General features: G+C 41.8%; 54 protein-coding genes, 2 pseudogenes and 1 riboswitch. Of the genes and pseudogenes, 12 read left to right on the plus strand and 44 right to left on the minus strand.

Annotated features, from left to right (window positions below):
- Positions 1-218 precede the first annotated feature (218 nt).
- From B3473_RS04815 to B3473_RS04835, 5 genes and pseudogenes are all read right to left on the minus strand, one after another.
- The gene (locus B3473_RS04815) at positions 219-974 is read right to left on the minus strand and encodes an SDR family oxidoreductase (RefSeq protein WP_293677745.1); all 756 of its coding nucleotides are present in this window, start codon (positions 972-974) and stop codon (positions 219-221) included.
- Positions 975-1,036: 62 nt separating this feature from the next.
- Positions 1,037-2,032 (minus strand): phosphate acetyltransferase, encoded by a 996-nt coding sequence (gene pta, locus B3473_RS04820; RefSeq protein ID WP_154455449.1) that lies wholly within the window; start codon positions 2,030-2,032, stop codon positions 1,037-1,039.
- Positions 2,033-2,049: 17 nt separating this feature from the next.
- A complete protein-coding gene (locus B3473_RS04825; protein ID WP_293677747.1) occupies positions 2,050-2,937 on the minus strand; it encodes an RluA family pseudouridine synthase in 888 nt (295 codons plus the stop codon).
- Positions 2,934-3,779 (minus strand): NAD kinase, encoded by an 846-nt coding sequence (locus tag B3473_RS04830; protein WP_168260771.1) that lies wholly within the window; start codon positions 3,777-3,779, stop codon positions 2,934-2,936. Before B3473_RS04830 ends, B3473_RS04825 begins: the two co-directional genes overlap by 4 nt.
- Positions 3,754-4,418, minus strand: a pseudogene (locus tag B3473_RS04835) (GTP pyrophosphokinase). The gene B3473_RS04830 and the pseudogene B3473_RS04835 overlap by 26 nt, the downstream one beginning before the upstream one ends.
- Before the next feature lie 124 nt (positions 4,419-4,542).
- On the opposite strand from B3473_RS04835, the gene B3473_RS04840 reads away from it, so the two are divergent.
- The 5 genes from B3473_RS04840 (at position 4,543) to B3473_RS04860 (ending at position 8,403) form a co-directional block, all read left to right on the plus strand.
- On the plus strand, positions 4,543-5,106 hold the full coding sequence (locus B3473_RS04840; RefSeq protein WP_168260769.1) for a CYTH domain-containing protein: 564 nt from the start codon (positions 4,543-4,545) through the stop codon (positions 5,104-5,106).
- A 91-nt stretch (positions 5,107-5,197) separates the two neighbouring features.
- Positions 5,198-6,169 carry a ribose-phosphate diphosphokinase gene (locus B3473_RS04845; RefSeq protein WP_235280997.1) on the plus strand — a complete coding sequence of 324 codons (972 nt, stop codon included), beginning with the start codon at positions 5,198-5,200 and terminating at the stop codon, positions 6,167-6,169.
- 3 nt (positions 6,170-6,172) lie between these two features.
- Positions 6,173-7,288 (plus strand): cysteine desulfurase family protein, encoded by a 1,116-nt coding sequence (locus tag B3473_RS04850; protein WP_168260767.1) that lies wholly within the window; start codon positions 6,173-6,175, stop codon positions 7,286-7,288.
- Between the two features lies 1 nt (position 7,289).
- Positions 7,290-7,637 carry a DUF1831 domain-containing protein gene (locus tag B3473_RS04855; protein WP_154455442.1) on the plus strand — a complete coding sequence of 116 codons (348 nt, stop codon included), beginning with the start codon at positions 7,290-7,292 and terminating at the stop codon, positions 7,635-7,637.
- Between the two features lie 127 nt (positions 7,638-7,764).
- Positions 7,765-8,403, plus strand: a complete 639-nt coding sequence (locus tag B3473_RS04860) for a redox-sensing transcriptional repressor Rex (RefSeq protein WP_167829273.1) — start codon at positions 7,765-7,767, stop codon at positions 8,401-8,403.
- A gap of 48 nt (positions 8,404-8,451) precedes the next feature.
- Here B3473_RS04860 and radC read toward each other — a convergent pair.
- The 3 genes and pseudogenes from radC to B3473_RS04875 form a co-directional block, all read right to left on the minus strand.
- Positions 8,452-9,135, minus strand: a pseudogene (gene radC / locus B3473_RS04865) (RadC family protein).
- Positions 9,136-9,182: 47 nt separating this feature from the next.
- The gene (locus tag B3473_RS04870) at positions 9,183-10,025 is read right to left on the minus strand and encodes a glycosyltransferase family 8 protein (RefSeq protein ID WP_206148152.1); all 843 of its coding nucleotides are present in this window, start codon (positions 10,023-10,025) and stop codon (positions 9,183-9,185) included.
- A gap of 2 nt (positions 10,026-10,027) precedes the next feature.
- Positions 10,028-11,152, minus strand: coding sequence for an AI-2E family transporter (locus tag B3473_RS04875; RefSeq protein WP_293677755.1), 1,125 nt, complete (start codon positions 11,150-11,152; stop codon positions 10,028-10,030).
- Between the two features lie 615 nt (positions 11,153-11,767).
- On the opposite strand from B3473_RS04875, the gene B3473_RS04880 reads away from it, so the two are divergent.
- Both B3473_RS04880 and B3473_RS04885 read left to right on the plus strand, forming a co-directional pair.
- Entirely contained in the window at positions 11,768-13,099 is a 1,332-nt protein-coding gene (locus B3473_RS04880; RefSeq protein ID WP_154454746.1) for an alanine/glycine:cation symporter family protein, read from the plus strand.
- A gap of 45 nt (positions 13,100-13,144) precedes the next feature.
- The gene (locus tag B3473_RS04885; protein ID WP_154454745.1) at positions 13,145-14,338 is read left to right on the plus strand and encodes a cation diffusion facilitator family transporter; all 1,194 of its coding nucleotides are present in this window, start codon (positions 13,145-13,147) and stop codon (positions 14,336-14,338) included.
- A gap of 43 nt (positions 14,339-14,381) precedes the next feature.
- Here the strand turns inward: B3473_RS04885 and B3473_RS04890 are convergent, their stop codons facing one another.
- The 7 genes from B3473_RS04890 to pdxS all read right to left on the minus strand — a co-directional run bounded on the left by B3473_RS04890 (position 14,382) and on the right by pdxS (position 21,028).
- Entirely contained in the window at positions 14,382-14,840 is a 459-nt protein-coding gene (locus B3473_RS04890; RefSeq protein ID WP_269725436.1) for a methyltransferase family protein, read from the minus strand.
- 37 nt (positions 14,841-14,877) lie between these two features.
- Positions 14,878-15,720 carry an amino acid ABC transporter substrate-binding protein gene (locus tag B3473_RS04895; protein WP_154454743.1) on the minus strand — a complete coding sequence of 281 codons (843 nt, stop codon included), beginning with the start codon at positions 15,718-15,720 and terminating at the stop codon, positions 14,878-14,880.
- A 13-nt stretch (positions 15,721-15,733) separates the two neighbouring features.
- Positions 15,734-16,363 (minus strand): amino acid ABC transporter ATP-binding protein, encoded by a 630-nt coding sequence (locus B3473_RS04900; protein WP_154454742.1) that lies wholly within the window; start codon positions 16,361-16,363, stop codon positions 15,734-15,736.
- Positions 16,364-16,374: 11 nt separating this feature from the next.
- Entirely contained in the window at positions 16,375-17,016 is a 642-nt protein-coding gene (locus B3473_RS04905; RefSeq protein ID WP_154454741.1) for an amino acid ABC transporter permease, read from the minus strand.
- Between the two features lie 120 nt (positions 17,017-17,136).
- Positions 17,137-19,449 carry a DNA helicase PcrA gene (pcrA, locus tag B3473_RS04910; RefSeq protein WP_154454740.1) on the minus strand — a complete coding sequence of 771 codons (2,313 nt, stop codon included), beginning with the start codon at positions 19,447-19,449 and terminating at the stop codon, positions 17,137-17,139.
- A gap of 121 nt (positions 19,450-19,570) precedes the next feature.
- The gene (pdxT, locus tag B3473_RS04915) at positions 19,571-20,143 is read right to left on the minus strand and encodes a pyridoxal 5'-phosphate synthase glutaminase subunit PdxT (RefSeq protein ID WP_154454739.1); all 573 of its coding nucleotides are present in this window, start codon (positions 20,141-20,143) and stop codon (positions 19,571-19,573) included.
- Between the two features lie 9 nt (positions 20,144-20,152).
- A complete protein-coding gene (gene pdxS / locus B3473_RS04920; RefSeq protein ID WP_154454738.1) occupies positions 20,153-21,028 on the minus strand; it encodes a pyridoxal 5'-phosphate synthase lyase subunit PdxS in 876 nt (291 codons plus the stop codon).
- A 103-nt stretch (positions 21,029-21,131) separates the two neighbouring features.
- Between pdxS and B3473_RS04925 the strand changes: the two genes are divergently transcribed.
- From B3473_RS04925 to B3473_RS04935, 3 genes are all read left to right on the plus strand, one after another.
- Complete coding sequence (locus tag B3473_RS04925) at positions 21,132-21,890, plus strand: PLP-dependent aminotransferase family protein (RefSeq protein ID WP_264879343.1); 759 nt, start codon at positions 21,132-21,134, stop codon at positions 21,888-21,890.
- The gene (locus B3473_RS04930; protein WP_240892633.1) at positions 21,880-22,086 is read left to right on the plus strand and encodes a hypothetical protein; all 207 of its coding nucleotides are present in this window, start codon (positions 21,880-21,882) and stop codon (positions 22,084-22,086) included. Before B3473_RS04925 ends, B3473_RS04930 begins: the two co-directional genes overlap by 11 nt.
- Before the next feature lie 160 nt (positions 22,087-22,246).
- A riboswitch (glycine riboswitch) is annotated at positions 22,247-22,373 on the plus strand.
- A 129-nt stretch (positions 22,374-22,502) separates the two neighbouring features.
- A complete protein-coding gene (locus B3473_RS04935) occupies positions 22,503-23,888 on the plus strand; it encodes an alanine/glycine:cation symporter family protein (RefSeq protein WP_154454752.1) in 1,386 nt (461 codons plus the stop codon).
- Positions 23,889-23,919: 31 nt separating this feature from the next.
- Here B3473_RS04935 and B3473_RS04940 read toward each other — a convergent pair whose 3' ends face one another.
- The 6 genes from B3473_RS04940 to B3473_RS04965 all read right to left on the minus strand — a co-directional run bounded on the left by B3473_RS04940 (position 23,920) and on the right by B3473_RS04965 (position 30,481).
- Positions 23,920-24,876: an ABC transporter permease gene (locus B3473_RS04940; RefSeq protein ID WP_154454737.1), complete on the minus strand. Its 957-nt coding sequence runs from the start codon at positions 24,874-24,876 to the stop codon at positions 23,920-23,922.
- A gap of 1 nt (position 24,877) precedes the next feature.
- A complete protein-coding gene (locus B3473_RS04945) occupies positions 24,878-25,930 on the minus strand; it encodes an ABC transporter permease (RefSeq protein ID WP_154454736.1) in 1,053 nt (350 codons plus the stop codon).
- On the minus strand, positions 25,923-27,461 hold the full coding sequence (locus B3473_RS04950) for an ABC transporter ATP-binding protein (RefSeq protein WP_235280879.1): 1,539 nt from the start codon (positions 27,459-27,461) through the stop codon (positions 25,923-25,925). Before B3473_RS04950 ends, B3473_RS04945 begins: the two co-directional genes overlap by 8 nt.
- Positions 27,462-27,596: 135 nt before the next feature.
- Entirely contained in the window at positions 27,597-28,658 is a 1,062-nt protein-coding gene (locus tag B3473_RS04955) for a BMP family lipoprotein (RefSeq protein ID WP_154454734.1), read from the minus strand.
- A gap of 156 nt (positions 28,659-28,814) precedes the next feature.
- The gene (gene deoC, locus B3473_RS04960; protein ID WP_204984362.1) at positions 28,815-29,477 is read right to left on the minus strand and encodes a deoxyribose-phosphate aldolase; all 663 of its coding nucleotides are present in this window, start codon (positions 29,475-29,477) and stop codon (positions 28,815-28,817) included.
- A gap of 407 nt (positions 29,478-29,884) precedes the next feature.
- Entirely contained in the window at positions 29,885-30,481 is a 597-nt protein-coding gene (locus tag B3473_RS04965) for a class I SAM-dependent methyltransferase (protein ID WP_235281240.1), read from the minus strand.
- Positions 30,482-30,588: 107 nt separating this feature from the next.
- Between B3473_RS04965 and coaA the strand changes: the two genes are divergently transcribed.
- On the plus strand, positions 30,589-31,509 hold the full coding sequence (gene coaA, locus B3473_RS04970) for a type I pantothenate kinase (RefSeq protein WP_154454732.1): 921 nt from the start codon (positions 30,589-30,591) through the stop codon (positions 31,507-31,509).
- Between the two features lie 53 nt (positions 31,510-31,562).
- A complete protein-coding gene (gene rpsT, locus B3473_RS04975; protein WP_154454731.1) occupies positions 31,563-31,814 on the plus strand; it encodes a 30S ribosomal protein S20 in 252 nt (83 codons plus the stop codon).
- 82 nt (positions 31,815-31,896) lie between these two features.
- Here rpsT and B3473_RS04980 read toward each other — a convergent pair whose 3' ends face one another.
- The 23 genes from B3473_RS04980 to B3473_RS05090 form a co-directional block, all read right to left on the minus strand.
- The gene (locus tag B3473_RS04980; protein WP_293677769.1) at positions 31,897-33,240 is read right to left on the minus strand and encodes a sensor histidine kinase; all 1,344 of its coding nucleotides are present in this window, start codon (positions 33,238-33,240) and stop codon (positions 31,897-31,899) included.
- Positions 33,230-33,904: a response regulator transcription factor gene (locus B3473_RS04985; protein WP_154454729.1), complete on the minus strand. Its 675-nt coding sequence runs from the start codon at positions 33,902-33,904 to the stop codon at positions 33,230-33,232. The genes B3473_RS04980 and B3473_RS04985 overlap by 11 nt, the downstream gene beginning before the upstream one ends.
- A 159-nt stretch (positions 33,905-34,063) precedes the next feature.
- Complete coding sequence (locus B3473_RS04990) at positions 34,064-36,604, minus strand: M1 family metallopeptidase (protein WP_154454728.1); 2,541 nt, start codon at positions 36,602-36,604, stop codon at positions 34,064-34,066.
- Between the two features lie 164 nt (positions 36,605-36,768).
- Positions 36,769-37,422: a phosphate signaling complex protein PhoU gene (phoU, locus tag B3473_RS04995; protein ID WP_154454727.1), complete on the minus strand. Its 654-nt coding sequence runs from the start codon at positions 37,420-37,422 to the stop codon at positions 36,769-36,771.
- 34 nt (positions 37,423-37,456) lie between these two features.
- Positions 37,457-38,215 carry a phosphate ABC transporter ATP-binding protein PstB gene (pstB, locus tag B3473_RS05000; RefSeq protein ID WP_154454726.1) on the minus strand — a complete coding sequence of 253 codons (759 nt, stop codon included), beginning with the start codon at positions 38,213-38,215 and terminating at the stop codon, positions 37,457-37,459.
- 11 nt (positions 38,216-38,226) lie between these two features.
- A complete protein-coding gene (gene pstB / locus B3473_RS05005) occupies positions 38,227-39,030 on the minus strand; it encodes a phosphate ABC transporter ATP-binding protein PstB (RefSeq protein ID WP_154454725.1) in 804 nt (267 codons plus the stop codon).
- 10 nt (positions 39,031-39,040) lie between these two features.
- Complete coding sequence (gene pstA, locus B3473_RS05010) at positions 39,041-39,928, minus strand: phosphate ABC transporter permease PstA (RefSeq protein ID WP_154454724.1); 888 nt, start codon at positions 39,926-39,928, stop codon at positions 39,041-39,043.
- Complete coding sequence (gene pstC, locus B3473_RS05015; protein ID WP_235300297.1) at positions 39,918-40,835, minus strand: phosphate ABC transporter permease subunit PstC; 918 nt, start codon at positions 40,833-40,835, stop codon at positions 39,918-39,920. Before pstC ends, pstA begins: the two co-directional genes overlap by 11 nt.
- Before the next feature lie 9 nt (positions 40,836-40,844).
- Positions 40,845-41,702 carry a phosphate ABC transporter substrate-binding protein PstS gene (locus B3473_RS05020; protein WP_373875625.1) on the minus strand — a complete coding sequence of 286 codons (858 nt, stop codon included), beginning with the start codon at positions 41,700-41,702 and terminating at the stop codon, positions 40,845-40,847.
- Between the two features lie 163 nt (positions 41,703-41,865).
- Entirely contained in the window at positions 41,866-43,176 is a 1,311-nt protein-coding gene (locus B3473_RS05025) for an RsmF rRNA methyltransferase first C-terminal domain-containing protein (protein ID WP_154454721.1), read from the minus strand.
- 114 nt (positions 43,177-43,290) lie between these two features.
- Positions 43,291-44,646, minus strand: a complete 1,356-nt coding sequence (gene gorA, locus B3473_RS05030; protein ID WP_154454720.1) for a glutathione-disulfide reductase — start codon at positions 44,644-44,646, stop codon at positions 43,291-43,293.
- A 12-nt stretch (positions 44,647-44,658) separates the two neighbouring features.
- A complete protein-coding gene (traF, locus tag B3473_RS05035; RefSeq protein WP_154454719.1) occupies positions 44,659-44,994 on the minus strand; it encodes a conjugal transfer protein TraF in 336 nt (111 codons plus the stop codon).
- 78 nt (positions 44,995-45,072) lie between these two features.
- Entirely contained in the window at positions 45,073-45,396 is a 324-nt protein-coding gene (locus B3473_RS05040; protein WP_154454718.1) for a putative quinol monooxygenase, read from the minus strand.
- A gap of 89 nt (positions 45,397-45,485) precedes the next feature.
- On the minus strand, positions 45,486-46,313 hold the full coding sequence (locus tag B3473_RS05045) for a ZIP family metal transporter (RefSeq protein WP_154454717.1): 828 nt from the start codon (positions 46,311-46,313) through the stop codon (positions 45,486-45,488).
- Positions 46,314-46,386: 73 nt separating this feature from the next.
- Positions 46,387-46,944 carry a DNA-3-methyladenine glycosylase I gene (locus B3473_RS05050; RefSeq protein ID WP_154454716.1) on the minus strand — a complete coding sequence of 186 codons (558 nt, stop codon included), beginning with the start codon at positions 46,942-46,944 and terminating at the stop codon, positions 46,387-46,389.
- 26 nt (positions 46,945-46,970) lie between these two features.
- A complete protein-coding gene (locus tag B3473_RS05055) occupies positions 46,971-47,732 on the minus strand; it encodes an inositol monophosphatase family protein (protein WP_154454715.1) in 762 nt (253 codons plus the stop codon).
- On the minus strand, positions 47,722-47,997 hold the full coding sequence (locus B3473_RS05060; RefSeq protein ID WP_154454714.1) for a UPF0223 family protein: 276 nt from the start codon (positions 47,995-47,997) through the stop codon (positions 47,722-47,724). Before B3473_RS05060 ends, B3473_RS05055 begins: the two co-directional genes overlap by 11 nt.
- Before the next feature lie 119 nt (positions 47,998-48,116).
- On the minus strand, positions 48,117-48,524 hold the full coding sequence (locus B3473_RS05065) for a Spx/MgsR family RNA polymerase-binding regulatory protein (protein ID WP_154454713.1): 408 nt from the start codon (positions 48,522-48,524) through the stop codon (positions 48,117-48,119).
- An 85-nt stretch (positions 48,525-48,609) separates the two neighbouring features.
- Positions 48,610-49,521, minus strand: coding sequence for a bifunctional riboflavin kinase/FAD synthetase (locus B3473_RS05070; RefSeq protein WP_154454712.1), 912 nt, complete (start codon positions 49,519-49,521; stop codon positions 48,610-48,612).
- Positions 49,522-49,532: 11 nt separating this feature from the next.
- The gene (truB, locus tag B3473_RS05075; RefSeq protein ID WP_168260737.1) at positions 49,533-50,414 is read right to left on the minus strand and encodes a tRNA pseudouridine(55) synthase TruB; all 882 of its coding nucleotides are present in this window, start codon (positions 50,412-50,414) and stop codon (positions 49,533-49,535) included.
- Positions 50,415-50,502: 88 nt separating this feature from the next.
- The gene (locus B3473_RS05080; protein WP_154454710.1) at positions 50,503-51,858 is read right to left on the minus strand and encodes a DUF438 domain-containing protein; all 1,356 of its coding nucleotides are present in this window, start codon (positions 51,856-51,858) and stop codon (positions 50,503-50,505) included.
- A complete protein-coding gene (locus tag B3473_RS05085) occupies positions 51,851-52,090 on the minus strand; it encodes a DUF1858 domain-containing protein (RefSeq protein ID WP_154454709.1) in 240 nt (79 codons plus the stop codon). Before B3473_RS05085 ends, B3473_RS05080 begins: the two co-directional genes overlap by 8 nt.
- 108 nt (positions 52,091-52,198) lie before the next feature.
- Positions 52,199-53,791 (minus strand): type I restriction-modification system subunit M, encoded by a 1,593-nt coding sequence (locus B3473_RS05090; protein WP_293677779.1) that lies wholly within the window; start codon positions 53,789-53,791, stop codon positions 52,199-52,201.
- Positions 53,792-53,798: the final 7 nt, after the last annotated feature.

Raw genomic sequence — 53,798 nt, forward strand, 5'->3', positions numbered from 1 at the left:
TGACCGTCACACTCCACGTAAGAACCGTTGCCACCAATCATGCCATCAAAATCAATCGCCCAAAGCTTATCAGGCATTCCTGCGCCCATGTTTTTCCCTCCTTTTACTGTCATTATAAGAGCTGGCTAAAGGAAAAGATAGTATGATGTTAGCGTTTTCTAATAGAATGGTATGAAAAAACACCTCCTTGACTAGCAAGAAAGGTGTTGCTACTTTGATTAGTCGCGATAAACGGGCTGCGCACCAAATGTCTGTGAAACAGGCATGATTTCGATGCGATTGATATTAACGTGCTCAGGCTGGCTGGCAATCCAAGATACCGTGTTAGCAATATCCTCAGGTTGAATAGCATGTGCTCCTTCGTAGAGTTTGGCAACTCGCTCATCATCTCCCTTAAAGCGCACATTTGAAAATTCTGTTCCTTCGCACAAGCCTGGTTCAATATTAGACACGCGGATTTTAGTACCTGCAAGGTCCGCTCGTAAATTGAGGGAGAATTGTTTAACAAAGGCTTTTGATGCCCCGTAAACATTTGCGCCTGGGTAAGGAACAGTTCCAGCGGTAGAACCAAGATTGATAATCAAACCAAAATTGCGTTTGACCATATCTGGCAGCACTTGTCGTGTGAGGTAAATCAAGCCTACAATATTGGTATTAATCATGGTCATCCAATCGGTAAAATCAGCCTCATAGGCCTTGTCCAAACCTAGCGCCAAACCAGCATTATTGACCAAAACATCGATAGCGCGCCATTGTTCAGGTAAGCTAGCCAATGCCGCATCAATAGCTTTTGGCTGAGCCACATCCATTTGGAGGGGATAGACCTTGTCTTGTCCCAACTCGGCTTGCAACTCTTGCAATTTATCAAAGCGACGGGCACAAGCAATCACTTGATAGCCGTCAGCAACTAATGTTTTGACAATGGCTATGCCAAATCCAGCAGAAGCCCCTGTTACTAAAACAATTTTTGACATGATTTCTCTTTTCTATTTGCTAAATGAGAAAGTCAGTTGGATTATCCAACTGAACTTTGTGTTTATTCGTCATCATCAATAGCTTGGGCAGCTGTGATAATGGCTAATTTGTAGATATCTTCGGCACTTGAGCCACGAGATAAATCGTTAACAGGTTGGTTAAGACCTTGGAGAATTGGCCCGATAGCCTCAAACATTCCCAAACGTTGGGCAATCTTGTAACCAATATTTCCTGATTGAAGGTCTGGGAAGATAAAGACATTTGCTTGTCCTGCAACGTCACTGCCTGGCGCTTTAAGAGCTGCAGTTCCAGGCACAAAAGCCGCGTCAAATTGTAATTCCCCGTCAATAGCAAGGTCAGGTCGTGCTTCCTTAGCCAATTGCAGAGCTTCTTGAACTTTTTCCACTTGGGGGGCTTTAGCGCTGCCCTTAGTTGAGAAGCTAAGCATAGCTACTTTAGGATCTAGGTTGAAAATTTTAGCGGTGTCTGCTGTGTTGACAGCAATCTCAGCGAGTTGTTGGGCATTTGGGTCTACATTGATGGCACAATCAGCAAACACCAAACGTTGTTCGGTTGTCTCACGGCTCATCAAAAATACTCCTGAAGTTCTTGATACGCCTGGTTTAGTTTTAATGATTTGAAGGGCTGGTCGAACCGTAGCTGCCGTTGAATGCATGGCACCTGATACCATCCCGTTAGCAAGCCCCATTTTAACTAACATAACCCCAAAATAATTGACATCGTGTAAGAGTTCATCAGCTTCTTCAGGTGTTACCTTGTCTTTGCGAATTTCTAGAAAAGCTGCTTTCATCTCATCAAAGCCATCGTATTCCTCTGGGTTAATGATAATGTAATTCAAATCAGCAAATCCAATCATGTCAAGTGTTTCACGAATGACCTGAGGTTCTCCTAGAATAATCGGTTCTATTAATCCCTCAAATTTCAAACGTGTTGCCGCACGCAAAACACGTTCGTCACTGCCTTCAGGAAAGACAATCTTGAGGTTTTTTCCAATGATTTTTCCGCGCAAACTGCCAAATAAAGAGCGAATTCCCATATAAACAACCTTCAATTCTAATTTTTTTGTAATTTAATGATAACGTTTTCAAAGTCTTTTGTCAAGGGGATTTTCTGGATAATCTCCTTATTGTCATAAGGATTTCTAAAACGCAAGTAATGGCAATGCAAAGCTTGACGTGTGATGCCTAACATCCGACCGCCATACATATCATCTCCCAGCAAAGGAAAGCCAATGTGCGCAAAATGCACGCGAATTTGATGGGTGCGTCCTGTGTGCAGCCGAATGTCCACCAAGGCCACATCACCAAAACGTTCGACCACTTGATAGCTGGTGTGAGCGTATTTGCCTGATGGGTGAACACGGCGCGTGATGATGCTGTCATCTGAGCGAGCAATTGGTGCAATAATCTCGCCGCTATCTTCCAATTCTCCCTTGCCAGAAACCAAAGCCAAATAACGCTTTTCAATAGACTTGCTTTGCAGCTGCCTATCTAGTCTGGCATGAGCGTAGCCGTGTTTGGCAAAAAGCATCAAACCACTCGTATCTTTATCCAAACGGGTCACAATATGAACCTGCTTATTAGAGTAATCATTTTCCATATAATAAGCCTTCACAAAATTAGCGATGGTGTTAGAGTGCAAAACACTTGGAATGCTAGCAAAGCCGCTCGGCTTATTGATGATTAGAAAATGCTCGTCCTCATAGACAATATCCAAAGGGTGTTTGACGGGAATGAGGGTTTCGTGCTCTTGCTCGTCAGGAATCTCAATCGTGACGACATCTCCTTTTTCTAAGAGGTAAATCGCATTTTGCTCAACGCCGTTAACCCAAATATTCCCCCCTTTAAATTTAACCTTGGCGAGTAACCCTTTTGAAACATCATGGCTTTTTAGAAATGTCTTGACCTTGGTTTGACGGTCGGCAACAAATTCAAATCTCACGAATCCAAATCTCCTATGAAAGCATCTGTGACACGTTCCCAAAAACTTGTATGCGATGGGGTTGCCACAAAGCTAATTTTTTTAGAATCAATCCGATATTCCACTTTAGATAAATTTTTATAATGCATGGTTTTATTGTCCACTGAAATGGTATAGATACCTTGGCGGGTCGGCTTGATTTCAATCTTATCTTTTTTAGGCACAACAATTGATGACCCTAAGGTGCGATAAACACGGTTATTTAAGCTTGAAATTTCAGCTAACTGCATGGCTTCAATGGTTGGGTACAAAAGAGCCCCACCTAATGATTTGTTGTAAGCCGTGCTTCCTGTCGGTGTTGATACAGACAAGCCATCACCACGGAAACGCTCCAAGATAACATCGCTAACCATGACATCTGCCACCATGGTTTTTTCAATCCGTTTGATTGACGATTCGTTCAAGGCTCTAAGGTTAATGACTTTGCCGTCATCAAGGGTAATTTTCACTTTCAAGATAGGGTAAGAAGCCTTGTCGCCCTTGTCTGAGCGCAAATTATCAACCAATTTGTCGATTTCAAAATCACGGTAATCGGTGTAAAAGCCCAAATGCCCCGTGTGAACCCCCACAAAACGGACGGTGTCTAGATTTCTTTCGTACATATGGAAGGCTGAAAGCAACATACCATCGCCACCAATTGAAATCACTACATCAGGGTCTTTTTTGGTTAAGTAAAAATCCTTGTCTTCTTTAAAAATCGCAAACAATTTTGAAGCTACTCGGCGACTTTGTTTTTTCCCATTTGAAACAATAGCCACACGCATAGCTTTTTTGTTTTTACCTGTAGTATTCGTCTGTGTCATCGCTATTCCCCACTCCATCATTTAATTTTCGACTCGCTGGATCAATAAAAGCTGTGCTTCTCTGATATCTTCCCTAATTTTCCGCATTTCCTCGTCCAATTCCAAAGCAATTTTTGCCGTGATTTCCAAACGTTTCTTGATTTCTTCTGGAAATTCCCCCTTGTACTTGTAGTTCAAGGAATGTTCAATCGTTGCCCAAAAATTCATGGCCAAAGTCCGAATTTGAATTTCGGCTAGGACTGTTTTTTGACCATCTATAGTATCAACAGGATACTCAATAATCACATGGTATGAACGGTAACCACTTGATTTCATATTGTTGATGTAGTCGCGTTCTTGGATAATGGTCATATCATGTCTGCTACGCAATAGCGTCAAGACTTCGTCCACGTCATCGACAAATTGAACCATAATACGCACCCCAGCAATATCTTGCAAATCTTGAGCGATATTTTCAAGCTTAATGCCTCGGAGTGCCATTTTTTCTTGAATACTCTCAACCGATTTCACACGTCCTGTGACAAACTCAATCGGAGAGTGTCTGTTTTGCTTTCGAAATTGCTTTCGAATCCCTCGCAGTTTGATTTTTAACTCTCCTACGGTTTGGATATACGGATCCAAAAACTTTTCCCAATCCAAAAATCATCATCCCCCTTTATCATGACAAGTCCATTCTTGTCAAATAAATAACTTTTTTATAGAATTAGTATAACATTCTAATTATATCATATTCACTATTTTTATCACAAAGGAAAACTGGCTTATGACACATCTTGAAATAGAATACAAAACCTTATTAAACAAGGATGATTTTAACCGTTTGAGCCCACAATTTGCACAAGTCGCTCCTGTTACTCAAACCAACTACTACTTTGATACAGCGGCATTTGATATGAAAGCCAATCGGATGTCCTTGCGCATTCGCACATTTGACGACCGCGCCGAACTCACTCTTAAAGTGCCCAAAAAAGTTGGCAATTTGGAACACAATCACGATTTGACTTTAGAAGAAGCAAAAAACATTATTCAAACCAATCATTTTCCAAAGATTGCATTTTTTGATCACATTCGAGAAAATGGAGTTGATCCAGCTGCATTGAAGTGTTTTGGGCATTTGACAACCACTCGCCGCGAAATGAAAACGTCTATCGGTTTAATGGCGCTAGATAGCAATCAATACGCTGGCAAACAAGATTATGAGTTGGAGTTAGAGGTGGAAGATGCTGATAAAGGTAAGGCCGATTTTGACCGTTTCCTAGCCCAAAACCACATTCATTTTAAATACGCTAAAAGCAAGGTGGCTCGTTTCAGTGCCACACTAAAATAATTTCAGCCCATTTTTCGTTATAAAATGCTGAATAATTCCATCTTTTTTGATAAAATAGAACTATTAATGTTTAAAGGAGTATATTTATATCATGGCAGAACTTTACGCCGACAAACAATTTAAGCTTTTTTCTCTTTCTTCTAATGTGGAAATTGCCAAAAAAATTGCGGATGCCGTTAAGGTGCCGCTAGGAAAAGTGTCAACACGCAAATTCTCAGACGGCGAAATCATGATTAACATCGAAGAAACTGTTCGTGGTGATGATATCTACATTATCCAATCAACGAGCTACCCAGTGAATGACAACCTTTGGGAGTTGCTCATCATGATTGATGCTTGTAAACGTGCCAGTGCCAACACCGTAAACGTGGTGATTCCTTACTTTGGTTACTCTCGTCAAGACCGCATTGCCGCATCACGTGAACCAATTACTGCTAAACTAGTGGCTAATATGCTTGTTAAAGCTGGTGTTGACCGTCTTCTTACACTAGACCTTCACGCTGTCCAAGTTCAAGGTTTCTTTGACGTTCCAGTAGATAACTTGTACACTGTACCTTTGTTTGCAGAATACTGCTACAACCTTGATTTAAAAGGGGAAGACGTTGTTGTTGTCAGTCCTAAAAACTCAGGAATCAAACGTGCTCGTAGCCTTGCCGAATACCTTGATTCACCTATCGCTATCATCGACTACGCTCAAGACGACTCACACCGCGAAGAAGGTTACATTATCGGTGAAGTTGCAAATAAAAAAGCCATCCTTATCGATGACATTTTAAATACAGGTCGTACGTTTGCTGAAGCAGCTAAAATCCTTGAACGCGAAGGTGCAACTGAGATTTATGTGGTAGCCAGTCACGGATTGTTTGCTGGCGGTGCCGCTGATACGCTAAATACTGCTCCTATCAAAGAAATTGTTGTAACCGATTCTGTTGACACTAAGGAACTTCTTCCTAAAAACTTGAAATACCTTTCTGCCAGTGAATTGATTGCGGATGCTATTATTCGTATCCACGAAAAAGCACCACTTAGCCCACTCTTTTCATACGACGCTAAAAAGGATTAAGATATGATTTATTTTGATAATGCTGCTACTACTCCACTAACTCCGTCTGTCATTGAGGCGATGAAGGATATCATGACTACCGATTTTGGTAACCCTTCTAGCATTCACAGGATTGGACGCCGTGCCAACTACCGCCTGCGTACTTATCGGCAAATGATTGCGTCTGCCCTCAAGACAACTCCACGCCGCATTATCTTCACCTCAGGAGCAACTGAAAGCAACAATACTGCTATTAAAGGCTATGCTTTGGCCAATCAAAATAAGGGAAAACACCTGATTACAACGGCTATCGAGCATCACTCTGTCTTACACACAATGACTTATTTGGAAGAAAGTTTTGGTTTTGAAGTAACTTATTTGCAACCTCAAAACGGGACGATTTCTGCCCAACAAGTGGCTGACGCTTTGCGTAATGATACCATTTTAGTTAGCACCATGTTGGCTAATAACGAAACAGGCGACCTCCTACCCGTCAAGGAAATCGGAGAACTCCTTGAATCGCATCAAGCTGTTTTTCACGTGGATGCTGTTCAGGCCGTGGGAAAACTGGACGTTTTTCCTGAGGAGTTAAAAGCCGACTTTTTGTCTGCTTCTGCCCATAAATTCCACGGTCCAAAGGGCGTTGGTATTTTATATTCGACGCCGCAACACTTTGATAACCTACTTCATGGTGGGGAGCAAGAAGAAAAACGCCGAGCAAGTACTGAAAACATGGTTGGTATTGCTGGGATGGCACAAGCCTTGGCCGATAGTGTGGCAAATAAAAAAGCCAATTATGACCACGTTCAAATCTTGCGTGATGCCTTTTTGGAGGCTATTTCTGGCTTGGACTATTACCTCAATGAAACAGCCAACACGATGCCTCATGTGCTTAATATCGGTTTTCCTCATCACAATAATGCCACATTATTAACCCAGTTAGATTTGGCTGGATTTGCCGTTTCAACAGGTTCTGCCTGCACGGCTGGTACGGTTGAGCCAAGTCATGTTTTAGCCAGTATGTATGGCCAAGACTCACTACGTTTAAACGAGTCTATTCGCATCAGTTTCTCTGAACTCAACACACTATCAGAAGTGCAAGAGTTCGCCCAAAAATTAGTAGAAATAATAGGAAAATAAGATGGCATTTGAAAAAACAATTACATTAACAGACTGCCTATATAGCTATACTCTTAGCGATGACGTTAAAAAATATACCCTTCGCGACACGACTTTTACTCAAAATCGTGTAGGACATTATGAATTGACACGTTTATTGGAAAAAGTCCCTAATTCTGGCGAAGGTTTTGCCCTAAAAATCACTATTAACAAAGAGCTAACAGGCTTTAAAATGAACATTACGGACAAATCTGGTCTACGCCTCGTCAACATTTTCAAATCAGAAGATAACACCATTTTACAAGAGAAATTTTACTTCTTGATGGATAGCCTTGTTGAACGTGATATTTTCACCAAAACATCCGTTTAATGATCATCAGCTTGATTTCTAGTTTTGCTTAGAAATCAGGCTTTTTTTATCGGAATTTATGAAATTTGTTTTTCTTTTCACAAGCTTTTTGTTACAATAGAAGTAACAAATATGAGGAGATGGTATTGTGACGACTGATAAATCTATTCCTAAAGCGACAGCTAAACGGCTATCCTTTTATTATCGTATTTTCAAGCGATTCAATACAGATAATATTGAAAAAGCGAGCTCAAAACAAATTGCAGATGCCATGGGAATTGATTCTGCAACAGTCCGTAGAGATTTTTCTTACTTTGGTGAGTTAGGTCGGCGTGGTTTTGGTTATGACGTCAAAAAATTGATGAATTTTTTTGCGGATATTTTAAACGACCACTCGACCACGGCAGTTCTATTGGTAGGCTGCGGTAATATTGGACGGGCTTTACTACACTATCGTTTCCACGATCGTAACAAAATGCAAATTGTGATGGCTTTTGATACCGATGACAATGAATTGGTTGGGCAAACAACGTCAGACGGCATTCCTATTTATGGTATTTCAACCCTAAAAGAACACGTCAAAGAATCTGGTATTGAAACGGCGATTTTGACCGTGCCAAGTACCAAGGCTCAAGAGGTGGCTGACTACCTCGTCAGTGCTGGTATTCGTGGTATCTTGAGCTTTTCACCTGTACACCTCAGTGTCCCTAAAGACACCATTGTACAATACGTTGATTTAACCAGTGAATTGCAAACGCTATTGTATTTCATGAATCAATCAAAATAATCAGTCTAAAAATACCCTAGAAACAGGATGTTCTAAGGTATTTTTTATTTAAACTAAAATATGCTCCTCTTCTCGAAAACTATAATAACGGTATTTGCCAACAATAATGTGGTCCAAGCAGCAAATGCCAATCATCTCACAAGCCGTTTTGATTTTTTCGGTAAATCGCACGTCGTTTTCACTTGGATGGGGTAGGCCAGACGGGTGATTATGTACGATAATCACAGATGTCGCCATGTTTTTACAAGCATAATAGAGAATTTCACGCGGTTCTGCTACTGACCGTCTAACCGTTCCAATGAAAATCGTGCGTTGCTCGATGATGTGATTTTGTGTGTCTAGGTAAATGGCAACAAGGTGCTCCTGCTTTTGTGCTCCCAATTCCAGCATCATTTTTTGCGCCAATTTTTCACTACTTAAAATGCGCTCGTTGTCTAGGCAAACGTCTTTGAAAATACGTTTGGATAATTCAATCATGGCCTTGATTTCAATGGATTTGACTACTCCTATGCCGTTAATTTGTTGCAATTCCTGCAAAGAAAGGTGTTCCAAATCAGACAGGCGATTGATTTGTTTTAATATTTGCTGCGAAAGGGCTGAAACAGGGAGTTGCTTGGTGCCCGTTCGCAATAAAATGGCCAATAATTATTGGTTGCTTAATTGTTCGGCTCCTAAATGTTGCGGTCTTTCTCGAGGCAACTGAGAAGCGGATGCGGCATCGATTCTATACATAAAAAAGTCCCTCCACTTAATTATTCGTAAGCGAAGGAACTTGTGTTTTAATCTTTGCTGTCTTTTAAACGCAAGGTACGGTGCCAATAATGTTTGTAAAGGGCACTATAACGACCTCTATAATCTTTTTTCCAAGGCTTGTCACGTCCACAAAAATGCAAGAAAACGGTATTTTCAATGACCCAGTTCAAGTTCCACTCACCTGAACTTCTGCCGTAATAAAGCACGTTGTAGCGTGCATCGTAATTGTAGATTTGGTCTGGAATGAGCACCGTGCGATGACCATATAAAGCATTTAGAATATCTTGGTCTGGCAAAAAGAGCAGGTGACTGTTTTTCTCAATGTAATCCAAAATGTCTTTTCGAAAAACCGATTGCCTAATGGCTTCCAAATTCATCAAAAGCACGCCAGAATTGAAGTAACTTTCGGCTTCAAAATTTCGCAAGCGTAGCTTATTGACCAAATTTGAAATATTACCGTCTGACATATGGCTGGCCGCTGCGTACAATTTATCCTCCAAATCCATCTCGTAGAGGGCAACCATGTCATTTAAACACAAAATGTCTGCGTCAACATATAAGATTTTATCCAAATCTTGTGGCAAGTATTCATGTGCCAATAAACGATAATAAATGGTTTCAGGATAACGATTTGTTGTCGGTGCATCTTCAAAGGATTTCTCGCCAATCACAACAGGGTGATAATCAAGACCTAGATTATGGCAAAATGTCTCAATCGCTTCGTTTTGTGCTAGCTCCGTTTTTTGCAGTACATAAACAGAAAATTGCTGATTGGAACTGTTTTGGTGAATGGAATACAAGGTCACCATAAATTGTTGCACATAGCCATCATCGATGGCAAAGAGTAAATTCATTTTTTTCATCGTCATAGTTATTCTAAGTTGTTTGACTGGGCTTGTTGACGTTTGGCAACGTTGTCTTTAATCATTTGATAAAGACTAGCAGCAATTGGCACAGCGACAATCATTCCCAAGACACCCCAAAGTGCGCCACCGATAGTGATGGCCATCAAGACCCACATACCAGGAAGTCCAATTGACCCTCCAACGACACGCGGATAAATCACATTTCCTTCGAATTGTTGCAAAATAACCAAGTAAATCAAGAAGAAGAAAGCTTGTGAAACGGAATGAGTGGCAATGAGGATAAAACCAATGGTTGCCCCAATGTAAGCCCCAACAATCGGAATCAATGAGAAGAAGGCAACAAGGATACCGATAGTTGCTGCGTATGGGAAATCAAGCAGGAACATTCCCAAAGTGGTCAACGTTCCTAAAATCACCGCTTCAATGGTTTGACCCACGAAGAAACCGTGAAAACGCAAGTGTAAAATACCAAAAACATAGCGAATACCGTCAGCGTATTTGCTGATATAAGTATCCATCAAAACATTAAATTGACGTCCCAATTCTTCTTTACTAGCCAAGATATAGATTGAAAAAACAAGGCTAACAAAAATGTTCAAGACTGTTGAAGCAATGGTACTAACAGATGTCAACACGCCTGTTAAAACAGACAAGACTTGATTTAGGAATTGGCGACTGTAATCTGAAAGGGTGGTGGTAATATCAGACAAACTGCCAAAATAATTCAAAGATTCTTTGATGACACGATTGTCACTGATTTCCTTGATAAAATGAGAAAATCCGCTGGTATCAATCCGCAAAAGCGAATTGATACTGACGATTAAGTCTGGCAAGACAATTGAAAATAACCAAAAAATCACAAAAATAAAAGTGAGATAGGCTAAAATCATCGTTATTGACCGCTTGATTTTTTGCAAGATAGGGTGTGTCAAAAAGCGGTCATAGAGGCTCTCGTAAGCACTCATGACAATATTGACAATATAAGCAATTCCCGCACCAATCATAAAGGGAATGCTGGCTTGATAAATAGTATCAACCAAAGCCGCTCCGCTATGCCAATAAGCCAGTATGGCGTAACAAATAATGAAAGCAAAGACAACATAATAGACTTGTTTTTTCTCGAATTTCATAATAACTCCTCGTTCAACGTTCCCATTATAACAAATTAATACCAAATGCGCCATTGTGCGTTTTATGGTATCTAGTTCCTCTTATGCACACAAAAAAACACCTAGAACATTCTAAATATTTTATCCTTTGTAAGTAAAACGTAACTTAGATTTGAGTTTTTCATAGAGCTCTACAACCTTTCGAGTCTAGTAATTCAAGGCCTAATGACTCTATAAAAAGTTATAACCTCTTCAGGCGAAGCTCCCATTATGTCCATTTGAATGTATCATCCTTAAGTGTATTATAACGTTTTTCATCAGATTTATAAAAAACTTTCTTCAAATGCCAATAAACTCGCTAAAAACATTTATATGTAGTCAGTTGGATATTTTTACAATTTTTAAAAAGTCGATAAAAGTTTGCTATGATAAAGCATACAGCTATTGAGAGAACTTGCTTTCTCTAACTGTGATTTGACAAAAGCTTGCAAGACCTGTACAATAGATGGGTTGAAATTATTCATTTTTCTGAAAATACCAACATTATTTCAATTGTTCCTGCCGTGTTTGGCTAGGCTTTTTCATAAGAAACGGTTGCAATAACACGGTCGGACTTGATATTTAGGAGTTTGATTTATGTACCATTTTCTATCTTCCTTAGATAGTTTTGTCTGGGGACCGCCTCTTCTTGTCTTTCTGGTTGGAACGGGATTTTACCTTTCTGTTCACCTAAGACTGCTGCAAGTTTTCCGGCTGCCCAAAGCAATCAAACTGATTTTTGCTTCGGATTCTGACGGTCAAGGGGATATCTCAAGCTTTGCGGCCTTGGCAACGGCACTGGCGGCGACTGTCGGAACAGGAAATGTGGTTGGCGTTGCAACTGCTATAAAACTTGGAGGACCTGGAGCCCTCTTTTGGATGTGGATGGCTGCCTTCTTTGGTATGGCAACCAAGTATGCTGAAGGGGTTTTGGCTATCAAATACCGTACCAAAGACGCTGATGGCTTTATCGCTGGAGGGCCTATGTACTACATCGTTAATGGGATGGGGCAACAGTGGAAACCTCTAGCTATCGCTTTTTCTATTTTTGGTGTCATGGTTGCTCTCTTTGGCTCAGGAACTTTCACTCAGGTGAACTCGATTACCGACTCTCTCAAAAATACCGTCGGCTGGTCGCCACAAGTGATTAGTATTATCTTGGCTATTTTGGTCAGCATCATTATTTTTGGGGGAATCAAATCCATCTCAAAAGTCGCTGAAAGTGTTGTGCCTTTTATGGCTATCATCTACATCATCGCTACTGTGACTATTTTGCTTTCTCATGCAGACAATATTTTGCCAAGTTTGGGACTGATTTTCCAATCTGCTTTCACTGGAAAGGCTGCAACGGGTGGTTTTGCAGGGGCAACAATGGTAACAACTATTCAAGCAGGGATAGCTCGAGGCATTTTCTCTAACGAATCTGGTTTGGGTTCTGCTCCGATTGCTGCGGCGGCTGCCAAGACCAATGAACCTGTTGAGCAAGGACTTGTGTCTATGACAGGAACTTTCATTGATACCATTATCATTTGTAGTTTGACAGGGCTTGCCATCATCGTAACTGGCGGCTGGTCTAGTGACCTAAATGGTGCCATGTTGACCCAATCTGCCTTTTCATCTGTCTTTGGTAATTTTGGGGTTTATGCCTTAACCTTTAGTTTGATTCTCTTTGCTTTCACAACTATTTTGGGCTGGAGCTACTATGGCGAACGCTGCTTTGAGTTTCTATTTGGCGTGAAAGCCATTCCTGTTTACCGCGTTTTCTTTATTGCCATGGTTGCTTTAGGCGGATACATTAGTTTGGAAACCATTTGGGTCATTGCCGATATCGTTAATGGTCTGATGGCTGTGCCAAACTTAATTGCCCTACTTGCCCTCTCACCTGTTATTATCAGCGAAACCAGACGCTATTTTAACAAACACCAATAATGTACCTCTCTCTTTTTTTTCCGATTGTTAAAGGAGCTATTCTTTATGTCATCTACACCAACTTCTAATCTTCAACTGGCTAAGCGTGGCCCGATTGTTAGTATAGTGGCTTACCTGCTCATCTCGATTGCCAAATTGATTGTGGGTTATAGCATTAACTCATCTTCATTGATTGCCGACGGTTTTAACAACGTTTCGGATATTTTAAGCAATGTGACCTTGTTTATTGGTCTGCATTTAGCCAGCAAACCTGCTGACGAGGACCACCGTTTTGGGCATTGGAAAATTGAAGATTTAGCCAGCTTGATCACATCATTTATCATGTTTATCGTTGGTTTCCAAGTGCTATCGCAAACCATTCACAAAATCATTTCAGGAACAACTACTACTATTGATCCTGAAGGTGCCATTGTCGGAGTGGTTTCTGCGATTATCATGTACGGTGTTTACCTCTACAACCGTCGATTGTCTAAAAAGGTCAAATCAAGCGCCCTCGTTGCCGCTGCCAAGGATAATCTTTCTGACGCCGTTGCTTCTATCGGAACGTCTGTTGCCATTATCGCCGCTTCTTTCCACTTAGTCATCATCGATAGATTGGCTGCCATTGTCATTACTTATTTCATCTTGAAAACGGCTTATGATATTTTCATGGAAAGTGCCTTTAGCTTATCAGATGGTTTTGATGACAAGGAACTCAAAAAATACAAAGAAGCCATTTTAAAATTACCAAAAGTCACTGCGGTTAAATCATTGCGCGGACGTTCATACGGAAGCAATATCTACCTCGATATCGTGGTTGAAATGAACCCTGATTTGTCTGTTTATGAAAGCCATGAAATCACGGAACAAATCGAACGCTTGCTTAATCAAGAATTTTCGATTTACGATACCGATGTTCACGTAGAACCTGCCGCTATCCCAGAAGATGAAATTTGGGAAAATGTTTACCACAGACTCCAAAAAAATGAAAAAATCATTCTCTCAAAAATCCCTGATTACGAAGAATTATTGGCAGATAACTTCCGCTTGATTTCAGACGACGGTCAGACTTATTCTAAAGAAGAAATGATTGCGCGTCAAAGACATTATGTCAGTCAATTTGAAGATTTTGAGATGACATCTATTAGCCAAAAAACCAAATTGATTACTTATACGCTTGGAGGAGAGGCTCACACCAGCATTTGGCGCCGCCAAGAAAATTGGTACCTCGTCTTCCACCAAATCACTCCAAAAAAATAAAAAAATACGAAACCCCATCTCTGAGTAGAGATGGGGTTATTTGTTACCAAATATAAGGAATTAAGCGATAACGTACTTTCTTTTGATATTCTGTATAGCCTGTTAGTTCCTTTGACAACACCTGCTCTTCATTTTTTAGCCTTTTGATAATCATGATTGGATATGGTAAAAAAACTAAAAAAGCAATTAAAGAGCCCAGTACTAAAGGCATCGTCAGAAACAGAATAATTGTTGCACTGTACATCGGATGTCTAACAAGACCGTACAAGCCTGTATTAATGACTTTCTGTTCTTCTTTTACCTTCAAGCGCCTGCGCAACAAGTCAGGATTTTTAACCATCAAGACCAGTCCTGCTAGAAACATAGGAACAAACAAGATAACCATGAGCAAAATAGCGTTTGGATAATTTAGCGTCCCCGCAGGAATAAACAAAAGAGCAGCAACCAGAACAACACCTAACAGAAATTTGAGTAAAGCACTAAGACATAACGTGAAAGTCATACAGGACTCCTAACTAGGTCAGAATAGACGGGCACTCCTATTCCTTAACCGATTGCGTTGCGACGTCTTCGCCAAACCATTTTTGGGAAATCTTTTGGAAAATTCCTTTTTGATAAAGTGTTTTGAAACCTTGGTTAATTTTTTCAACTAGCGTTTTGTCAGCTTTTCTCGCTCCAACTGCAAAATCTTCGCCTGTAAATGCACTCGGAATGATGTTGTAGCGGTCCAGCTCGCCTTCTTGTTTCAAGTAATAATTGGCATACACTTCATCAATCAACAAGCCATCAATACGGTTGTTTTTCAAATCAATGAGGGCTTGCGTCAGCGTTTCATACTGTGTGGCATCCTTGCCAGCTACGATATCTTTTAAGACTTTTGGCGAGGCTAAAAAGGCATCATAACCTGACGAACCTGACTGTACGCCTAAAGTCTTGCCCTTCATGTCCGCAAAATCCGTAATGCCAGATGATTTTTTCGTCACCAACACTTGTTTGTTAATCATGTAGGGATTGGTGAAGCGGACTTTTTCTTCCCGCTCCTTAGTCATAGAATAGCCATTCCAAATCAAATCAATAGTGCCATTGTTTAACTCGGTTTCTTTCATATCCCAATCAATGGGCTGCCAATTAACCTTGATGCCGTATTCTTTAAAGACTGCATTGGCTAAATCAACGTCAAATCCTGTGTAGGTGCCATCTCGGTCCTCAAATCCCATGGGAACGAAGGTATTGTCAAAACCAATCGTGATTTCACCTTTTTTCACATAACTATTCCACTGGTCAGTGCTGGCTGCTTTCTTTTTAGCTGATAAATCACACCCACTCAAAGCCATCAGCAAAAGAAGGAGCGTTGTGACTATTGTCCATTTTTTAAATGTCATTTACCCACCACCTCTACTTGGGATTGATTTTTAAAATATGGTCGGAAATGGTTTCGGCAAAGGCCAAATCATGGGTTACGACAATCTGCGTCATGCCTGCTTCACGATTTTGCAAGAGTAGTCTTTCCACTTCTTGACGCAGCTCAGGGTCTAGTGCCGAAGTTGGTTCGTCATAGCCAATGATTTCAGGGTCAATCATCATGGCCCGTGCCAAAGCCACACGCTGCTTTTGCCCTCCAGATAGGGAATAAGGATAGGCGTTAACGTGTTCGCCCAAGCCCAAACGACGCAACAAGCCCATGGCTTTTTCAGTTGCTGCTTCTTTACTCATTCCCATGGTTTTGGTAGGAGATAAAATCAAATTATCTAAAACTGATAAATGGGGAAATAATTGAAAATCTTGGAAAACAAAGCCCAGCAAGTTGAGGTTTTCCAAGTGGTCAATGGGAAAGGTTTTGCCATTATAGATGATGCTACCAGAATCAATTTTTTCAAGTCCTGCTAACATACGAAGCAAGGTCGTCTTTCCCCCACCAGATGGTCCAACAAGGGATAAAATCTTGCCATCTTCAATGGTTAGGTTGAAATGATCAAAAATCTTTTTTTGACCAAACTGTTTGGAAATATTGCGTAATTCTAACATTGGTCACCTTCTTATTTGTAATAATCAAATTTCTTTTCTGTTTGTCGTGAGATGATCGTCACTACACCAATCATCAGCAAATAAAGTGCCCCTGCGATAAACATCGGTGCCAGTGAGGCATCACGGTTGGTTGCTGTTTTACTAGCAAGCAACAAGTCGCCTACCCCCAAGACATAGACCAAAGAAGAGTCTTTGACCAAGTTAATGGTTTCGTTAAAGACGCTTGGGAGAACGATTTTGAACACTTGTGGCAAAATGACATAAAAAATAGTCTGAAACGGGCTTAATTTTAAGACCTTAGCCGCTTCGTATTGCCCTTTAGGAATGGCAGCAATCCCACCACGGAAAATCTCAGCAAAATAGGCCGCGTAATTCAACGTAAAGGCCACAATGGCTGCTGGTAAACGGTCCATAACAATGCCGATGTTTGGCAAGACATAATACAAGAAAATCAATTGCAGCAGCAAAGGGGTACCACGCATAACCCAAACGTATAGGGTTAACAGCCATTCTAACGGTTTAAACTTAATCTGCATCAAAAACGCTAAGACGGCACCAAGAGGAATTGATAAGATAATCACAATGAAAAAAATCTCAATAGTTACCTTTGCACCGTCCAATAAGCTTGGCAGAATTTCCAAAATATAAGACATGTACTCTCCTAAATTAAAATTTATTCTATTATACCAAAATTTTCAGACGATTTGGGTCATATTAGAAGGATTTTTCACTTGATTTCAGAAAAAAAGAAAGCAGGCTAAAACCTGACCTTCTTATTTTTTCTCAATTGGTGCCACACTTGCCAAGAGTTTTTTAAGCCCAACTTCTGGGAAATTGATTTTTAACTCTTGGGTTTGACCTGAACCTGTCACTGACAATACCGTGCCATCACCCCATTTTTTATGGTGGGCAATGTCGCCGATTTGCCAATCAATAGCCTCTTTGCTAGCCGAAGCACTTTGCCCAAACGGCACTGCCTTGCCAGCTTTTGCAAATGGCTGCGCACCGCGGCTTGATTGTGGTTGTACCTTGGCTTTGCGAGATTGAATCGCTTGTTGCAAGCTCATGCCCTGCCCAAATGACATGGTGTCATCACCACCACTATAACGCACTCCATAGGATGAATTGGCTGGGCGTGCTAAGCCTTGGTATTGCAACAATTCTTCGTCAATTTCACGGATGAAGCGTGACGGACGGTTGTAATTGGTCTTACCAAACAAAGTTCGCGTGTTAGCATTGGTCAAAAAGAGGAGCTTTTCAGCGCGGGTAATCCCAACATAAGCTAGGCGGCGCTCTTCTTCCAACTCGTCTTGGTCCTCAGTTGCGCGTGACAATGGAAAAACCCCTTCTTCCATACCAATCAAAAAGACAATTGGAAATTCCAATCCCTTGGCGGCATGCAAGGTCATCAAGGTCACTTCGGCACTCTCTGCTTCGCCATCGTCAGTATCAGCAATCAAAGCCAAATCATTCAAGAAACGGCTGAGTTTTTCAAGACCCGTTTCCCCTTCTGGGGCATCTTCTTGATTGTCATCAAAGTTTTTGGTAACCGTCAAGAATTCTTCGATATTTTCAATACGTGCTTGGCTTTCCAGTGTATTTTGCAAACGAAGAGCTTCTAAGTAGCCTGTCTTGTCAAGGACTGCTTCCACCAATTCGGTAACCGTCATGCCATCAAGCCCATCACGCAAGGTCATGAGTAATTGCGCCAAATCCCAAACAGCTTGTGCAGCTTTTCCTTTGACACCTGATAACATGATGTTAGCCGACGCTTCTAACAAACTCATTTGTTGCTGGCTGGCAAAATCACGGATTTTATCCAAAGTTCCAGGCCCCACACCACGTTTTGGCTCGTTAACAATACGCTCGTAGCTGATGTTGTCTGCTGCATTGGCAATGACATTGAGGTAAGAAATCACGTCACGGATTTCCCTACGACTGTAGAATTTGGTTCCACCAACCATGGTGTAAGGAATGTTCGATTTCAGCAAGGCTTCTTCAATGGTACGAGATTGGGCATTGGTACGGTAGAGAACCGCAAAATCTTTGAAGTTTCGCCCTGTTTCACGCACAATATTGTCAATCGTTGAGGCAACAAAAACAGCTTCCTCACGCTCATCACGCGCACGGTAATAAACAATAGATTCCCCAGTTTCATTATCCGTCCGCAAGGTTTTTGGACGGCGGTTGCGGTTGTTTTTAATCACGCTGTTGGCTGCCTGCAAGATATTTTTGGTTGAACGGTAGTTTTGCTCCAGCAAAATGGTCTTGGCTTCTTTATAATCTTTTTCAAAATCAAGGATATTTTGCATATCCGCCCCACGCCAGCCATAAATGGATTGGTCGGCATCCCCCACAACACAGATGTTTTGGAAACGTGACGCCAACAATTTTACCAACTGGTATTGCGCGTGGTTGGTATCTTGATACTCATCCACATGAATGTACTGGTAACGTTGCTGGTAATAAGCCAAGACATCAGGATTTTTGTCAAACAAACGCAAGGTTAGCATGATAAGGTCATCAAAGTCCATAGCTTCGCTCTGACGCAATTCCTCTTGGTAAGCCTTGTAACATTTGGCAACAATTTGCGAATACATATCGTTGGCTTGTTTTTCGTAAGCCACTTCATCTAGCAAATCGTTTTTGGCATTTGAAATGGTCCCTAAAATGGCTCTCTCATTCCATTTCTTAGGGTCCAAATTTAGATTTTTGAGAATACGTTTCATCAGGGTGCGTTGTTCCCCAGGGTCAACGATAGTGAAATTACGATTGTAACCAATATGGTCAGCATCACGACGCAAAATGCGCACACACATGCTATGGAAGGTCGCAATCAAGGTATCCTTGGTCGCAGGGTTTAGTTTCATAGCACGTTCACGCATTTCACGCGCAGCTTTATTGGTAAAGGTAATTGCCAAGATATTCCAAGGATTGACAAATTTTTCATCAATCAAATAAGCAATTCGGTGGGTCAAGACACGCGTTTTACCAGAGCCAGCCCCTGCCATGATTAGCACAGGACCTTCTGTCGTTTCAACCGCAAGTCTTTGTTGGTCATTCATTCCTTCTAATAATGGATTCATTGTCTAATACCACGGCTTACCTCACTAGCTAAGTCCGTGTGTTATTCCTCCTAGATAAATAGTCATCAAGATAATGCTTATCTATTGTACCATTTTTTAGAAAAAATGGGGTCCCTTGTCGTTACTTTGTCTGACAGATGCTCAAGAAATAAGAATGAATGCTGTCGTTCTCATCCACCTCAGGATGAAAGGCCAAGCCCAGCTGATTGTGAAAGCGTGCAGCCACAATCTTACCATCTTTTTCAGCTAAAACCTCAACACCCTCGTCAACTTGGTTAATATAAGGCGCTCGAATAAAGGTTGCGGGGACCTCACCCAAATCTCCGAATGAAAGCGGCGTATTAAAGCTCCCCAATTGCCTGCCGTAAGCATTGCGTTTTACCGTGACAGGTAAAGTCGCCAAATGTGTACTCTCTTGGTCTTCAATCTGCTGAGACAGTAAAATCAAGCCTGCACACGTGGCAAGCACAGGCAAACCAGCATCAATTTTACTTTTTAAAGGTTCTAGCATCCCTAAATCACGCAATAATTTGCCCTGAACCGTTGATTCCCCACCAGGTAAAATCATGCCATCCAAGGGAGCTTGCAAATCTTTAGCCTGTCTAATGTCAATGGTTTTGGCTCCCAAAGCGACAATTTTTTGGCGGTGTTCAGCAAAATCTCCCTGTAAGGCTAAAATCCCAATCACTACCATAAAAACCTCCTAGATGCCACGTTCTGCCATGAGCAGTTGAATCTCGTCTTCGTTAATTCCCACCATGGCTTCGCCTAAATTTTCTGATAATTTTGCCAACAATTGTTTGTCTTGGTAATTGGTCACGGCTTGCACAATCGCACGCGCACGTTTTTCAGGGTCACCTGATTTGAAAATACCAGAACCAACAAAGACCCCTTCTGCTCCCAAATGCATCATCAAGGCTGCATCTGCTGGTGTTGCTACCCCACCTGCCGCAAAGAGAACAACTGGCAATTTGCCTGTTTCATGCACGTCTTTGACCAAGTGATAAGGCACTTGCAGTTCTTTAGCAGCAAGGTAAAGTTCATCATCACGAAGCGACTGGAGGCGTGCCGTTTCTTGATTTAACTGACGTAAATGGCGAACAGCCTGCACCACATCTCCTGTCCCAGGTTCTCCTTTTGAACGAATCATGCTAGCCCCCTCAGCCACACGGCGTAATGCTTCCCCAAGGTTTTTAGCCCCACACACAAAAGGCACCTCAAATTGAGTTTTATCAATGTGATAGCGGTCATCTGCTGGCGACAAAACCTCGCTCTCATCGATATAATCAATCTCAATCGCTTCTAAAATCTGAGCCTCAACAAAATGCCCAATACGCACCTTGGCCATAACAGGAATAGAAACCGCTGCTTGAATTTCTTGAATCATTTTAGGGTCACTCATGCGAGAAACACCGCCAGCTGCTCGGATATCCGCAGGAATACGCTCTAGTGCCATAACCGCACAAGCTCCAGCAGCCTCAGCGATTTTCGCTTGTTCAGGTGTCGTGACGTCCATAATCACGCCCCCTTTTAGCATCTGAGCCAATTGTTTATTGAGTTGATAGCGTTGGTTTGTCATAAAAATACCTCATTTACTTTTTGATTGCTTTTCATTATAATAAAATCTGACATGGTATCAAGTGCCATTTTAAAGATTTTTAAAAAGGTCAGATTGGAGAATTATGCTAACTTACACTTTGGACGCACAGGCCAAAATCCCACTTTACGAACAACTGTATCGAGCGATAAAAACAGACATTACCAAGGGCGTCCTAAGGTCGCAGGACAAATTGCCCTCAAAAAGAAGCCTAGCCAAGCATCTAGGCGTTTCCATTGTAACGGTGGAAACCAGTTACCAGCAATTAAAGGCAGAAGGTTACATTTACAGCCAAGCTAAAAAAGGCTTTTTTGTAGCAGATATCAAGTCTCAACGTCCGATGGTGAGAAAAACAGCAAGGTTAGTTTCTCTTCCAAAAACCAGGTCAGATGATACCTCGCCCAGCCTTAACCTTAGCAATAATCAGACCAATCCTGAAACCTTTCCCTTTGCCACTTGGTCCAAATTGCTCCGTCAGGTGCTTAATAACCACCAAACTGAATTGATGCAAGCCTCACCCAGCCAAGGGCTTTGGGAACTCAGACAAGCTATTGCCCAACATTTAAATGATTACCGTGGCATGGTGGTGGACCCTAGGCAGATTGTCATCGGGGCGGGAACGGAATACCTCTACACCCTACTGATTCAGCTGCTGGGTCTAGATAAGACTGTGGCGGTGGAGGAGCCTTCCTATCCTAAAATCACCAAGATTTACCGACAATTCAACATGACACAAGTCCCCATTGCAATGGAAAAAGACGGGCTTAGTGTGGCACAACTCCAAAAAGGATTACATCAGCATCCACGAACAAGAATCAGGGCTGCACTTTATCATGACTATTGACAGCCACTTGTCTGAAGATGCCATTTGCCAGAAAAGTCGGCAAAAAGGCTTGCAACTAACGCCTATCTCCCACTACTACCAACACCACACGCCCCAATCTACCAATGCCTTCATCGTGAACTATGCCAATATTACGGCCCCACAAATTGAGCAAATTATCCAAATGTTGACGGAAATTCTCCTATCAGAGAGTTAGTTTCCAAACATTTTAGAATATCTCATTGACAAGGTTCGCTTTTTTTGTTATCATATTTGAAAATTTAATAGCAAACCGAATGATGTTATTCAGGAGAAGAAAGGTTTTCCTTTCGCCGAAGGAGTTACGCTCTCAGGTGTCTAAGACAGGACTGGATGACGGACGGACTTCTGGAGAGACCTGATGATGACAATCATCACCACGTTAGAAACGTGGATACAGGCGCCGAAGGGGCAAAGTTGTCACAGACAACTCAAACTCTCAGGCAAAAGGACAGAAGATAAGAAATACTTGTAGGCTCTTGTTTTTTTGAGTACCAGCAGGTATTTTCCTATCACTTTTCAGGAGTTATCGTAATGATAGCTCCTTTTGTAATAGCATCGTTTGGGGGATATGGTATAGGGAGAAAAAGAATGATGCTCAATTTTTTTAACAGTCTTGACAATGTCGTCTGGGGTGCACCACTGCTTATCTTGCTAGTGGGAACAGGCTTTTACTTCACTGTTCGCCTTGGCTTACTCCAAGTCACGCGATTGCCAAAAGCCTTTCGCTTAATTTTTGCGGATGACAAAGGGCAAGGGGATATTTCCAGTTTTGCTGCCTTAGCGACTGCACTTGCCGCCACTGTTGGAACAGGAAACATCGTGGGAGTTGCAACCGCTATCAAATCAGGTGGTCCAGGGGCGCTATTTTGGATGTGGGTTGCTGCTTTCTTTGGAATGGCGACCAAGTACGCTGAGGGACTTCTAGCTATCAAATACCGTACAATCGATGACAACGGGGAAGTTTCAGGTGGCCCCATGTACTACATTGTCAATGGGATGGGCAAACGCTGGAAACCTTTGGCAACCTTCTTTGCCATTGCAGGTATCTTAGTCGCTTATTTTGGAATTGGAACGTTTTCTCAGGTTAATTCCATCACATCATCACTTGAAAATTCCTTTGCGCTATCGCCTCAGATTGTCAGCATTGTGATTGCCGTCATCGTGGCTATTGTTATCTTTGGCGGTATCCAATCCATTTCAAAAGTTGCTGAAAAAGTGGTGCCTTTCATGGCCGTCGTTTACATCACGGCAACATTGATTGTTATTTTTGTGCATAGTGAGCAAATCGTGCCTGCTTTTAATGCTATTTTCAAAGGAGCCTTCACTGGTACGTCTGCTGTTGGTGGATTTACGGGTGCGGTTGTTAAAGAAGCTATTCAAAAAGGGATTGCACGCGGAGTCTTTTCAAATGAATCTGGGCTTGGTTCTGCTCCTATCGCGGCTGCAGCTGCCAAAACAAAAGAGCCTGTGGAACAAGGGCTTATCTCAATGACAGGGACTTTTATCGATACCATTATCATTTGTACCTTAACAGGACTTTCTATCATGGTAACAGGACAGTGGAAAGTCGCAGGACTCGAAGGGGCACCACTTACCCAATCAGCCTTTGCATCTGTTTTTGGAACACCAGGTATTCATGCTTTAACCTTCTGCCTTGTTTTGTTTGCTTTTACAACTATCCTAGGCTGGTCTTACTACGGTGAACGTTGTTTTGAATTCCTTTTTGGAACCAAATACATCAAACTCTACCGTATTATCTTTGTCATTATGGTTGCCTTGGGTGGTTTCCTCAAACTGGATTTGATTTGGGTGCTTGCTGACATCGTGAATGGTCTAATGGCTCTACCAAACCTAATCGCTTTGTTGGCTCTTTCACCAATCATTATTTCAGAAACCAAAGATTACTTTGTTCGTCAAAAACAAGCAGCTGACGCTGAAGAGTTGGTAGGGTTAGCAGATAACTTAGTTGAAGACTAAAAAAGAGAGAAATTTCCCTCTTTTTATGTTCTTATTTTGATTTGATATAGTTGACACCATCTGCTTTAGGAGCCACGGATTGACCAAAGAAGGCTGCTAAAACAACAATTGTTAAGACGTATGGTGTGATTTTGAGGTAAACAGATGGAATGTTTGAGAAGAGCGGTAATTGTGCTCCGATGATTGCCAATGATTGTGACAAGCCGAAGAATAGACTTGATAGCATGGCACCGACTGGATTCCAACGTCCGAAAATCATGGCTGCAAGAGCGATAAATCCAGGTCCTGCGATCGTTGTAACGGCGAAGTTATTTGAAATGGTTTGAGCATAAACCGCACCACCAATACCACCGAAGAACCCTGAAATCATAACCCCTAAATAACGCATGAGGTAAACATTGATTCCAAGTGTATCCGCTGCTTGAGGGTGTTCACCAACAGAACGGAGGCGAAGACCAAAGCGAGTCTTGAACAAGATAAACCAAGATACAAATGAAATAAGAATAGCCACATAAGCAACCAATGACGTGTTGTTGAAAAAGACTTGACCGATAAATGGGATATCTTTTAAAACAGGGAATGAGAAACGACCAAAGGTCTCTGAAATGGTATTGGTTTGTCCTTTACCAAATAAGAAACGGCAAAGGAAAACGGCTAGTGACGGAGCAATCAAGTTCAATACCGTACCAGACACGATATGATCTGCACGGAAGTTAATGGTCGCAACAGCATGAAGAAGAGAAAATAGAAGTCCTACAACTCCTCCCACCAAAGAAGCAATCCAAGGTGTCGCACTGCCAAACACATCTGCACAGCTTAGATTGAAGAGAACCCCTGAGAAAGCCCCCATAACCATGATACCTTCAAGACCAACGTTGACAACCCCACCACGTTCTGAGAAGGTTCCACCGATACTTGTGAAAATAAGTGGTGCAGAATAAATGAGCATGGAAGAAACTAATAAGGCTAATGTTGTTGTAAAAGTCATTTTATTTTCCTCCTTCTACTTTTTTAGAGTTAAGAAAACGACGGATAATGTAATCAGAACCAACAAAGAAGATAATGAAAGCTGAAATAACATCAACAATCTCTGAAGGAACGCCAATCATACCAGTCTTACCAACGGAAAGTACTGCATACAAGAAAGCTGCAAACGGAATCCCAATGGCATTATTGATCGCTAATAGTGATACGGCCATACCATCCCAACCAATGCTAAGTGAACTTGTTTGCGTATAAACATTTTCAAAAGTTCCAAGTCCTTCGACTGTTCCACCAAGTCCTGCAATGGCACCTGAAATCACCATAGACATGATGATAAGGCGTTTTGATGGCATCCCTGCATATTCTGAAGCATGTGGGTTAATCCCCACAGAAGTGATTTCATAACCAAGTGTGGTTTTCTTCATCATAAACCATACGATAACCACAGCAATTAAGGCAATGAAAATACCGATATTAATACGTGAGTGGTCCGTCAAGTTAGACAACCATTCAATTTGATAAGATGCGTTTTGAGAAACTTTGATCGTAGCTTCTGTCGTACGCATGATGCTATCTGAAAAGACGTCTTGAATGAGGTATTGTGTTGAGTACAAGATAATGTAGTTCATCATGATAGTTACAATAACTTCACTTGTTCCAAGATAAGCACGTAAAATACCTGGGACAGCTGCAGCCAATCCTCCAGCCACAAGACCAATCACAATAGTACAAAGAACTGAGATTGGTTTTGGCAAATCAGGGAAAGAAAGGGCAAACCAGCCAGCCATTACCCAACCAATCAAGGCTTGTCCTGGAAGTCCGATATTGAAGAAACCAGCTTTAGAAGCAACTGAGAAACCAAGGGCAATCAAGATAAGTGGCCCCATAGCACGAAAAATTTCACCAATATTTTTGATAGAACCAAATGCAGTGTAAAGCAAGTCGTTATAAGCCCAAAATGGGTTATAACCAAAGATGAGCATGAGCACTGCTCCTAGTAACATCCCTAGAAAAACAGCTATTAAAGGAACTGCCCAGCGTTGTGTTTGTTTAGACATTAGCTTCCTCCTTTGTCACATGGCCCCCAGCCATCAAAATACCAAGTTCTTGTTTGTTTGTTTGACTAGCATCTAGCATACCTTGAATTTTACCATCGTGAATAACGGCAATACGGTCAGAAACATCCAAAATTTCATCCAATTCAAAACTAATCACTAAGACAGCTTTCCCTTTGTCACGTTCTGCAATTAAACGTTTACGGATGTATTCAATCGCACCGACGTCCAAACCACGGGTTGGTTGGCTAACGACTAACAAATCAGGGTTCAAGTCAATTTCACGAGCGATAACGGCTTTTTGTTGGTTACCACCTGAAAGTGAGCCAGCTGATACTAATTCATTTGCCGCACGAACGTCAAATTCTGACATCAATTTGCGAGCATGTTCATTAATGTTTTTATAATTCAAGAAACCATTTTTGCTAAACGGCTCTTTGTAGTACGTTTGCAAAACAATGTTTTCAGCAATGGTCATATCAAGAACCATTCCGTCACGGTGGCGGTCTTCTGGCACATGCCCAACACCAAGTTCTGTAATTTTACGTGGACGTTTGTTGGTCATGTCTTCACCTTTGATAACAATGCGACCTGATTCGACTTTGCGAAGTCCAGTAATGGCTTCTACCAATTCACTTTGACCATTGCCATCAATACCAGCAAGCCCGACAATTTCACCCGCACGCACATCCAATGACAAATTCTTCACGGCCGGCACTCCACGATTTTCATTAACCACCAAATCTTTAACAGACAAGACAACTTCTTTTGGATTAGCTGCTTGTTTTTCTGTTTTGAAGGAAACGGCACGTCCAACCATCATCTCAGCCAATTCTTCACTGGTTGAATTAGCAACTGGAACAGTTTCAATAGATTGACCGTGTCTGATAACCGTTACCCTGTCGGCAACCGCACGAATTTCGTCCAATTTGTGCGTAATCAAAATGATTGATTTGCCTTCTTTAGTCAAATTACGCATGATATTTAGCAATTCTGCGATTTCAGACGGTGTCAAAACGGCTGTCGGCTCATCAAAGATGATAATGTCAGCGCCACGATACAAGGTTTTCAAAATTTCCACACGTTGTTGTGCACCGACTGTTATGTCTGAAATTTTAGCAGAAGGATCCACCGCTAAACCATATCGTTCCGACAAAGCTTTGATCTCTTCGCTAGCTTTTTTCAAATTAAGCACACCACCTGTTGAGATTGTTTCATTCCCCAAAATGATGTTTTCAGCAACTGTGAACGCTTCAACCAACATAAAGTGTTGGTGCACCATTCCGATTCCTATTTTTGAGGCTTTAGCAGGCGAATCCAGTTTAACCTTTTCACCTCTTACCAAAATATCCCCGCTGGTTGGTTGTAATAAACCTGAGAGAATGTTCATCAATGTTGATTTACCTGCACCGTTTTCTCCCAAAAGTGCATGAATCTCACCCCTACGAACATCTAAATTAATATGGTCATTGGCAACAAAATCACCAAATTTTTTAGTAATGTCACGCATTTCAATGACTTTTTCTTCTGCCATGTTAATCCTTTCAATATAATTATCTTTAAGTCAGTTAAGCCCATTACTCTCATTAATGAGCTTAACTGAGGAGAAAATTAAAAGTTCCTCAGCTGTTAAAAAGGCGACCTCTCGGCCGCGCTTAAAGAACGACAATTAATCACTTAAACCATCTGGAACAGTGATGTCACCGTCGATAATTTTTTGTTTTGCTGACTCAACAGCTTCCTTAATGTTGTCAGGAAGGCTGCTTGTTGTAATATCAATACCACCATCAGCAAGACCATATGTTTTTGTTTGGTCACCCTCAAACTTCTTGCCTTCAAGTTGCTCGTTAGAGATATCTTGAACGACTTGGCCAACTTTCTTGATTGTAGAAGTCAAGACAAAGTTAGATTCTTCTTTGTTTGAAGCTTTGTAGTCACCTTCGTCTGCTTGGTCACGGTCAACACCGATAACCCAAACTTTTTTATCACTATCTGCCGGTAATTTTTCATCGATTTCTTTGGCTTCAGAGAATACACCAGTACCTGAACCACCAGCTGCTTGATAGATAACGTCAGCACCACCAGCGTACATAGTCGCAGCAATTGTCTTACCCTTAGCAGAATCAGCAAATGAACCAACGTATTGAACATCCACTTTGATTGAACTATCTACTGATTCAACACCAGCCTTAAATCCAGCTTCAAAACGTGTGATTGTATCTGATTCAACACCACCTACAAAACCAACGTGTTTTGTTTTACTTTGCATAGCGGCAGCGATACCGGCAAGGTAGGCTCCTTCGTTATCTGCGAACAGAACACTCTCAACGTTGTCGTGACCAGAAACAACATCATCAACGATAACGTAGTTAACGTCTTTATTGTCTTGAGCAGCCTGATCTATAGCATCGTGAAGGTTGTAACCAATACCAAAAACAAGGTTGTAACCATTTGAAACAGCAGAATCAAGGTTTGTCGCGTAATCTGACTCACTATTAGATTGGAAGAATGTGTAGTCAGTATCTTTCTTCAAATCGTGTTCTTTGCCCCAAGCTTGAAGACCTTCCCAAGCTGATTGGTTAAATGATTTATCATCAATACCACCAGTATCTGTAACAAGGGCAACTTTCACTTTAGAATCTGAATCAGATGATGAGTTAGAACGACTACATGCAGCTAGACTCAATGCTGCAACGGCAGCAAGACCAAGACCAACAATTTTTTTGTTCATGAAAATGAACTCCTCCTTAAAAATACACGCAATAAGATTGCAAATTTATCGAGTCAGACGACTCAATCCATACAACAGGCTATAAAGCTTTAAAACTGTGGCATCAACCACTTGACTATCATCACGACCGTCTTTATTATCAAGTTACTAAAAAGTTCAGTAACCTTCTGTCACGGTTTCACCACTAACTATGGCAACACCTGATGACGTTCCAATTCGAGTAGCACCTGCTTCAATGAAAGCTTCAGCATCTTCGTAAGAACGTGCACCGCCAGCTGCCTTAACGCCAATATTAGGGCCAACCGTTTCACGCATCAACACGATATCTTCAACCGTGGCGCCAGCCGCTGAAAAACCAGTTGAGGTTTTCACAAAATCTGCGCCAGCAGATACCGCTAATTGACACGCTTTAACTTTTTCGTCATTGGTAAGCAGACACGTTTCAATGATGACCTTGACCAACTTGTCTTGGCTAGCCTCAACAACTGCACGAATATCTGCTTTTACGACTTCGTACTGACCTGATTTTAACTGACCGACGTTGATAACCATATCGATTTCATCTGCACCGTTTGCGATGGCATCTTTAGTTTCAAAAGCTTTTACGCTGCTTGTGTTTGCTCCCAAAGGAAAGCCAACCACTGTACAGACTTTTACGCCAGTACCAGCCAAGGTTTTCGAACAATGAGCCACCCAAGTCGGATTGACACAGACGCTAGCAAACTGATACTCAACCGCTTCTGAAAGCAAGTGATCAATTTGCTCTTGGGTACTTTCGGGTTTTAATAACGTATGATCAATGTACTGATTAATAGGCATTTTTGCCCCTTTCTGATCTATTTTGATCGTTTCCTAAAAAACAAACCCTTTATATTTTACCATTTTTTTCAAAATATGTAAGTCCTTTTTATCATTTTTTTACAATGAAACAAAATTGTAAAATCCGAAGTATCCTTCTATCAAGAAAAAAACAAGGAAATTGCCCTAAAATCCGATAATATCAATTGTGACAACCATGTCATATTTATTTATAAACATAAGAACTATCGGATTTTACTGAACTTTTTCATCTTATATATAGCTAATTGACAAGAATTAGTAAGGGAGAGGAAATAGTTTTGCCCGCTTTTTTCTATTATTATTTTATAAAAATTCTAATAATGTTCTATAAATATACAAAAACCTTTTCTAAAGAAGGCTACTAAGGCCCTTTAGAAAAGGTTGGTTCACTCTTTAATGCTTTGTAAAATATAATAACCTTTGTCGCGTTTTAAAATGGTAGCATTGCCAAAAACGTCCTCCATTTTAGCTTTGGCACTTGGTGCTCCTTGCTTTTTCTGAATAACCAGCGTCAAGCTACCACCCGAATTAAGATGCGTGATGCTTTCACCAATCATTTCATGCACAATTTGTTTTCCTGCTCTAATAGGAGGATTGGTGATGATGTAATCAAAAATTCCTTCCACTTGCTCATAGACATTTGACTGGAAAATAGTGGCCGAAATCCCATTTTTCTCAGCGTTTTTACGGGCCAAGTCAAGGGCACGGTTATTGACATCAACCATGGTTGGCTTCACTCCTTGCACCTTTGCTAAGGCAATTCCTAAGGGACCATAACCACACCCAAGGTCCAAAAGCGTCTTTCCTGCTTCAAAAGAAACCGCATTGAGAAGCACTTGACTTCCATAATCAATCATTTTTTTAGAAAAAACACCAGAATCGGTCAAAAAAGAAAAGTGTTGTCCTAACAAGGTAACCTTCAACTCATGAATATCGTGAGCGCTGTCTGGATTTTCTTCATAATACATATTTGTCTTTGTCATTTCCCTACTCCTTCTCAAACGTTTTATTATTTTATCATATATTGTAATGGTTTTCAATTAGATTATAAAATGCTATAATGAAGCAATAACCTCAGTAGGAGCGTAACATGACACGTGAGTTTATCAATTTTAACGACATTTCTCGAGAATCTTGGCAAGAATTGCACCAACATACCAAACCCCTCTTGACGGCAGAAGAACTTGAAGCTATCAAAAGCCTTAACGATAAAATCAGCATTCAAGACGTGATTGATGTGTATTTACCATTGATTAGCCTGATTCAGATTTATAAAAAGGCACAAGAAAACCTCTCTTTTGCTAAAAGTATTTTTCTAAAGAAAGAAGCCTGCCAGCGTCCTTTTATCATCGGTATTTCTGGTTCGGTAGCTGTTGGCAAATCAACTACTAGTCGTCTGCTGCAAATCCTTTTATCACGGACATTTAAAAATAGCAAAGTGGAAATGGTCACGACAGATGGCTTCATTTACCCCAATAGCGTGCTTATGGAACGGCAGATATTGAACCGCAAAGGCTTTCCTGAAAGCTATAACATGGAGTTGCTCTTGAACTTCCTCGATTCTATAAAAAATGGCATGACGGCTGAAATTCCTGTTTACTCGCATGAAATCTACGATATTTTACCTGATGAAAAGCAAGTGATTCAGTCGCCTGATTTTCTCATTCTTGAAGGCATCAATGTCTTTCAAAATCAGAAAAACACTCGCCTTTACATGACAGGTTACTTTGATTTTTCCATTTACATTGATGCTGATATCAATAACATCAAAAAATGGTATTTGGAACGTTTCGATAGTTTGCTCGAGTTGGCTAAGACAGATAAAAACAATTACTACCACCGCTTTGTGCATATGGAGCGTGAAGAGGTCCTTAAAATTGCTGAGGATACTTGGGGAAGCATCAATCTCGTGAATTTGAAAAAATACATCGAACCCACACGAAACCGAGCAGAATTGATTTTACACAAGGCTTCTGATCACAAAATTGATAGAATTTATTTGAAAAAGTGATAAAGACTTGCCAAAAGTCAAGAAATTCTATATAATGATATAGTTAGATTAATTTGGAGGTGAAAACATTGGCAAATATTAAATCAGCTATCAAACGCGCTGAACTTAACGTTAAACAAAACGCTAAAAACTCAGCACAAAAATCAGCTATGCGTTCTGCTATCAAAGCATTTGAAGCTAACCCATCTGAAGAGCTTTTCCGCGCTGCTTCTTCTAGCATCGATAAAGCTGAATCAAAAGGGTTGATTCACAAAAATAAAGCTAGCCGCGATAAAGCACGTCTTGCTGCTAAATTGGCTAACTAATATCCAATGAAAACTCCAAATGGAGTTTTTTTATTACCACACAAAAAGGTATTGGAGAAAATCCAATACCTTTTTGTGTTTATCAATGATGGTGGTTAAAACGCACTTCAAAAATTGTTCCTTTAGGTGTATTGTCTTTGACTGTAATGGTTCCCTTTAGGGCGTCCACGATTTGTTGAGCTAGGGACAAGCCTAAACCAAATCCACCCTTTTGACGCGTTCTTGACTTGTCCACTCGGTAGAATCGGTCAAAAATCTTCAGCTTATCGCTATCACTAATACCGATACCATTGTCCGCAACCGTGATAATGGTGTGTCTTTCCGTTGTTTTAACGGTAAATTCAACCACGCCATCTTCATCCGTGTACTTAATGGCATTATCAAATAAGATGGTCAGCAATTGTTTGAGCAAGACACGGTCTGATTTGATCGGGTGGGTAGCTAGATTTTGCCCAATAAAGATACGATTACTCTCCTCGGCAATGAGGCTGTAATTTTCAAAGACTTCATCGAACATGGTTGGCTGAATCATTTCTAAATCAACCTTCAAGACATCATCTCGCCGAGCCAAATTGAGCAAATTGGTAATCAAAAAGCGCATATTACGGACTTCGTCAAGGCTAGCCGCAATGCTTTCGCTATTATCTAAAATCGTGTCATTAGGTCTTCTAAACAAACCTTCCAAACGGTTTTGCAAAACAGCTAATGGCGTCCGCAATTCGTGACTGGCATTTTCCACGAAGGCTTTTTGCTTTTCATAACTTTCCAAAATCGGCTTACGCGTCCAATTGGCAAGGTAGATGCTCGCCAAAATGGAAATCATCCAGAAAATCACCATGACTGTGATCGTAATGGTCACGTAACGTTCATTAGCTTCGTCCAGCTGCCGCACGCTAATCAAAAAAGTTGCGTACTTAATCGCTGGATAATCCGCATCATCGACTTTGACCGTCAGCACATGGTATTTTTCATTTTGCCCGAAAATGGTTTTGATTTTTTCCTCTTTAATCTCCCCAATGCTATCCTCATCAAGGCTGTAAGATAAAGCACCAAATTGGAGAAAGGCGTCCAAGGCATTTAAAATCTTGCCCTTTTTATCGTACAAAAGAACACTCACATTGGTTAGCGTTTCGCCGTTGAGGGCTGATTTGAGTTTGCTGCCATTTTCACCCGCAAAAAAGGATTCATAGTCCGAATCATCAACCTGCAAAGAATCGCTGCGCTTCATCGTCCGAGCGACATAATCATTAGCATTATAAGCAGCATTTTGCAAATTGGTATCCACTGTCGAATACAAACCAAAACGCATGATTTGCAAGATAATAACAGTCATGACGATGAAAATACCTGTAAAGACCGCGAAGAAATGGAAGAAATGCGAAAAGGTTGTCCCTGATAGTAATTTCTTAGACCACTTATTCCGCATCTTTTAGAATGTACCCCACACTACGCAGTGTTTGAAGGTTTTTGGCAAACTCAGTTCCCTTCAATTTTTTGCGTATTTTAGACACATAGACTTCCACCACCGAAATGGTCGTATCACTGTCAAATCCCCACAAACGGTCAAAAATTTGTGATTTTGGCAAAATAACGTTTTGGTTTTGTAAAAAGTAAACCAACAAATCAAATTCTTTACCAAGCAATTCAACGACTTTTCCGTCAACAGTTGTGGTATTTGTCGCGGTATCAACGGTCACTTCTTTGTAAGACAAGGTATTGCTATTGTATTTTCCAGAGCGTTTCAAAAGGGCCTGAATACGCATTTTCAACTCTTCAAGGTAGAAAGGCTTAGTCAAGTAATCATCTGCTCCCAACTCAAAACCATGCCCCTTATCATCAAGGCTTTCTTTCGCTGTCATAATCAAAACAGGCGTCGAAATACCTTTTTCACGCAATTCTTTAAGCACTTGGAAACCGTCTTTTTCAGGTAACATAAGGTCAAGCAAAATCAAGTCATAGACCCCACTTTCAGCTTCATAAAGACCTTCTTCACCGTCAAAAACCTGCATCACATCCGCAAAATCATCCAAGAAATCAAAGACAGAATTTGACAAGCTCAAATCATCTTCAACTAACAAAATCTTAATCATAGGCTATCTCCTTACAATCTTATTAACATCCTCTTAAGTTCATGTAAATCATGTTTTTATTATTCTAGCCCAGATAACTTAAGACTAGCTAAATCAGATAACAGTTAAAAACGTCTGAGCTGCCTCAAACGTTTTTAATGATTTTAATGGTCATTCTTTTTATAGTTCAGCCAAAGCACTTTCAACAGCAGCTTTGCTTGTGTTAATCAAGTTGATACGAGCTGAAATTTCTTTAATACCCATTGTGATGTTACGGCTGATAGCCATGTCATCTAATTGTGGTTCAAAGAAGGCTTTGTATTCTTCCAAACGTTCAGGTGTTTTGAAGGTGTTAGCTGGGTAAATGACAAATTTGTCAAAACTCATATCGCCTCCAAGTGCAGAGGTAATCCAATCCCAGTTTTCACAAGCCCAATTCCAGAAGGCTCCTTGTGAGAAGTCCTTGTTAAGGAATGGACGGTACCAGCTCATGGCAAGGTCTTGCGGTTTCACAACATCTTTGTTTTTCAATTCGCCCAAGATGCGCTCAACGGTTGCTTTTTCTTTGGTGTTAGACAAGGCAGCAGCCAATTGACGACGGAAGTTACCATCATTAGTCTTAACGTAGCAATCCAAGTATAATGATACCAATTCTTCTGTTTCAGCGTGTTTTACTTGGTTGGCCAAAACAGATAAGCGGATTGAAGCAGGGATAGATTCGATGTTTTCTTTGTGAGCGTCAAAGATTTCTTCGGCTTTAGCCACAGCGTCCGCATTGTCTGCATAAAGCATCAAGCTAATCGCTTTTTGACGAACCATTTCATCTTCGTCAGATTCTCCAACTTGTGGTTCAAATCCTAGACGGTCATAATTCTTTTGCATCAAACGGTTAACCAAGGCTTTGAATTCAGCTTGGGCTTCACTACCTTCGTCCATAAACATATCCAAACCATCCACAACTTGCGCAATTGCTTCAGACACAAGGTAAGAAGTTTCGTCTGTCAATTTAGTCAATAATGGAATCAATTCCGCATAAGGAATCTCACCACTTTCAGCCAAAAGACGGCGTTCTTGAACTACTTGTAGTTTTGATGTGGTATCAAGTTCTGTTAATTGGTTAAGAACAGCCTTCAACAATTGACCTTTGTAATTAGTGATGTAGTGAGCTGTATTAGCAGTGTTCAAACGAAGCGCACCTTCATTTTGAGCGGCTAATTGGCTAAAGTTTGGAATAGCAAGGCGTTCTTCAGTCAAGGTTTCTGGCAAGCCTGTCCAGTTGGTATTCAATGGAATTGGCCAGATACGGTTTTGGTCTTGTCCTTCTCCGATGAAGAATTGTTTTTGGCTAAGAACAAGCGTATCATCTACCACTTCTGCTGTCACAACTGGGTAACCTGGTTGTTCCAACCAAGCATCCATAAAGGCAGCAACGTCTTTGCCTGATGCTTCTGATAAGGCATCCCAAAGGTCATGACCGATGGTATTGCTGTATTGGTGTTTTTCAAAGTAAATCTTCAAACCTGCTCTGAAATCATCATCACCGAGCCAACGACGAAGCATGTGCATCAAGCGGCTTCCTTTAGCATAAACAATGGCAGGGTCAAATAAGGTATTAATTTCATCTGGGTGGTTAACAGCTACGTGAACAGATTGCACACCGTCAGTCGCATCACGTTGAAGTGCTAAAGGCACACCTGTTGTTTGGAAATCTTCAAAGATGTTCCAAGAAGGTTCAATAGCATCGATAGACACGTATTCCATCATGTTAGCAAATGATTCGTTAAGCCATAGGTCATCCCACCATTTCATGGTTACTAGGTTACCAAACCATTGGTGAGCTAATTCGTGAGCAACGACAAGCGCAACATTTTGACGGCTCTTAACGGTAGAATTTTCATCAACGAGCAAGTACACTTCACGGTAAGTTACCAAGCCCCAGTTTTCCATAGCACCAGCTGAGAAGTCAGGAAGTGCCACGTGGTATGACAATGGGATAGGGTAGCGAACACCAAAATAATCTTCGTAAAAATCAATCACGCGAACAGCGATATCCAAGGCAAAATCCAATGTTTTTGGATTGTGGGCTTTGGTTGAGAAGACACCAACTTCTGTTCCGTTTTTACTTGATGCTGTTTTACCTTGCAAATCACCAAGTGCAAAGGCTAAAAGATATGATGACATGCGTGGAGTGGTATCAAAAGTCCAAAGACCTGTTTCTTTGCGGCGTTCTGCATCCACTTCAGGCATGTTTGATAGAACAATTTCATCAGCAGCTTGGTCAAATTTGATGCTCAAATCAAAGGTTGCTTTTGCTTCAGGTTCGTCAACACATGGGAAGGCTTCACGAGCAAAGTGGCTTTCAAACTGTGTTGAAATTACTTCTTTTTTCATGCCATCTACTGTGTAATAAGATGGGTAGATACCTGTCATGTTATCCGTGATTTTTCCTGAGAATTCAATCACAAGTGTAATTGTCCCTGTTTCTGGTAGGTCAATACTAAGTGATTCTTGTTGGTTATCAACCTTGAAATCCAAGTTTTGATTGTCCAATAAAACAGATGCAATGGTTAAATCTTTTTGGTGGAATGAAATGACATTGTCTAAAGCTTCACCGGTAATAGCGACATTTCCTGAAAATGATTTTTCAGTACGATTGATGTCAAGAAAAATGTTGTAATTTTCAGGAACAAATTTTTCAATAAAATGTTCTACAGTTTTCATATAACTCCTTTAGAATACAGAAATGAGGTTTGATGCCTCATCCCTCACTTCAATTTGATTCATTATCACTAACTCTAGTGGCATAAAGATCACCGAACCCTAATATTATACCACAAACAGGGCCTATCTGTCAGAACTAACCTACAAAAAGTAAGTGAGTTGCCTTACAATTCGATAATTTTACCTGTTTTGAGATAAACCACCCATTCACAAATATTGCGGGCATAATCACCGATACGCTCTAAATAGGTGATGACTTGAAGGTATTCTTTTCCTGCAAAAATCGTATCAGGTTGTTGACGGATAGCTTCAACTGCCATGTTTTGGATTTCACGGAAATAGTTATCGATGACTTCATCAGAAGCAGCGACTTCATAAGCTCTTTCTTCGTCACCTGTAATATAAACATCAAGAGCTTCTTCTACCATGCTACGCACGGCTTTTCCCATTTTCTTGATTTCTTCTTCAACCTCTGGCAAACGGGTTTCACCTTTGACACGGATAGTCGCTTTTGCAATAGAAGCAGCATGGTCAGCCATACGTTCCACATCGCTTGAGGCTTTCAAAACTGTGATAACAGTTCGCAAATCGTGTGACACAGGTTGTTGCAAGGCAATGATTTCAAGTGATTTCTTCTCCAACTTGGTTTCAAAATTATTGACAACCTCATCCCCTTCAATAACCTCTTTTGCTAATTCGCGGTCGTGGCTAATGAACGCACGCACTGTTTTATTGATTTGTGATAAAACCTCAGTTCCCATCGCATAAAACTGGTTATGCAGTTTTTCTAATTCATCATCGAATTTTGACCTCAACATTATATCGCCTCCCTTATATGATACTTTCTAAATATTAACCAAATTTTCCTGTAATATAATCTTCTGTTTCTTTTTGTTTTGGATTCATGAACATCTCATGTGTTTCACCGTATTCAACGAGATTGCCGTCAAGGAAGAACCCTGTTCGGTCTGAAATACGCGACGCTTGTTGCATCGAACGTGTAACAATGAGCATGGTATATTTCTCTTTTAAGCCGTACAGTGTATCTTCGACTTTTCCTGCTGAAATCGGGTCAAGGGCAGATGTCGGTTCGTCCAACAAAATAATTTTTGGACTGGTTGCCAAAACACGAGCCACACAGACACGTTGTTGCTGACCACCTGACAAGCCAAGAGCTGAATCATGTAAACGGTCTTTCACTTCATCCCAAATAGATGCCCCAATGAGAGAAGATTCCACAGCTTCATCAAGCACTTGTTTATCGCGAATGCCTTTCAAACGTAAGCCATAAACCACGTTTTCATAAATAGACATTGGAAACGGGTTAGGTTGTTGGAACACCATACCGATTTCCTTACGCAACTCAACAGTATCCGTTCTAGGGCTATAAATATTGTGACCGTTATAGACAATAGAGCCTGTAAGAGTCACTTCTGGATTCAAGTCCCCCATACGATTGATAGAACGTAGGAGGGTTGATTTCCCAGAACCTGATGGACCAATCAAAGCGGTAATTTCGTTAGGATAGAAATTCATGGATACATTATTGAGCGCTTTTTTATTGTTGTAATAAACAGATAAATCGCTAACTTTTAAAATAGGTTCTGTCATCTCTGTCCTTCCTAACCAAAGTGTCCTGACACGTAGTCACTTGTTGATTTGAGTTTTGCATTTTGGAAGATGTTGTTGGTCTTATCGTACTCAATCAAATCTCCAAGGTAGAAAAAGGCGGTGTAATCACTAGCACGAGCTGCTTGTTGCATGTTGTGCGTTACGATGATAATGGTGTAATTTTTCTTCAACTCAAACATGGTGTCTTCTAACTGCATGGTTGCTACTGGGTCAAGGGCTGACGCAGGCTCATCCATGAGCAAGATATCTGGTTTAACCGCAATGGCACGAGCAATACACAAACGTTGTTGTTGCCCACCTGATAAGGTAAAGGCAGAATGGTGAAGGTCATCTTTAACCTGATCCCACAATGCTGCTTGTTTCAGAGAGGTTTCAACCACTTCATCCAAGAATTGCTTGTCTTTAATCCCTGCACGCTCATAAGCAAAGGTGATGTTTTTATAAATGGATTTGGCAAAAGGATTTGGTCGTTGGAATACCATTCCGATGTGCTTACGCATTTCATAAACATTGATGTTTTTAGCGTTCACGTCAATGCCTTCGTAAAGAATTTCACCTGTTACTCTAGCAATATCAATCGTATCGTTCATGCGATTTAAACTGCGTAAGAAGGTTGATTTCCCACATCCTGATGGACCGATAAGGGCTGTGATTTTATTTTTTTCAAATTGCATATCAATGCCCTTGATGGCTTCTTTTTGCCCATAATAGACATGCAAATCTTTGGTAGCTAAAGCCAATTTATCCTCAGGAAAGGTGATAATATGTCTTTCATTCCAGTTGTAATCTGCCATCTCTTCTCCTTTAGTTTGCTGACGTTAATTTTGCATGAAGTCTTCTGCCGATGTAACGAGCTGATAAGTTAAAAATCAAGATGAAAATCAACAAGACTGCTGCACTACCTTGAGAAACTTGGGTCGCATCTGGAATGGTTCCTTCACTGTTAACTTTCCAAATGTGTACGGCCAAGGTTTCTGCTTGACGGAAAATAGAAATTGGACTGGTAACACTTAGTGGATTCCAGTTTGACCAATCAAGAGCTGGCGCTGACTGACCTGCTGTGTAGATAAGGGCAGCGGCTTCACCAAAAATACGACCTGAAGCAAGCACGATACCTGTGACAATACTTGGAAGGGCTTCTGGTACAACGACATGAATAACCGTTTCCCAGCGTGACAAACCAAGAGCCAAACCAGCTTCGCGTTGTGTGTGGTGAACATTTCGCAAACCATCCTCAACGTTACGAGTCATCTGTGGCAAGTTAAAGACCGTAAGGGCAAGGGCACCAGAGATGATTGAGAAACCGTATTGGAATTGAACAACGAAAATCAAATACCCAAACAAACCAACAACCACTGATGGAAGTGATGACAAGATTTCAATACAGGTACGGATAAAGTTCGTCAAACGCCCTTTTCGAGCATACTCTGATAGGTAAATACCAGCTCCCAGTGATAGGGGAATAGAGATGATTAAGGTAATCACCAAAAGAAAGAGGGAGTTATAGAGTTGGATCCCGATACCTCCACCAGCTTCATAAGACGATGAACGTCCTGTTAAAAATGACCAGCTAACGTGAGGAAGCCCCTTAACTAGAATATAAAGCAATAACGATGCCAAAATCGCAACAATGATTCCTGCAATGGTGTAGAGAACGGCTGTTGCTATTTTATCTATTTTTTTAGCGTGCATAATTTCTCTTTCTTTCTCTTGTAATAAATTTAACGAGTATGTTGAATCCAAGACTCATCAAAAGTAAAACTAAGGCTAATGACCATAGGACGTTATTTTGAACAGTTCCCATGACAGTATTACCAATTCCCATCGTTAGGACGGATGTTAGGGTTGCTGCTGGTGTGGTTAATGACGTTGGAATAACGGCTGAATTTCCCACCACCATTTGGATGGCCAAGGCTTCACCGAAGGCACGTGCCATACCAAAGATAACCGCCGTAAAAATACCAGGTCTTGCAGCGTTCAAAATTACACGCCAAATGGTTTGCCAACGAGTTGCGCCCATTGCCAAACTAGCTTCTTTGTAATGTCTAGGGACAGCTTTTAAACTATCAATCGTCATGAAGGTCACAGTTGGTAAAATCATGACAAACAAGACGCATACCCCTGATAGAATACCAAAACCTGTTCCGCCAAAGATTGAGCGTACAAATGGCACAATGACTTGCAAACCGATAAATCCATAAACAACAGATGGAATACCAGTCAACAATTCAATCGCTGGCTGTAAAATTTTCGCACCGTATTTTGGAGAAATCTCAGTCATAAATACGGCTGCACCAATGGCAATCGGTGTAGCGATAATGGCTGATAAAATGGTTACGATGAACGACCCTAAAATCATTGGAAGGGCTCCAAATGATCCTGAGCTTGGATCCCATTTTCCGCCGAATAAGAAGGCTAGTGGATTGACTTTATTGACAAAGAAAGTCGATAGCCCTTTTTGGGCAACAAAGACGAGAATCATTGCCACAATAAAAACAATTAAGACTAGGCAAAAAAATGTAATGCCTCGACCAAATTTTTCCAAGCGCGAATTTTTTGACGGCGAGGTTAATTGTTTTTCAAGTTCTTGATTTTTCATCACTTCTCCTTATTTTGCTGTTACTGTACCGTCAGCTGACTTGGTTACTTTCATATCATTAACAGAAATATAACCCATTTGTTTGACAATACCGTTTTGCACTTCGTCGCTCATGACAAAATCCAAAAATTCTTTTGTCAAACCTGTTGGCTCACCTTTAGTGTACATGTGTTCGTAAGACCAGAGTGGCCAGTTATTAGTTGTTACATTTTCAGCTGTCGGAGAATAACCGTTTAAATCAAGTGTTTTGACGCTATCGTCAACATAGGCAAATGCCAAATAAGAAATGGCTCCTGGTGTTTGTGAAACGATGGATTTAACCATACCATTTGAATCTTGTTCTTGACTACGGATGGCTGTTTTTCCTTTCATCACAACACTGTCAAAGGTCGCACGTGAACCTGAACTAGCGGCACGATTAATGATTGAAATTGGTAGGTCTTGACCGCCTACTTCTTTCCAGTTGGTAATCTCACCAGTGAAAATCTTTTGCAGTTGTTCTAGTGATAGGTTTTTCACATTAACCTTTTTATTGACAATCACTGAAAGACCTGCAACGGCAACTTGGTGGTCCACCAATAAGGAAGCATCGATACCGTCTTTTTCTTCTGCGAACAGGTCACTGTTCCCGATTTGGACCGCACCAGATTGTACTTGCGATAACCCAGTACCAGACCCGCCCCCTTGGACGTTAATGGTCTTCCCAACATGGATTGAAGAAAACTCATCAGCAGCAGCTTCTACAAGTGGCTGCAAGGCCGTAGAACCAACGCTGGTAATCGACTGTCCTTTATCAATCCAACTCGCACATCCCGATAAGATGACGACCATTGAAGCAATTAGCATGAGAAAGCTACATTTTTTCATTTGTTTCATTTATGATTCCTACTTATTTGAAAATACAAGGTACACCCCATGAGATAAACTTTACAAGCCTCTTACAAATACCTTACAAAAAAATAGTAACATATTAAGGAAGCATTTGCAAAGTGCTTCTCGACTTATTTTGATAAATGATATCTATAACAGTTTACGAGTAAAATCGTAAACCTTTTGGAAAGTAATTTTTAAGTACCTTTCCTGTGATTTTGGCAAATCCTATGCCGTTCCCTTCTACCGTGACCAAATACCAGCCGTTTGCTAGCGAAGTGTCGAGCGGCACGACATTTCCTGATGCATAATGTTTGAACTGTTCTATATCAATTTCAACAGACTGGGTCACTTCTTGAGGAGAAAGGGCCAAGCCCAAGGCAAAAGACGGCTCAAAGCGGTTCTTTTTAAAGGTTCCTAGATGCAGGCCGTTTCGGGCAATTTTTAACTTGGCTAAATCAGGCAAGCCCTCAGGCAAGAGATAGAGATTATCACCAAAGGTTTGCAGCGTCCCTTTCAAATCAACGGTTAGATGCTTTTTAGCAAAATCCTGCCACAAGGTCAATTGCGTCTTGTTCAAACGAGAAGAAGTTGGCTTGATGCGACGCGTTTTAGGAGGTCTAGTATCTCGCAACTTCGCCACAAACTGTCCTTCCCCTTTAAAATGATGGGGATACATGCGAGCCACTTCAGGCATATCAATTCCCCCAATCATGCCATTGATTTTGTCAATTGGGAGCAATTCTAAGCTTTCGTAGTTGTCTAGCAACCAGCTTACCACGCCTTCATTTTCCTCAGGCGACCAAGTACAAGTCGAATAAACCAGTGTGCCGCCAGGAGCCAGCATGGTCATGGCTTCTGCTAAAATCTCCTTTTGCAAAGCCGCACATTCTGCTGGGTAATCCTCATGCCAATACTGAATGGCAGATGGGTCCTTACGAAACATGCCCTCACCAGAACAAGGACCATCAAAAACAATCAGGTCAAAATACTCTGGAAATACCTTGGCTAATTTTTGAGAACTTTCGTTGGTCACAACAACATTTCTGGCACCAAAACGCTCAATGTTTTCCACTAAAATTTTACTACGCTTGGTGGAAATTTCATTGCTAACCAAAACCCCTGTGTTATTAAGGTAACTCAATAGATGTGTGGATTTTCCTCCTGGAGCGGCTGCCAAGTCCAACACTCGCATGCCTTCTTTTGGCGCAGCAACTTGTCCCACTATCTGAGCAGCGGGTTCTTGCGAATAAACCAATCCTGACACGTGCTCAGACGACTTGCCGTTGACCTTGCCATAATATCCCCAAGGTGTATTGGGGATAGGATCGTTAAAGGTGACTTGCACGGGTTTTAGCGGATTAACACGGAATCCTGAGACGGGTTCGTCATCAAACGACGCCAAAAAAGCATCTGCTTCAGAACCAAGAAGATGTCGGTATTTTTCAATAAATGTTTCAGGTAATAACATACTTATATGATAACAATTTCACATGTTAATTACAACTTAAAAACAGGAGAAATTGTGCATTTTAAAAGGCGGTTTTCGAATGCTGAAAACTGCCTTTCTGAATTGTTTATTTGACTAACGCATGGTAACAAATTCTTCTGCGCCTGTCGGGTGAATGGCTACGGTTTGGTCAAAATCGGCCTTGGTTGCCCCCATCTTGATAGCGACGGCAAAGCCTTGAATCATTTCATCGACCCCATATCCGATACCATGTAAACCGATAACTTTTTCGTCCTTACCAAGCGTGACTAATTTCATCACGCAAGGTTGGCGATGGTCGCCCAAAGCGGTGTACATCGGTGTGAAACTTGAACGGTAAACCTTAATCTCGTCCTTGCCAAATCTTGCGATGGCCTCTTCTTCTGTGTAGCCGATAGCCCCAATAGATGGGTGGCTGAAAATAACCGTCGGAACGTTGGTGTAGTCCATCTTGGCATGGCTTTGACCGTTAAACAAACGCTCTGATAATTGACGGCCTGCCTTGACGGCAACTGGGGTTAATTCCAATTTGCCATTGACATCGCCAAGGGCATACAAGCCTTCAACAGAGGTGTTCTCGTAAGCGTCCGTTTGGATAAATCCTTTGTCATTTAGGGCAACCCCTGCCTTTTCAATGCCAAACCCAGTGACATTTGGCTTGCGGCCAATCGCCCAAATCACAGCATCAACGGTGTAAGATTCGCCGTTTTCAAAGCCAATGGTTAAACTGCCGTCTGCATTTTTGAGGACTTCTTTTGGTATGGCATTCGTATGCAGATGCGGTCCGTTTTTAGCCATATTATCCACGAGTGTTATAACGATGTCTTTATCAAAGCGACGCAAAGGACGGTCATAGCGAACGAAGAGATGCGTTTTCGAACCGAGTGCCTCAAGCACCCCAGCCAATTCAACCGCAATGTAACCACCGCCAACAACAGCCGTGCGTTTTGGAACATCATCCAAAGCAAAAAAGCCGTCTGAGGTCATACCGTATTCTGCCCCTGGAATGTCAGGATAAAGGGCATGACCCCCCGTCGCAATGAGAATGTGCGGCGCCGTGTAATATTTGCCAGCTGCTTCAACCGTATGAGTATCCACAAAGCTAGCGTAGGCTTTGACACGCTCAACCCCATTATGGTCAAAACCTCTCTCATAAGAGGCATGAATACGATCGATATAAGCCTGACGATTGGCTTTTAGGGTTTTAAAATCAAACGCCGTATCCTTGACCTGAAAACCATATTCCGCAGCGTAGGTGTTTAGCGTTTCAGCAACCTGTGCTCCATACCACATGACTTTTTTAGGCACGCAGCCTAGATTAACACAGGTACCGCCAATGTCCTTGCCTTCAAATAAAATAACCTTGGCACCGTGCATAGCGGCACGATTGGCTGAAGCAATCCCGCCAGAACCCGCACCAATGACGATGTAGTCGTAATGATTGATTTCCATAACAGAGCCCCCTTAGTCTTGGTTGATGAAGTCTAAAATAACGGCTTCTGATAATGAAGAATCGCAGACCACACGAACCTTGCCTGACTTAGCCACCACAAGGGCTGGAACTGTTGGAATGTTGTAAGTTAAACGCAAATCTTGTGTCACAGAATCTTGATTTTCGCTGTTTAAATAATAAACCGTCAAATCATTGTCTTTGGCTACTTGAGTCAATTTTGGTTCAAAACGGCGGCAGTAAGGACACGTTGGACGTCCGATGAAAAGGATGAATTCATCCGCTGTTTTAAGGTATTGCTCAGCTTCTTGAGCCACGATGGGTGTGAAATATTCTGCAAATGTTGACATAGTTTTTCTCTCCTTTTTCTCCTATCATATCTCATAAGAGGACAATAATCAACTTTCCCGTTTGAAAAGGGCAAATGACTAGTGGCGAATGAAAACATCATCTGCTGGGTAGTCGTCTGATAAGTAACGCTCTACCGTCATGTGCAGGTCGTATTTGTCCCTGAGCGCTATCACTGTTGCCATCATGGGTGAGGCGTGGTGGGCATCAATAGCAGCCTGATTTTCCCAACTATCAATCAAAAGCACCGTTTCAGGGTCACTAACTGGGAAGAAATAATCGTATTTGAGGTTGCCTTTTTCCGCACGAATCGCTGCTGCCGTGCCTGATTGCTCCATTTCTTCCATAAATTGCTTGGCTTTGCCGTTCTCACCTTTGTAATACAAGTGAAGGGTAATCGCCATCACATCACCTTCTTTCTTTTTCTCCTATTATATGGTATTTTGAATTCGTTTTCAATTAATCAACTCCCCCTTCTATCAAAAAATGCCGCTTATCCTAAAGCGACATCCATAACCATCATCAAAACAAAGCCTGCCATCAAGCCCATCGTGGCAATGTCGGTATTGCCATTGGTCTGCGACTCTGGAATCAATTCTTCCACCACCACGAAAATCATGGCGCCAGCCGCAAAGGCTAGGGCATAGGGAATGACTTGCAACATCATCAAAACAAGGGCAGCACCCAAAACAGCACCAACTGGCTCAACGATGGCAGACATAGCTCCCACGAAAAAGGCCCATTTGCGAGAGCGCCCTTCTGCTCGGATAGGAATAGACAAGGCCGCACCTTCAGGAATATTTTGTAAGCCAATCCCCACTGTCAAGCTAAGCGCCGCCACAAGAGCTGCGACGCTCGGCTGCTGAGAAGAAGCCAAGGCACCAAAGGTCACACCCAAGGCAAGGCCTTCAGGAAAATTGTGGATGGTGATAGCCAAAAAGAGCAAGGCGGTTTTTGAGAGTTTTTTCTTGGGCTGAATGCCTTCTGCTTCAGAAAGGTCCATACCCAAATGCAAGTGGGGCACTAAAACATCAATCAAACGTAGACTAAAACCACCCACTAAAAAGCCAATCGCCACAGGCAACCAAGCCATTGTGCCATAATCTGCTTGGGCAAACTCCAAGGCAGGATTGAGCAAAGACCAAAAGGATGCCGCAATCATGACACCAGCCGCAAAACCCATTGTCGCATCCAACAGGCGACGATTGACCTGCGTGAAAAATAAGACCACGGCAGACCCCAAAATGGTGCAGCCCCAAGTAAAGAGCCCTGCTAAAAAGGCGAGCAAAACCACATGTTGTGACAAGAGCCACTCTATCATCTTAATTTTCCTTTCATTACTGACATGATTCTAGTGAAAAACCTAGCCCCATGCCGAGCTAGGTTTTGACACATTATCGGTAGGGACAACTTATTAGGTGATCATTAACCACGCCGATAGCTTGCAAAAACGAATAGGTAATCACAGGTCCTACAAAAACCATGCCACGTTTTTTCATGTCCTTACTGAGTTGTTGGGACAAGTCTGACACGGTAGGAATATCAGACAACTGTTCCCACTTGTGGTCCATGATCTGTCCTTTGGTAAATTGCCAGAGGTAAGCGTCAAAAGAGCCATAGCTTTCTTGGATGGCTTGGACGGCTTGCGCATTTTGGCGAATACTGAAAATTTTCTTGCGATGGCGAATCAAACCAGAATTTGATAACAAGCTTTCTAGTTCTTCGTCAGTCATCTTGGCACAAGCGTCAATGTCAAAGTCATGAAAAGCCTTGCAGTAGTTGCTACGTTTGTGCAAAATGGTTTTCCATGACAAGCCTACACTAGCGCCCTCCAAGCACAGCCATTCAAACAAGGCTTGGTCGTCGTGGGTGACCTTGCACCATTCAGTGTCGTGATAAGCTTCTAAAAGGGCATCTCCCTCGTACCAACTGCGGCAACTTGCTTCTGCCATACTGTCCCTTTCTGATCTATCCTCACTTATGGTTTGAGGTATTGTTGAATAGTTGCTAATTTTGCCTTAGGCACAAACATGACTTTTTGACGAGTCTTGAAATCAGGCTCCTTGCCATCAATAGTGAGCAAGACATAACCTAATTTTTCCCCCATGACCTTAGCAGCAGCGTAATCCCACGGCTGAATATGTGAAAAATAGGCTAATAATTGCCCTGATAAGACATAAGCCATGCTAATGCCTGCGCCACCGTAAATGCGTACGCCAAGGCTTTGCTGAACCAATTCTTTGATGCCGTGATAATCATCCGCAAACATCATGGCATTGCAACCAATCAAGCTGCGGTTTAATAGTACGTCTTGGTAGGGCTGTAATTTTTTGTCGTTGGCATAGACGTCGAATTGCCCGCCACCGCTGTATAGCGTATCACCCATGACATCGTAAATCAAGCCAAATTGCCCCACACCATCCTCGTAATAAGAGAGCATAATGGCAAAATGATCACGTTGAACAATGAAATTCACCGTGCCGTCAATAGGATCCAAAACCCACACATGCCCGTCAGACACGGGGTGATAAACGCCATTTTCTTCGGCCATGATATGGTCATCGGGATAGGCTTGCTTGATTTTACCAATGACTAAATCTTGCGTTGCCTTGTCAAGATTGGTCACTAAATCATCAAAACGGGTCTTTTCTTCAATGTCTAGTTCTTGAATCATGTGTGATTTAACAAAGGCACCTGCCTCACGGATGATTTCTTTGGCAAAGTTAAATTTAGTTTTCAAGAGAAATGTATCCTTTCTCTGTCGCGCGTGCCTGTTTCACCGCTTGGTAGGTTGAATAACCGCTGCTTTGTTCAAAAGCTCGATCAATTTGTTTTTCTTGTGCCTTGCTTTTTACAACGGTTTTAAATGCTGCGTAGCTGTCTAAGAGATCTTTGATGGCTACCTTGCTTTCATAAGCGTCTTCAACTCGATTCAAAAAAGAAAGCACCGAGGCAATTTCATCAGTGCTCCAAGATGGATCAAGCGGATAGCTATAATTCTTCATAAAGTATTTGTCCTCAAAATAGTCTTTTCCAACGCGCACGAGCGTCTTTTCATCGCAATAAGCTTATGATCAGACACTACTTTTGTTTTTTTAAAGACTTTCTTTGAGCTACTCCTTTCTTAACTGTCTATCTCAGCTCGAATCGTCGCTTGACGCAACTCTTGTTTGCGGTAATCCTTTGGTAAAAAGGCTCGAATTTCGTCTTCGTTAAATCCAATTTGCATGTGTTTGTGGTCGTCTAAGATAATCGGACGACGCAACAAACCTGGATTTTGCGAAATCAAGTCAATCAATTCTGAAACAGAGAGATCATCAACGTCAAGATCTAACTTTTGAAAAACTTTTGATCGAGTTGAGATAATGTCTTCTGTACCATTTTCTGTTAAGGATAAAATGGTCATCAATTCTTCGTGACTGAGCGGGTTCGTGATGATATTGTGTTCTTGAAATTTCACGTCATGCTCATTGAGCCAAGCACGAGCTTTTCGGCAACTGGTGCAGCTCGGTGATAAAAATAACGTAATCATATAAGCAATCCCCCATATACTTGCTTATATTATACTAAAAAAATCCATAATTGACTATCTTTTTTCTAAAAATAAACCCATTTTTTCACAATTTTAACGAAAAGGATTTATCTTGATGCAACTGAGTTGTTAGGGCTTTCATGCTTGAGAAATTGACCATATCCCTAATCTTCTCCAACCAAATGACGTCGATGTGCTCACCGTAGATATCACTATTGAAATCAAAAATGTTGACTTCAAGACGTAATTCTGTGCCGCCAAAAGTGATATTTTTACCAATGCTGGTCATGGAACGATAGCGTTTGCCACGTACAATGGCGTCTGTGACGTAAACCCCATATTGAGGCAACAGAACCCTGTCTTGAGGAATCAGATTTGCCGTTGGGAAACCGATGGTACGCCCACGCGCATCGCCATGAACAACTAAACCGCTAGTTTGAAAGTCATACCCTAACAAACGATTAGCTTCCTTGACTTGCCCAGTTTCCAGCAAATGACGAATACGAGTGGAACTGATTTTTTCGCCCTTGTCCGTCACTTCTGGCACAATCACCACTTCTCCGTCAAACTGCTGCGCTAAATCGCTGGCACTTTTGCGGTCATGTCCAAAACGGTAATCAAAACCAACGACAATGGCCTTTGCTCGCAAGGGTTTGACAAACAAGTTCAAAAAAGCATCCGACGACAATTTGGCAAATGAGGACGTGAAGTCTGTCAAGTACAAATTATCCACACCGTAAGCCGCAAATTTGTCATAACGAAGCTCAGGAGAGGTCAATTGACAGAGTAAATCCGGACTGTATCGGCTCAAGGCCAATCGTGGCGACGCATTGAAGGTCAAGACTGTGACGTCTAGATTATCTTCCTTAGCAATGATTTTAGCACGGTCAAAAAGGGCTTTGTGACCAAGATGAAGCCCATCAAAATAGCCCAAAACCAACACCGCATCTTGGCTTGTTGTGATGTCTTTATAATCGTTTAATTCATAGATGTTCATTTGTCTTTATCTCACATAAACACTTTGCGTGGTTTGTATAGGTCCTCACGAGGCTCAAGAATCGCAATTAGCTTGTCTTGGTAAAAGCCTGCCAATCGAGAATCCGTGCGCTCTAGCGGAATTTTACGGCCAAATGATAGCTCTTTGGCCTCCTCGTCTGTCAAATCCACACGTGGCAAATCCATGACACCATACTCAATCGGCAACAAGAAAGACCAATCGTCTACCTGACATTTCTCCGCAATTTCTGCTAAAGTCAAGGCGTCATCCAACTGCAATCCTGCTGAAGCTTGACGTTCCAAGAAGGACATGTGACTGGCGTAGCCCAGCGATTTCCCTAAATCCACGGACAAAGTGCGGATATAGGTACCTTTGCTACATGCCACTTCAAAATCAAAATAACAACAATCATCCTTGAAGGTCAAGGAGCTGGTGCGCCTGAAATCGTAAATGCTGACCTGACGGTGTGGGCGCTCCACTTCTTCGCCCGCACGCGCGTATTCGTACAAACGACGTCCGTTGACCTTAACGGCAGAATACATGGGCGGTGTCTGATTGATATCCCCCACCATGCCTGCCATAGCCTCATCCACCTGCTCAGGACTTAAATCAGCAGACACAGGTGTTCTCTCCACCACCTCGCCACTGGCGTCCTCTGTCGTGGTCGAAAAACCAAGACAAATTTGCCCACGATAGACCTTACCAGCCTCGGTCATGTATTCAATAACACGCGTGGCCTTGCCAACGGCAATAGGCAAAACACCGACCACATCAGGGTCAAGCGTGCCACCATGCCCAATTTTTTTCTCGTGTAATAATTTCCGTAACTTAAAAACGGCATCGTGACTGGTCATGCCAGCCTCTTTCTTCAAATTGATAATTCCATTAACCATAACTTCTATTATACCGTTTTTTACATAGAAAAGACAAGTCCGCGACTCAGCAGGACAGCTGTCGATCTTGCCTTTTGGGTGTTATAAACTAAATGTTACGACTAGCATCACCATCTAGGTCACGAAAGACTTGAATGTCTTGGACATATTCTAGCACCCCTTGAAAATCGCCTTTTCGATCACGGACAGCAGCATAGGTCACATAGATAAATTTTCCTGAACGCTCAGACTTGTACCACATAGTCACCTTGTTACGCTCACCTGAGCGCAAGAGACTGAAAATCTTTTTGACCTTTTCCAGCACACGAGGTGGGTGACACAGTTCCACATGACGACCAATTTGGCTTGGCGTGCGCTTGAAAATCATGTTTTCAGGCTCAGTGTTGTCATTGTAATACTGGAAAATATCGTCCTTATTGACAAAAGTAATCTCCATCGGCAAATGATTGAGAATCAAATCGGCTTGTTCAACAGACAAATAACCATTGCCAAAGGCTTGTGTCGTGGTGCGGTCCACAGCTGCCTTGTCCTTTTTAGGAGTGAATTGAATGGTCAATTGTCCCTCAGGCGTATCAATCACACGCGTCACTTGTTCAGTGTCTGAAAGGTCCTCTGCCACAAGAGATTCTTTGTTGTCAGTTTCTTCTTGAAGATCTTTTGGTGTGTCAAAGGCTTCACGGTATGGTTGCCACACTGCAGTTGGCTTGATGATGGCATAGCCATAAGCATCACTTTCCTTAGCAATGGCCAGCCAGTCATCCTGCGTCAAGGTTTCCAACAAAATCATCAGTAAAATCGCCTCTTCTTTGAAAATCATTTCCTCAAATTCTTTGGCGAAGGCTTCAAAAGCTGCAGAAACTTGGTCAATGCTGATGTTTGGTAATTGGTCGAGTTTGGCTTGGGTGGTTTTGAACAAATCACGAATGTCATCGTCAACACCCCACATGACTTTTGGTGGGGCGTCATGCCCATAGCGCTCCATAACTGGAAAGAAGAGTTTTTCCTTGCGAGTATAATGGCGATCAAATTGCCCAAGAAGGCTCATCTGATGGCGCAAACCGTTCAACAAATCCAAACGGTAAGGCTCATTTTCAGGCTTTTCATAGTTTTCAATGATGCGGCGAATGCGCAACATGGCAGCTCGCAAGGCGAGGTTTTCCTGCTTAAAGAGATAAACAGGGTGGCCTTCTTGCTCAGCGTCAGGCGCCTCCACATCTGAAATAGCTCCCTTAAAGAGATTGGCATGGACATTGCAAAGCCCCATGACATCCTCAAAAGTAATGCCCGTATCAGACCCCATGAGCTCATGCTCCATCATGGAAATTTCAAGGGCCGAAACGCCTGTGAAATGCTGGTTGAAGTCCTCTTGCACCGAAGCCGCATCCGCACCGTCATGCAAACGCAAGAGAATGTCTTTTAACACGTCGATTCGCTTGTCAGTCATGGTCACCTCCGATTACATCATAGCCGTGAAATATGAGCGTTCGCTCAATATCTTCTAGGGAAATGCCTGTTAGTTTTGCTCCTGCTTTCAAGGATGTAACCTTGCCTACCGTGTGCAGCATGGCTGGATTGGCCAAGGGTTTGAGCCCCAAACCCACCAAAATCTCCTTGACTTCAGGGTGTTCTTGTATGATTTCGGCGACAGGTTTCGCCAAATCAATGGTATTTGTCATAAAAAATCCTCTCTTTTATAACATACTATTATAGCACAAGATAGGCCAAAGGAAACCCCAAATCCCGAAAGCCAAAAAATACTAGGTCAAAAACCTAGTATTTATTTGTTACCATTTTGCTAAAAAGTCAGCCAATTCGTTTTGGGCATCAGGGTTTGTCCCTACTAATTGCGTGAGCATGCTTTCTAATTTTGCTGTGGTTTCAGCGATTTGTTTGTCGGTATCTGCCAATTGGTCTGCCAAATCAGGTAGTGGGATCACAGGCTCTTCTTCAAAGGTATCCACGTAACGTGGGATGTTTAGGTTATAGTCATTTTCAACAATTTCATCAAAGTTTGCCAAATGCGCAAATTTATCGATGTCTTGGCGGTCTTGATAGGCAGCCAAGATTTTGGCGATGTGCTCGTCAGTCATGACGTTTTGGTTTTTACCCTTGTCAAATTCTTTTGAAGCGTCGATGAAGAAGACATCTTTTGTGGTGCGGTTTTTCTTGAGAATGATAACTGTCGTTGGAATAGACGTGTTGTAGAAGATATTTGTTGGTAGTCCGATGATGGTATCAATAGCTCCTTCTTCGAGGAGGTGTTTGCGGATTTTTTGCTCAGCATTTCCTCTAAAGAGCACCCCGTGTGGCAAGACGATGGCCATGATACCTGTGTGTTTTAGGTGGTAAAAACCGTGTAGGAGGAAGGCAAAGTCTGCTTTTGATTTTGGTGCTAGAACTCCGTAGCTTGAAAAGCGGGGATCTTGGAGGAAACCAGCGTCCCCGGACCATTTTTGAGAATAAGGTGGGTTCATCAAGACACCATCAAAGTCTGTCGGCTCATCGCTTGGCCAATCTTTATCCAAGGTGTCACCGATGTGGAGTTTTTGGTTTTCAATTGGAACACCGTGCAGCATCATATTCATGCGAGCGAGGTTGAAGGTTGAGGCGTTAATCTCTTGCCCAAAGTAACGAACGGTTGAGGCTTCCTTACTGTAACGTTTAGCATTTAGTAAGAGTGAGCCTGATCCCATAGTTGGGTCATAGAGGGTCATGCCTTTTTGGTGCTCACGCCCTAAAAAGACAATCTGTGTCATGAGGTGAGAAACAGCCTGCGGTGTGTAGAACTCCCCAGCCTTTTTCCCTGAATCGCTGGCAAACTGACCAATCAAGTACTCATAAGCGTCCCCAAGAATATCGCCATCGTGGTCGCTAAGGTTTAGCTCATTTAACTCTTTGATCAACTCTGAAATGACTTGGTTTTGCTTTTGTGGTGTTGGGCCTAAGCGTTTTGAGTAGAGGTCAATGTCTTCAAACAAGTTTTCAAAAATCTCGTTAGACTGCTCGATATCACGGAAACCTTGCGCCAAATCTTCTAGCTGAAAGTCACTGGTATAAACTTTAGACACCAAAGCGGTGAAAGTCAACTGAGGCGCCATGGTATACCCCAGCACATCTGAGAGATCCTCTAGCAAATCATCTCTCAAGTCCTCATCTGCCAAACTGGCTTCATAGAGGGATTGCGCTTGTGCCAAGCTTTCAAAAGGTTCGTCAAGGTCATCACACACCTCAAGGAGCAGTTTATCCGATAAGTGCTTGTAAAAGATCAAACCAAGGAGGTAAGACTTGTATTCATTTGCGTCCATCTTACCACGAAGGATATCCGCCGCATTCCAAAGCGACTGGTAGAGATTTTGCGAGTTGTTTTCTTGTGCCATCATTTCT

It is taken from the genome of Streptococcus sp. UBA632 (assembly GCF_002300045.1).
Taxonomy (GTDB): Bacteria; Bacillota; Bacilli; order Lactobacillales; family Streptococcaceae; genus Streptococcus; species Streptococcus alactolyticus.

What these genes read in the sequence shown, in the direction of transcription:
- B3473_RS04815 (WP_293677745.1), bottom strand. Translation starts at nt 974, where the DNA reads ATGTCAAAAATTGTTTTAGTAACAGGGGCTTCTGCTGGATTTGGCATA.
- pta (WP_154455449.1), bottom strand. Translation starts at nt 2,032, where the DNA reads ATGGGAATTCGCTCTTTATTTGGCAGTTTGCGCGGAAAAATCATTGGA.
- B3473_RS04830 (WP_168260771.1), bottom strand. Translation starts at nt 3,779, where the DNA reads ATGACACAGACGAATACTACAGGTAAAAACAAAAAAGCTATGCGTGTG.
- B3473_RS04840 (WP_168260769.1), top strand. Translation starts at nt 4,543, where the DNA reads ATGACACATCTTGAAATAGAATACAAAACCTTATTAAACAAGGATGAT.
- B3473_RS04845 (WP_235280997.1), top strand. Translation starts at nt 5,198, where the DNA reads ATGGCAGAACTTTACGCCGACAAACAATTTAAGCTTTTTTCTCTTTCT.
- B3473_RS04850 (WP_168260767.1), top strand. Translation starts at nt 6,173, where the DNA reads ATGATTTATTTTGATAATGCTGCTACTACTCCACTAACTCCGTCTGTC.
- B3473_RS04855 (WP_154455442.1), top strand. Translation starts at nt 7,290, where the DNA reads ATGGCATTTGAAAAAACAATTACATTAACAGACTGCCTATATAGCTAT.
- B3473_RS04870 (WP_206148152.1), bottom strand. Translation starts at nt 10,025, where the DNA reads ATGACGATGAAAAAAATGAATTTACTCTTTGCCATCGATGATGGCTAT.
- B3473_RS04875 (WP_293677755.1), bottom strand. Translation starts at nt 11,152, where the DNA reads ATGAAATTCGAGAAAAAACAAGTCTATTATGTTGTCTTTGCTTTCATT.
- B3473_RS04880 (WP_154454746.1), top strand. Translation starts at nt 11,768, where the DNA reads ATGTACCATTTTCTATCTTCCTTAGATAGTTTTGTCTGGGGACCGCCT.
- B3473_RS04885 (WP_154454745.1), top strand. Translation starts at nt 13,145, where the DNA reads ATGTCATCTACACCAACTTCTAATCTTCAACTGGCTAAGCGTGGCCCG.
- B3473_RS04890 (WP_269725436.1), bottom strand. Translation starts at nt 14,840, where the DNA reads ATGACTTTCACGTTATGTCTTAGTGCTTTACTCAAATTTCTGTTAGGT.
- B3473_RS04895 (WP_154454743.1), bottom strand. Translation starts at nt 15,720, where the DNA reads ATGACATTTAAAAAATGGACAATAGTCACAACGCTCCTTCTTTTGCTG.
- B3473_RS04900 (WP_154454742.1), bottom strand. Translation starts at nt 16,363, where the DNA reads ATGTTAGAATTACGCAATATTTCCAAACAGTTTGGTCAAAAAAAGATT.
- B3473_RS04905 (WP_154454741.1), bottom strand. Translation starts at nt 17,016, where the DNA reads ATGTCTTATATTTTGGAAATTCTGCCAAGCTTATTGGACGGTGCAAAG.
- pcrA (WP_154454740.1), bottom strand. Translation starts at nt 19,449, where the DNA reads ATGAATCCATTATTAGAAGGAATGAATGACCAACAAAGACTTGCGGTT.
- pdxT (WP_154454739.1), bottom strand. Translation starts at nt 20,143, where the DNA reads ATGGTAGTGATTGGGATTTTAGCCTTACAGGGAGATTTTGCTGAACAC.
- pdxS (WP_154454738.1), bottom strand. Translation starts at nt 21,028, where the DNA reads ATGACAAACCAACGCTATCAACTCAATAAACAATTGGCTCAGATGCTA.
- B3473_RS04925 (WP_264879343.1), top strand. Translation starts at nt 21,132, where the DNA reads ATGCTAACTTACACTTTGGACGCACAGGCCAAAATCCCACTTTACGAA.
- B3473_RS04930 (WP_240892633.1), top strand. Translation starts at nt 21,880, where the DNA reads ATGACTATTGACAGCCACTTGTCTGAAGATGCCATTTGCCAGAAAAGT.
- B3473_RS04935 (WP_154454752.1), top strand. Translation starts at nt 22,503, where the DNA reads ATGCTCAATTTTTTTAACAGTCTTGACAATGTCGTCTGGGGTGCACCA.
- B3473_RS04940 (WP_154454737.1), bottom strand. Translation starts at nt 24,876, where the DNA reads ATGACTTTTACAACAACATTAGCCTTATTAGTTTCTTCCATGCTCATT.
- B3473_RS04945 (WP_154454736.1), bottom strand. Translation starts at nt 25,930, where the DNA reads ATGTCTAAACAAACACAACGCTGGGCAGTTCCTTTAATAGCTGTTTTT.
- B3473_RS04950 (WP_235280879.1), bottom strand. Translation starts at nt 27,461, where the DNA reads ATGGCAGAAGAAAAAGTCATTGAAATGCGTGACATTACTAAAAAATTT.
- B3473_RS04955 (WP_154454734.1), bottom strand. Translation starts at nt 28,658, where the DNA reads ATGAACAAAAAAATTGTTGGTCTTGGTCTTGCTGCCGTTGCAGCATTG.
- deoC (WP_204984362.1), bottom strand. Translation starts at nt 29,477, where the DNA reads ATGCCTATTAATCAGTACATTGATCATACGTTATTAAAACCCGAAAGT.
- B3473_RS04965 (WP_235281240.1), bottom strand. Translation starts at nt 30,481, where the DNA reads ATGACAAAGACAAATATGTATTATGAAGAAAATCCAGACAGCGCTCAC.
- coaA (WP_154454732.1), top strand. Translation starts at nt 30,589, where the DNA reads ATGACACGTGAGTTTATCAATTTTAACGACATTTCTCGAGAATCTTGG.
- B3473_RS04980 (WP_293677769.1), bottom strand. Translation starts at nt 33,240, where the DNA reads ATGCGGAATAAGTGGTCTAAGAAATTACTATCAGGGACAACCTTTTCG.
- B3473_RS04985 (WP_154454729.1), bottom strand. Translation starts at nt 33,904, where the DNA reads ATGATTAAGATTTTGTTAGTTGAAGATGATTTGAGCTTGTCAAATTCT.
- B3473_RS04990 (WP_154454728.1), bottom strand. Translation starts at nt 36,604, where the DNA reads ATGAAAACTGTAGAACATTTTATTGAAAAATTTGTTCCTGAAAATTAC.
- phoU (WP_154454727.1), bottom strand. Translation starts at nt 37,422, where the DNA reads ATGTTGAGGTCAAAATTCGATGATGAATTAGAAAAACTGCATAACCAG.
- pstB (WP_154454726.1), bottom strand. Translation starts at nt 38,215, where the DNA reads ATGACAGAACCTATTTTAAAAGTTAGCGATTTATCTGTTTATTACAAC.
- pstB (WP_154454725.1), bottom strand. Translation starts at nt 39,030, where the DNA reads ATGGCAGATTACAACTGGAATGAAAGACATATTATCACCTTTCCTGAG.
- pstA (WP_154454724.1), bottom strand. Translation starts at nt 39,928, where the DNA reads ATGCACGCTAAAAAAATAGATAAAATAGCAACAGCCGTTCTCTACACC.
- pstC (WP_235300297.1), bottom strand. Translation starts at nt 40,835, where the DNA reads ATGAAAAATCAAGAACTTGAAAAACAATTAACCTCGCCGTCAAAAAAT.
- B3473_RS05020 (WP_373875625.1), bottom strand. Translation starts at nt 41,702, where the DNA reads ATGAAAAAATGTAGCTTTCTCATGCTAATTGCTTCAATGGTCGTCATC.
- B3473_RS05025 (WP_154454721.1), bottom strand. Translation starts at nt 43,176, where the DNA reads ATGTTATTACCTGAAACATTTATTGAAAAATACCGACATCTTCTTGGT.
- gorA (WP_154454720.1), bottom strand. Translation starts at nt 44,646, where the DNA reads ATGGAAATCAATCATTACGACTACATCGTCATTGGTGCGGGTTCTGGC.
- traF (WP_154454719.1), bottom strand. Translation starts at nt 44,994, where the DNA reads ATGTCAACATTTGCAGAATATTTCACACCCATCGTGGCTCAAGAAGCT.
- B3473_RS05040 (WP_154454718.1), bottom strand. Translation starts at nt 45,396, where the DNA reads ATGGCGATTACCCTTCACTTGTATTACAAAGGTGAGAACGGCAAAGCC.
- B3473_RS05045 (WP_154454717.1), bottom strand. Translation starts at nt 46,313, where the DNA reads ATGATAGAGTGGCTCTTGTCACAACATGTGGTTTTGCTCGCCTTTTTA.
- B3473_RS05050 (WP_154454716.1), bottom strand. Translation starts at nt 46,944, where the DNA reads ATGGCAGAAGCAAGTTGCCGCAGTTGGTACGAGGGAGATGCCCTTTTA.
- B3473_RS05060 (WP_154454714.1), bottom strand. Translation starts at nt 47,997, where the DNA reads ATGAAGAATTATAGCTATCCGCTTGATCCATCTTGGAGCACTGATGAA.
- B3473_RS05065 (WP_154454713.1), bottom strand. Translation starts at nt 48,524, where the DNA reads ATGATTACGTTATTTTTATCACCGAGCTGCACCAGTTGCCGAAAAGCT.
- B3473_RS05070 (WP_154454712.1), bottom strand. Translation starts at nt 49,521, where the DNA reads ATGAACATCTATGAATTAAACGATTATAAAGACATCACAACAAGCCAA.
- truB (WP_168260737.1), bottom strand. Translation starts at nt 50,414, where the DNA reads ATGGTTAATGGAATTATCAATTTGAAGAAAGAGGCTGGCATGACCAGT.
- B3473_RS05080 (WP_154454710.1), bottom strand. Translation starts at nt 51,858, where the DNA reads ATGACTGACAAGCGAATCGACGTGTTAAAAGACATTCTCTTGCGTTTG.
- B3473_RS05085 (WP_154454709.1), bottom strand. Translation starts at nt 52,090, where the DNA reads ATGACAAATACCATTGATTTGGCGAAACCTGTCGCCGAAATCATACAA.
- B3473_RS05090 (WP_293677779.1), bottom strand. Translation starts at nt 53,791, where the DNA reads ATGGCACAAGAAAACAACTCGCAAAATCTCTACCAGTCGCTTTGGAAT.